This is a genomic window from Xenorhabdus bovienii (assembly GCF_024721015.1).
GTDB classification, from domain to species: Bacteria; Pseudomonadota; Gammaproteobacteria; order Enterobacterales; family Enterobacteriaceae; genus Xenorhabdus; species Xenorhabdus bovienii.
The window spans coordinates 1-57671 of the sequence record NZ_JANAIF010000007.1 but is presented as its reverse complement, the minus strand read 5'-3'; the positions used below and the strand labels follow the sequence as shown (position 1 = coordinate 57671).

Annotated in this window: 45 protein-coding genes and 3 tRNA genes (1 of these 48 running past the window's edge); 14 read left to right on the top strand and 34 right to left on the bottom strand. The window is 45.8% G+C overall.

Features of this window, described 5'->3' with window-relative positions:
- Together tamB and tamA are read right to left on the bottom strand one after the other, a co-directional pair.
- A protein-coding gene (gene tamB / locus NXS07_RS03700; protein ID WP_258086190.1) for an autotransporter assembly complex protein TamB crosses the window boundary here: on the bottom strand, positions 1 to 930 show its beginning. Its footprint begins 2850 nt before the window's first position; the window shows 930 of its 3780 coding nt (coding positions 1–930); it begins with the start codon at positions 928 to 930; its stop codon lies off the left edge, out of view.
- Positions 927 to 2669 (bottom strand): autotransporter assembly complex protein TamA, encoded by a 1743-nt coding sequence (gene tamA, locus NXS07_RS03695; protein WP_258086189.1) that lies wholly within the window; start codon positions 2667 to 2669, stop codon positions 927 to 929. The genes tamB and tamA overlap by 4 nt, the downstream gene beginning before the upstream one ends.
- Positions 2670 to 2805: 136 nt before the next feature.
- On the opposite strand from tamA, the gene msrA reads away from it, so the two are divergent.
- A complete protein-coding gene (gene msrA, locus NXS07_RS03690; protein ID WP_038191634.1) occupies positions 2806 to 3453 on the top strand; it encodes a peptide-methionine (S)-S-oxide reductase MsrA in 648 nt (215 codons plus the stop codon).
- A 155-nt stretch (positions 3454 to 3608) separates the two neighbouring features.
- Positions 3609 to 4940 (top strand): polyamine export protein PaeA, encoded by a 1332-nt coding sequence (paeA, locus tag NXS07_RS03685; RefSeq protein WP_038191633.1) that lies wholly within the window; start codon positions 3609 to 3611, stop codon positions 4938 to 4940.
- Between the two features lie 106 nt (positions 4941 to 5046).
- Here the strand turns inward: paeA and NXS07_RS03680 are convergent, their stop codons facing one another.
- Positions 5047 to 5253: a DUF1107 domain-containing protein gene (locus NXS07_RS03680; protein ID WP_038191631.1), complete on the bottom strand. Its 207-nt coding sequence runs from the start codon at positions 5251 to 5253 to the stop codon at positions 5047 to 5049.
- A 326-nt stretch (positions 5254 to 5579) separates the two neighbouring features.
- Between NXS07_RS03680 and NXS07_RS03675 the strand changes: the two genes are divergently transcribed.
- Positions 5580 to 6137: a YtfJ family protein gene (locus tag NXS07_RS03675; protein ID WP_038191629.1), complete on the top strand. Its 558-nt coding sequence runs from the start codon at positions 5580 to 5582 to the stop codon at positions 6135 to 6137.
- Positions 6138 to 6231: 94 nt separating this feature from the next.
- Here the strand turns inward: NXS07_RS03675 and cysQ are convergent, their stop codons facing one another.
- The 12 genes from cysQ to hflK all read right to left on the bottom strand — a co-directional run bounded on the left by cysQ (position 6232) and on the right by hflK (position 17309).
- Entirely contained in the window at positions 6232 to 6972 is a 741-nt protein-coding gene (cysQ, locus tag NXS07_RS03670) for a 3'(2'),5'-bisphosphate nucleotidase CysQ (RefSeq protein ID WP_038218754.1), read from the bottom strand.
- Between the two features lie 143 nt (positions 6973 to 7115).
- Entirely contained in the window at positions 7116 to 7736 is a 621-nt protein-coding gene (gene bamJ, locus NXS07_RS03665; RefSeq protein WP_038218755.1) for a BamJ family beta-barrel-assembly machinery protein, read from the bottom strand.
- 165 nt (positions 7737 to 7901) lie between these two features.
- Positions 7902 to 8354, bottom strand: coding sequence for a 50S ribosomal protein L9 (gene rplI, locus NXS07_RS03660; protein ID WP_012986942.1), 453 nt, complete (start codon positions 8352 to 8354; stop codon positions 7902 to 7904).
- 38 nt (positions 8355 to 8392) lie between these two features.
- Positions 8393 to 8620, bottom strand: a complete 228-nt coding sequence (gene rpsR / locus NXS07_RS03655; RefSeq protein WP_038191624.1) for a 30S ribosomal protein S18 — start codon at positions 8618 to 8620, stop codon at positions 8393 to 8395.
- 4 nt (positions 8621 to 8624) lie between these two features.
- Positions 8625 to 8942, bottom strand: a complete 318-nt coding sequence (gene priB / locus NXS07_RS03650) for a primosomal replication protein N (protein ID WP_065814060.1) — start codon at positions 8940 to 8942, stop codon at positions 8625 to 8627.
- Positions 8943 to 8947: 5 nt separating this feature from the next.
- Entirely contained in the window at positions 8948 to 9346 is a 399-nt protein-coding gene (gene rpsF / locus NXS07_RS03645) for a 30S ribosomal protein S6 (protein ID WP_012986939.1), read from the bottom strand.
- 205 nt (positions 9347 to 9551) lie between these two features.
- Entirely contained in the window at positions 9552 to 10289 is a 738-nt protein-coding gene (rlmB, locus tag NXS07_RS03640; protein WP_038223061.1) for a 23S rRNA (guanosine(2251)-2'-O)-methyltransferase RlmB, read from the bottom strand.
- An 86-nt stretch (positions 10290 to 10375) separates the two neighbouring features.
- Entirely contained in the window at positions 10376 to 12814 is a 2439-nt protein-coding gene (gene rnr / locus NXS07_RS03635) for a ribonuclease R (protein WP_258086188.1), read from the bottom strand.
- 55 nt (positions 12815 to 12869) lie between these two features.
- A complete protein-coding gene (gene nsrR, locus NXS07_RS03630) occupies positions 12870 to 13289 on the bottom strand; it encodes a nitric oxide-sensing transcriptional repressor NsrR (RefSeq protein WP_038223065.1) in 420 nt (139 codons plus the stop codon).
- 219 nt (positions 13290 to 13508) lie between these two features.
- The gene (locus NXS07_RS03625; RefSeq protein WP_038205930.1) at positions 13509 to 14807 is read right to left on the bottom strand and encodes an adenylosuccinate synthase; all 1299 of its coding nucleotides are present in this window, start codon (positions 14805 to 14807) and stop codon (positions 13509 to 13511) included.
- A gap of 244 nt (positions 14808 to 15051) precedes the next feature.
- Positions 15052 to 16062: a protease modulator HflC gene (gene hflC / locus NXS07_RS03620; protein ID WP_038205927.1), complete on the bottom strand. Its 1011-nt coding sequence runs from the start codon at positions 16060 to 16062 to the stop codon at positions 15052 to 15054.
- Between the two features lie 2 nt (positions 16063 to 16064).
- Entirely contained in the window at positions 16065 to 17309 is a 1245-nt protein-coding gene (hflK, locus tag NXS07_RS03615) for an FtsH protease activity modulator HflK (protein WP_071826220.1), read from the bottom strand.
- Between the two features lie 184 nt (positions 17310 to 17493).
- On the opposite strand from hflK, the gene NXS07_RS03610 reads away from it, so the two are divergent.
- Positions 17494 to 17622 (top strand): hypothetical protein, encoded by a 129-nt coding sequence (locus NXS07_RS03610; RefSeq protein WP_256548259.1) that lies wholly within the window; start codon positions 17494 to 17496, stop codon positions 17620 to 17622.
- A 9-nt stretch (positions 17623 to 17631) separates the two neighbouring features.
- Here the strand turns inward: NXS07_RS03610 and hflX are convergent, their stop codons facing one another.
- The 6 genes from hflX to tsaE form a co-directional block, all read right to left on the bottom strand.
- Entirely contained in the window at positions 17632 to 18912 is a 1281-nt protein-coding gene (hflX, locus tag NXS07_RS03605) for a ribosome rescue GTPase HflX (protein WP_038191615.1), read from the bottom strand.
- Positions 18913 to 19009: 97 nt separating this feature from the next.
- Positions 19010 to 19312 carry an RNA chaperone Hfq gene (hfq, locus tag NXS07_RS03600; protein ID WP_038191613.1) on the bottom strand — a complete coding sequence of 101 codons (303 nt, stop codon included), beginning with the start codon at positions 19310 to 19312 and terminating at the stop codon, positions 19010 to 19012.
- Between the two features lie 108 nt (positions 19313 to 19420).
- Positions 19421 to 20362, bottom strand: coding sequence for a tRNA (adenosine(37)-N6)-dimethylallyltransferase MiaA (gene miaA, locus NXS07_RS03595; RefSeq protein ID WP_038205924.1), 942 nt, complete (start codon positions 20360 to 20362; stop codon positions 19421 to 19423).
- Positions 20355 to 22298 (bottom strand): DNA mismatch repair endonuclease MutL, encoded by a 1944-nt coding sequence (mutL, locus tag NXS07_RS03590; RefSeq protein WP_238125965.1) that lies wholly within the window; start codon positions 22296 to 22298, stop codon positions 20355 to 20357. The genes miaA and mutL overlap by 8 nt, the downstream gene beginning before the upstream one ends.
- Positions 22299 to 22323: 25 nt before the next feature.
- Positions 22324 to 23667, bottom strand: coding sequence for an N-acetylmuramoyl-L-alanine amidase AmiB (gene amiB / locus NXS07_RS03585; RefSeq protein WP_230579675.1), 1344 nt, complete (start codon positions 23665 to 23667; stop codon positions 22324 to 22326).
- A complete protein-coding gene (tsaE, locus tag NXS07_RS03580; protein ID WP_038191607.1) occupies positions 23664 to 24128 on the bottom strand; it encodes a tRNA (adenosine(37)-N6)-threonylcarbamoyltransferase complex ATPase subunit type 1 TsaE in 465 nt (154 codons plus the stop codon). The genes amiB and tsaE overlap by 4 nt, the downstream gene beginning before the upstream one ends.
- A 205-nt stretch (positions 24129 to 24333) precedes the next feature.
- Between tsaE and queG the strand changes: the two genes are divergently transcribed.
- On the top strand, positions 24334 to 25491 hold the full coding sequence (gene queG / locus NXS07_RS03575) for a tRNA epoxyqueuosine(34) reductase QueG (RefSeq protein ID WP_038205915.1): 1158 nt from the start codon (positions 24334 to 24336) through the stop codon (positions 25489 to 25491).
- 578 nt (positions 25492 to 26069) lie between these two features.
- Here the strand turns inward: queG and NXS07_RS03570 are convergent.
- The 5 genes from NXS07_RS03570 to NXS07_RS03550 all read right to left on the bottom strand — a co-directional run bounded on the left by NXS07_RS03570 (position 26070) and on the right by NXS07_RS03550 (position 31520).
- On the bottom strand, positions 26070 to 27503 hold the full coding sequence (locus NXS07_RS03570) for a 4-hydroxyphenylacetate 3-hydroxylase family protein (RefSeq protein ID WP_046337682.1): 1434 nt from the start codon (positions 27501 to 27503) through the stop codon (positions 26070 to 26072).
- A gap of 460 nt (positions 27504 to 27963) precedes the next feature.
- Positions 27964 to 28194 (bottom strand): hypothetical protein, encoded by a 231-nt coding sequence (locus NXS07_RS03565; protein WP_038205910.1) that lies wholly within the window; start codon positions 28192 to 28194, stop codon positions 27964 to 27966.
- A gap of 167 nt (positions 28195 to 28361) precedes the next feature.
- Positions 28362 to 29783 carry an amidase family protein gene (locus NXS07_RS03560; RefSeq protein WP_051862970.1) on the bottom strand — a complete coding sequence of 474 codons (1422 nt, stop codon included), beginning with the start codon at positions 29781 to 29783 and terminating at the stop codon, positions 28362 to 28364.
- A gap of 62 nt (positions 29784 to 29845) precedes the next feature.
- Positions 29846 to 30124, bottom strand: coding sequence for a hypothetical protein (locus tag NXS07_RS03555; protein ID WP_438818364.1), 279 nt, complete (start codon positions 30122 to 30124; stop codon positions 29846 to 29848).
- 202 nt (positions 30125 to 30326) lie between these two features.
- Positions 30327 to 31520, bottom strand: coding sequence for an MFS transporter (locus NXS07_RS03550; protein ID WP_258086187.1), 1194 nt, complete (start codon positions 31518 to 31520; stop codon positions 30327 to 30329).
- Between the two features lie 174 nt (positions 31521 to 31694).
- Between NXS07_RS03550 and NXS07_RS03545 the strand changes: the two genes are divergently transcribed.
- A complete protein-coding gene (locus NXS07_RS03545) occupies positions 31695 to 32606 on the top strand; it encodes a LysR family transcriptional regulator (RefSeq protein ID WP_258086193.1) in 912 nt (303 codons plus the stop codon).
- A 201-nt stretch (positions 32607 to 32807) separates the two neighbouring features.
- Here NXS07_RS03545 and NXS07_RS03540 read toward each other — a convergent pair.
- Positions 32808 to 32883: transfer RNA gene (locus tag NXS07_RS03540), tRNA-Gly, on the bottom strand.
- A gap of 335 nt (positions 32884 to 33218) precedes the next feature.
- Between NXS07_RS03540 and NXS07_RS03535 the strand changes: the two genes are divergently transcribed.
- Positions 33219 to 36587, top strand: coding sequence for an indolepyruvate ferredoxin oxidoreductase family protein (locus NXS07_RS03535; protein ID WP_258086186.1), 3369 nt, complete (start codon positions 33219 to 33221; stop codon positions 36585 to 36587).
- 214 nt (positions 36588 to 36801) lie between these two features.
- On the opposite strand, the gene NXS07_RS03530 is transcribed toward NXS07_RS03535, so the two are convergent.
- Together NXS07_RS03530 and NXS07_RS03525 are read right to left on the bottom strand one after the other, a co-directional pair.
- Positions 36802 to 37977 (bottom strand): FAD-dependent monooxygenase, encoded by a 1176-nt coding sequence (locus NXS07_RS03530; protein WP_038218764.1) that lies wholly within the window; start codon positions 37975 to 37977, stop codon positions 36802 to 36804.
- Positions 37970 to 45112: a non-ribosomal peptide synthetase gene (locus NXS07_RS03525; RefSeq protein ID WP_258086185.1), complete on the bottom strand. Its 7143-nt coding sequence runs from the start codon at positions 45110 to 45112 to the stop codon at positions 37970 to 37972. Before NXS07_RS03525 ends, NXS07_RS03530 begins: the two co-directional genes overlap by 8 nt.
- Before the next feature lie 309 nt (positions 45113 to 45421).
- On the opposite strand from NXS07_RS03525, the gene NXS07_RS03520 reads away from it, so the two are divergent.
- Positions 45422 to 46066 carry a TetR family transcriptional regulator gene (locus tag NXS07_RS03520; RefSeq protein ID WP_258086184.1) on the top strand — a complete coding sequence of 215 codons (645 nt, stop codon included), beginning with the start codon at positions 45422 to 45424 and terminating at the stop codon, positions 46064 to 46066.
- Positions 46067 to 46245: 179 nt separating this feature from the next.
- Here the strand turns inward: NXS07_RS03520 and NXS07_RS03515 are convergent.
- Positions 46246 to 46321, bottom strand: a tRNA-Gly gene (locus NXS07_RS03515).
- Between the two features lie 351 nt (positions 46322 to 46672).
- Between NXS07_RS03515 and NXS07_RS03510 the strand changes: the two genes are divergently transcribed.
- Positions 46673 to 46849, top strand: coding sequence for a hypothetical protein (locus NXS07_RS03510; protein WP_258086183.1), 177 nt, complete (start codon positions 46673 to 46675; stop codon positions 46847 to 46849).
- An 80-nt stretch (positions 46850 to 46929) separates the two neighbouring features.
- On the opposite strand, the gene NXS07_RS03505 is transcribed toward NXS07_RS03510, so the two are convergent.
- Positions 46930 to 47005, bottom strand: a tRNA-Gly gene (locus NXS07_RS03505).
- 230 nt (positions 47006 to 47235) lie between these two features.
- Complete coding sequence (gene orn / locus NXS07_RS03500) at positions 47236 to 47781, bottom strand: oligoribonuclease (protein ID WP_038197016.1); 546 nt, start codon at positions 47779 to 47781, stop codon at positions 47236 to 47238.
- Positions 47782 to 47891: 110 nt separating this feature from the next.
- Between orn and rsgA the strand changes: the two genes are divergently transcribed.
- The 5 genes from rsgA to pdxR all read left to right on the top strand — a co-directional run bounded on the left by rsgA (position 47892) and on the right by pdxR (position 56025).
- A complete protein-coding gene (gene rsgA, locus NXS07_RS03495) occupies positions 47892 to 48959 on the top strand; it encodes a small ribosomal subunit biogenesis GTPase RsgA (RefSeq protein ID WP_038218768.1) in 1068 nt (355 codons plus the stop codon).
- A gap of 102 nt (positions 48960 to 49061) precedes the next feature.
- A complete protein-coding gene (gene asd / locus NXS07_RS03490) occupies positions 49062 to 49985 on the top strand; it encodes an archaetidylserine decarboxylase (protein WP_046338127.1) in 924 nt (307 codons plus the stop codon).
- Between the two features lie 26 nt (positions 49986 to 50011).
- Positions 50012 to 53356, top strand: coding sequence for a miniconductance mechanosensitive channel MscM (gene mscM, locus NXS07_RS03485; RefSeq protein WP_258086182.1), 3345 nt, complete (start codon positions 50012 to 50014; stop codon positions 53354 to 53356).
- 12 nt (positions 53357 to 53368) lie between these two features.
- Positions 53369 to 54574, top strand: a complete 1206-nt coding sequence (locus tag NXS07_RS03480) for an MFS transporter (RefSeq protein ID WP_038205889.1) — start codon at positions 53369 to 53371, stop codon at positions 54572 to 54574.
- The gene (gene pdxR, locus NXS07_RS03475) at positions 54571 to 56025 is read left to right on the top strand and encodes a MocR-like pyridoxine biosynthesis transcription factor PdxR (RefSeq protein WP_258086181.1); all 1455 of its coding nucleotides are present in this window, start codon (positions 54571 to 54573) and stop codon (positions 56023 to 56025) included. Before NXS07_RS03480 ends, pdxR begins: the two co-directional genes overlap by 4 nt.
- 4 nt (positions 56026 to 56029) lie before the next feature.
- On the opposite strand, the gene NXS07_RS03470 is transcribed toward pdxR, so the two are convergent.
- Both NXS07_RS03470 and NXS07_RS03465 read right to left on the bottom strand, forming a co-directional pair.
- Entirely contained in the window at positions 56030 to 56461 is a 432-nt protein-coding gene (locus NXS07_RS03470; RefSeq protein ID WP_038197021.1) for a carboxymuconolactone decarboxylase family protein, read from the bottom strand.
- Between the two features lie 276 nt (positions 56462 to 56737).
- The gene (locus tag NXS07_RS03465; protein WP_071824483.1) at positions 56738 to 57091 is read right to left on the bottom strand and encodes a DUF805 domain-containing protein; all 354 of its coding nucleotides are present in this window, start codon (positions 57089 to 57091) and stop codon (positions 56738 to 56740) included.
- Between the last annotated feature and the right edge of the window lie 580 nt (positions 57092 to 57671).

The following is a 57671-nucleotide window of genomic DNA, read 5'->3' as shown; positions in this document are numbered from 1 at the left end:
CCCTTTTAGTTCATTCAGATTTGTATTGCCCTTAATCGCCAGTTTGACTGGCCACTGTCCAAATAGCCCCACCGTCCCCTGTAGCGAAAGTGAGCCTTCCGGTGCACTTACACTGAAGGTTTTCATATCAACCTGCTGCCCCTGATTACTGGCTTGCAGCCGTAGATCATTAATCGTGATACCTGTATCACCTGTCAGGCGAAGCTGACTGCCATGAATGTTTTCTGCCGTAATATCGAGAGGAATAGGAACATTGGGCAATTCAGCTAAGAAAGGTTTGGCAAATAGCGCCTTCAAGGTTTCACCCAATGATTTTTCAGGTTCAGGCTTTTGTTTACCCTTTTGCGCTGTATTTTCCACTGTACCGCTTTGTTCAGGCGGCGTTTTAGGCAAAGCAACCAACAGATTGCTGATTTCCGTTGGTTTCAATGTCAGCTGTTTTTCCCTCCACTGCGCTCCTGTTTTAAATTCATCCAACGCAATCACTATATCGTCAACCTTGACGTGGATATTCTTCAAAGAAAGCAAATCCAGTGAAATAGGATACGGTGTTTTCAATTCAGTCAATGGTTCTGATGCAGGTGACTCTTCTGATGGAGGAAGCTCAGCCGTATTCACCGAAACTACCACACCTTCTGTGGTCAACGCATTGACACACAAATGACTGTGTTTCAGGCAGGATAAGCGTAACGAAAGGTGTAAATTGTCAGCACTGACATTTATTCCCAGCATCTGATATTTAACACCTTTTAAGGTTAAATCGCGCCAGCCCCCGCTGACATTGGCGATATCCAGTCCGGGAACCCAACGTGCGGCGCTGTTAATCATAAAATGCAGGCCGGTTTGTGTACCAACCAATCCCATAACGGTTATCAACACCAGGCCAACAAGCAGCAGAAAAGCCATACTGAGCCTTTTGACCCACCTCATAATTCAGCCCCTAAACCGATGTAAAACTCAATACCATGATTGTTTGCGTCTCCTACTGGCATCGCAAGATCAAACTTAATTGGTCCGACGGGTGAAGCCCAACGCACACCAACCCCTGCGCCGGTTTTAAAATCACTTTTTTTAATATCATCCACCGCTTCACCCGCATCTACAAACAACGCACTCCACCAATTCCCATAGATATTATATTGATATTCCAGTGAGCCAACGGCTAGTTTCGATGCCCCAGTCAGTTTCCCCTCACTATTTTTCGGCGAAATTTTTTGGTACTTATAACCACGGATGCTGCGATCCCCCCCTGCGAAGAAACGTAAATCTGGGGGAACTTTATTGAATTCATTGGTTTCAATCCAGCCTAGATCCCCCCGTAACACAAAGCGGTGCTTCTCCTTATAAGTCCTGATCCAGACGTGATGTGCCTGCAACACCAAGAAATCCACATTCGAATCCCAGGTTTTGTCGGAAAAATCTATCGAATAACGCTGACTATCTCCCCAATAAGGCATGGTGCCACCACGCTGGCGAATTCGGCTGACATTCGCTCCCGGATAGAGCAGCATCGTCGTATTTGTCACATTGGCCTGCGTAAAGTGACTAAGACTCCAGCGTAAATTGATACCATATTGCCATCCGGTGGAGAGATCCCAATTGCGGGAAAGGTTCAATGTTGCCGTATCAGAAATGGTATCGTTAATATCTTTACGTTTATAACCTGTCTGCAACTCATAATATTGTTCAAGCGGATTAGATTTGAGTGGCATTTTGTAGGATGCATCAATAACTTGTTCAGGTGCCGACAGGTTAATATTGGTACTCAGGCTATGCCCACGAGAGTTAAGCCATGGCTTTTTCCATTTTGCTTTAACCCGGGGGCCGACATCCGTTGCATAACCCCCCCCTAGTTCAACATAATTGGCAGAACTGGGAACCAAGGAAGCATCCAGTGGCAATAACTTATCCTGGCTCGTGTGGCCTACCTTGAAATCAGGCACGACAACCACAGAATTGAACCATCCCGTATTCGCCAGACGACTGCTGAACTCCGCAAGTTGATCCGAGGTGTAATACTCACCTTGTTTAAAGGGCAAAAGATTGTTCAGGTAATTCTCACGAATTTGCGAGCCGTGGTATCTCACGGGGCCAAAACGGTAACGATCTCCGCTGTCGAAATCGAAGTTCCAATAGGATTCATGCTGCTCCCGTGATACTTCTAATTCACTTTTTTTCATCACGGCATCAAAGTAACCCTTTCTAACTGCCAGACTATTCAATGCGCCCTTGAAATGTTCGTATTCACCATGATTAAGGATCGCCCCTTCCTTTGGCATATTTTTTTTGATGAGTGCCGCATAATCTTTATCGGTTTTTGCGCTACCTTCCAAATCAACATTGACTTCGACTACCCGTACCGGTTCACCCGGTGTCACGTTCGCTGTCAAAATAGGACGGGAAGGTGGTGTTTTCTCCTGATAAGTGAATTCAACAGTGGGATCGTAGTATCCCAATGGCCTTAACCCTTGCTGTATGGCTTTCTCGACACGGGCCTGGAAGCGCCCATCGGGAGCGACTTCATCGGTACTTATGTTTGAGAGCTGTACTCTGGCATTTTTTTCCAGTTCGCCAGAAAGTCCTTCCACTTTCAATCGTAAATTTGCACTATAGGCCGATGGAGTTGCGACAGACACGCAAAGCACAAATATGAAGGGGTATCGTGACACGCAAACTCCTAATATTTATCTATCTGGGGATAAAATCCAACGATATAAAAATGCTGCAATAAATTAATTCTGGTAAAGTTTGAAAGATATACAAGCAACTAATAACCATAAAATTTATGAATAACGGGAGAGAATCTTGCCAAATTCAGCCAACGAAAGCCAACATGTTTCCACACAGGATGCATTACTGGGTAGGGCAATCCCATTAACTGTATCACCCTACCACGTCGTCACACAGCATTCGATAAACGACATTCCTGAAAACATGGAGATAGCTTATATAGGAATGGGGTGTTTCTGGGGAGTTGAACGCCTGTTCTGGCAACAGGAAGGTATTTACACGACCTCTGTGGGTTACAGTGGCGGTACTACGCCAAATCCAACTTATGAAGAAGTCTGCACAGGGTTAACCGGACATGCCGAAGTGATCAGGATCGTATTTGATCCAACCAAAATCACTTATGGGCAGTTATTGACGCTTTTCTGGGAAAATCACGATCCCGCCCAAGGTATGCGTCAGCATGGTGATGTCGGTACACAATATCGCTCTGCCATTTACACTATTTCATCTCAGCAGTACGAGCAGGCACTCGCTACCCGCGAACAATTCCAGCAAGCGATGGATGAAAATGGCGACCAGCGCACAATCACCACGGAGATCCGCGCAGCGGAGCCATTCTATTTTGCGGAAGATTATCACCAGCAGTATCTCTTCAAAAATCCTGAAGGGTATTGTGGACTCGGTGGTATTGGGGTATGCCTCCTTCCTACGCACAAAAACTAGCCGATTTAGTTAGCTCAGTGTTATAATCATTGGGCTAAATTTATATATCTTACGGTAAAATGCCGTAAGATTTTATTTGTATAATTTTTCATCTCCCCTCCGGTGTTATTCAAATAAAACCTACCCTACCGCTGGAGATAAAACACGGGTACCTTATGTTAAATAGTTTATTAATAATACTTTTGCTATGTGCAATCAGCGCATTTTTTTCGCTATCTGAAATTTCTCTGGCCGCCTCAAGAAGGATCAAATTAAAACTCATGGCCGATGAAGGGAACCTCAATGCTGCCCATGTGCTTAAGTTACAAGAAACGCCAGGCATGTTCTTTACTATTGTTCAAATTGGTTTGAATGCAGTAGCGATCCTCGCGGGCGTCGTGGGAGAATCCGCATTTTCACCCGCCCTGAAAACACTATTCTCAAACTTTATGCGTCAGGAATGGGCCGATCAACTTGGCTTTATCTGTTCTTTCATTATCGTCACCAGCCTCTTTATTCTGCTTGCTGATTTGATCCCTAAACGCATTGGCATGATTAAGCCCGAAGCCGTTGCAGTGAGAATTGTCAATCCAATGCGTTTCTGTCTGGCAACTTTTCGCCCGTTGGTATGGCTGTTCAATGGCCTTGCTGACTGTTTCTTAAAAATCTTTAAAATCCCTATGGCACGTAATGAAGACATCACTTCCGATGATATTTATGCCGTTGTTGCAGCCGGAGCGTTAGCGGGTGTATTACGTAAACAGGAGCATGAGCTGATTGAAAATGTTTTCGAACTGGAATCCCGTACCGTGCCTTCTGCCATGACTTCCCGTGAAAGCGTCATTTATTTTGACAAGAATGAAGACGAAAACAGTATCAAGGAAAAGATCTCCACCCATCCGCATTCAAAATTTCTCGTTTGTGATGGCGGTATTGACCATGTTACTGGCTATGTGGATTCCAAAGACTTACTCAACCGTGTTCTGAACGGGCAAAGCCTCAGCTTGAAAGATGGCGTTCAAACCCGCAATGCCCTGATGATCCCTGATACGCTCTCACTCTCTGATACGCTGGAAAGTTTCAAAGCGGCTGGTGAAGATTTTGCGATCATCCTCAACGAGTACGCATTGGTGATGGGAGTCATTACCTTGAATGACGTAATGACCACCTTAATGGGCGATTTAGTTGATCAGGGGCAGGAAGAGCAGATTGTTGTCCGTGATGAAAATTCATGGCTTGTTGAAGGTGGCACACCGATCGAAGATGTGTTGCGAGTACTGGATATCGATGATTTCCCTGACTCCAGCAATTATGAAACCATCGCAGGATTTATGATGTTTCGCCTGCGGAAAATTCCAAAGCGTACAGATTTTGTGAAATTCAGCGGCTACAAGTTTGAAGTGGTGGATATCGATAATTACAAAATCGACCAATTGCTGGTGACGAAAATTGTGGACACACCAACCCAATCCAACCCATCTCCCAGCGGTCAAGCACAAACCCAGTAAAAAATCCGATCAAAAACGGCCGCAAGGCCGTTAATTATACTCATCATACGCTATGTGCTATCAACTCTGACACATACCGTTCGGTGAGTCAGTCGTTACAGAAAAACTACCCTATTTCAGCCTGTAGGCGCAACACTTGCTGATTAATTTCGCTCATTACATGCAAGTGACGTTTATCTTTTATCTTGGGTGGTAAGATCTTCCCGTAGTTAAATTCAAAAGCGCCCATGTCCTTAATATACAAACGCCCACGAAATAGAGTTTTTACGTAAAGAGCAACTTTCAGTGGGTTATAATGGTGAAAGATTTTCATTTATTTTTTTCTCCTCCCATTCTGCTTACGGTACTATTTCTACTGCATTACACCATCAGTGAATCAAAAGACACATCACTGCTGTGTAAGATGTATAGACTATGCATATAGAAATTTGTTCCCTGATTTTAGAGATTCAATCACTAATTTTACGTAACATAATGAAACTATAGAGTATTATGTTGCTTTAACATGGGATTACCTTATATTTTGTTTCAAATGTTATCAATTTGTTTATTTTTATGAGGACAGACCAGTTAACAAGCGCTATGCTGAATGTGACGTTCCCTGATAACATGCTTCACCATGCTAACTAAGGAATAAATATGATAAAAAACATTGTGTTATCTGCAATGCTGAGTTTAACTTCAGTATTCGCATTCGCCCATAACATCACAGTAGGACAGCCAGTCCCTGCGGTCAGCGTGACAGATAAAGGTGAGTTACTGCTCAACAATGACAAGTTCAGCTACCAAAATTGGAACAGTACAGAACTTCCTGGAAAAGTAAGAACCATCCAGCATATTGCTGGCCGCAGTTCTGCAAAAGAGATGAATGATCCTCTGATTCAAGCGTTGAAACAAGCCGACCTTCCAAAGGCAAAATATCAAACAACCAGCATCGTGAATACTGATGATGCTATTTTTGGTACCAGCGTCTTCGTTCGTAATAGCCTCGAAGACAGTAAAAAAGAGTTTCCGTGGTCACAGTTTATTGTCGATAGCGAAGGTTTAGCCAAGAAAGCCTGGGGTCTGGAACCCAAAAGTTCGGCAATCATCGTGTTGGATAAAAACGGTAACGTGAAATTTGTTAAAGATGGTAAATTGAGCAACGAAGATATCACCCATGTTCTCAATCTAATCAAAGAAGAATTGAACAACTAACCTGTAGTTTCATTAACACTTCAGTAATCATAAGTTAGTCATAATGGTTCCAAAACAGGAACCATTATCACCTTAATAATTAAGAAACTAATAACTAAAAAATAGTGACTCTGAATCCCGGATTCAGAAAAGATTCACGCGGCGCGTAATTTAACTTCTTACCTTCCCAATCCGTGACATGTGCACCTGCGGCAATCGCAACAGCGTGGCCTGCGGCGGTATCCCAAATATTAGTTGGCCCAAAACGCGGGTAAAGTTGAGCTTTTCCTTCTGCAACCATACAAAATTTAAGTGAAGATCCGACCGAAAGTGTCTGATGAGTTCCTAATTGAGTAAGATAATCCTTCAATTCCTCGTCCATGTGAGAACGGCTGATCACCACAGTCGGCAGCATTGCAGCAGCAACCTTAATAGGAATTGTCTGCCCATTGGTTTCCTTCCAAGCCTGATGTCCCTGCCCTGCGTACAAAACATTCAGCACAGGAACATAAACGACGCCCATCACCGGGACACCATCCTCAATCAGTGCAATATTGACGGTAAATTCGCCGTTTCTCTGGATAAACTCTTTCGTACCATCCAACGGATCAACCAACCAATAACGCTGCCAGTTTTTGCGCTCCTCCCATACAGGAGGATCTTCTTCTGACAGCAACGGGATATCCGGTGCAATACGCATCAATCCCGCTTTAATAATCTTGTGGGCGGCAATATCCGCAGCAGTAACAGGTGAGTCATCCATTTTATGCTCTACTTTCAACGGCTGCTCATCCTGATAAACCGCCATGATTGCAGCTCCAGCTTCCCGCGCCAATTGGCAGATCTGTTGTAGCATCATACACCTCTGCATTAATTGTTCAGCTATAACTTTAGATTACATTTTTAGCGTATTTTGTACTGGAATAGCGAATACTTTATCTCAAAAAACGCGCAAAAAAATAGCCGGATAACCGGCTATTTCATTGATGAAAGATAAAATCACAGGATTTCCAGTAATTCTACTTCAAAGATCAGTGTGCTGTAAGGAGGAATTGACGCGCCTGCGCCACGCTCACCATAAGCCAAATTATGAGGGATATAGAGTTCCCACTTGGAACCAACAGGCATCAGGGTCAGCGCTTCAATCCAACCAGGGATAACGCCACTCACTGGGAATTCTGCTGGTGTACCACGCTGCACGGAGCTATCAAACACAGAGCCATCAATCAGGCGACCAGTATAATGCACACGAACACGGTCACTACGAGCAGGGATCGCACCATCACCTTGTGTCAGAACGGAGAACTGTAAGCCAGACTCTGTGCTGCTGACGCCTTCACGTTCTGCATTTTCTGCCAGAAACTTTTTGCCTTCTTCTGCCATCGTCTGCTGATGTTCATGACGAACACTATCAGCACGTTCATGAATTTCGCGCAACGCACGATGCAGTTCTTCTACAGGAATAGCCGGAGAACGATTTTCCAGAGCATCACACAGACCTGCCAGTAATGCTTCTGGTTCCAATCCCTGTAAACCAGATTCCTGCAATTGTTGCCCAACCTGTAAACCAATGCCGTAACTCGCCCGCGCTTCAATAGACTCAAAAGAAGGTGTTGTCATGAAAATACCTGTTATTAAATGAATGAAGACTCAAGCATAACAGCCCTGCCAGGATGGGTAAACGCGCGAAGAGTTTTAATCGAGATGGGTAATGAAAAAATACAAACAAAAAACGCTGGCAATGCCAGCGTTTTTTGTCACATGTTCGCTTTAGCTAATCAGAGATCAAGCTTCAGGAACGATGTTAACGTTCAACTGTGCGAATACATCGCTGTGTACCTGGAAGTGAACTTCGTGCTCACCAGTGGTACGCAGAACGCCGTTAGACAGGCGAACTTCGCTCTTAGATACCGCAACGCCAGCAGCAGAAACTGCGTCAGCGATGTCACGAGTACCAATAGAACCGAACAGTTTACCTTCGTCACCCGCTTTAGAAGCGATGGTGACAGAGCCCAGTGCGTTAATTTGTGCTGCACGAGCTTCTGCTGCTGTCAGAACGTCAGCCAATTTGGCTTCCAGTTCAACACGGCGAGCTTCGAAGAATTCGATGTTTTTCTTAGTCGCAGGAACGGCTTTGCCCTGTGGAACTAAGAAGTTACGGGCATAACCCGCTTTAACGTTAACTTGGTCACCCAGGCTACCCAGGTTCGCTACTTTATCAAGCAGAATAACTTGCATTACCTTATCCTCTCAAAGTCGTTAATGGACTGAGCCTATTACTGATGACGATCAGTGTAAGGCAACAAAGACAGGTAGCGCGCACGCTTGATAGCACGAGCGAGCTGACGCTGGTATTTTGCACGAGTGCCGGTAATGCGGCTTGGTACAATTTTACCGCTTTCGGTAACATAGTTTTTCAGCGTAACGATGTCTTTATAATCAATCTCTTGAACGCCTTCCGCTGTAAAACGGCAGAATTTGCGACGACGGAAATAACGTGCCATTTGGCTAGTCTCCAGAATCTATCAATTCAATCTGCTCGGCATGAAGAACCAGTTTACTAAGACCATTGCGCCCTTGATGGCTATTAATGAATCCTGAAACGGTTATTCGGCTACCGACCGTTATACTGTGAGTGAACTCTTGTAATAACTGTCCGCTGGCAATAACGGGCATTTTGCACCATGATTGCCTGCTACATCCGGCTTCCTGCTGTTGTGAACGATGTTCGAGCACAAACTGGCAATGAGGAATACCGGATGGGCTAACTTTTCGTATCGGCACTCTGCAAACTGTGCCAGAAAGCACCAAACGATTAGCTGCCACAGTAATTACTCTTCAGAGTCCCCAGCTTCATCAGCATCATCAGCCATGTCTTCTTCTAAGACCAGGTCACGGCTACGACGTTCGTCTTTAGCTTTAACCATTGGTGATGGTTCAGTTACTGCGTGCTTAACGCGCATAACCATGCTGCGGATAACGGCATCGTTGAAGCGGAAGTTAGTTTCCAGCTCATCAATCGCTTCCTGTGGCGCTTCAACGTTCAGCAGAACGTAGTGAGCCTTGTGCAGTTTGTTGATTGGGTAAGCCAGTTGACGGCGGCCCCAGTCTTCCAGACGGTGAATCTGACCTTGCGCGTTAGTGATAGTCGCACTGTAACGCTCGATCATGCCCGGAACCTGTTCGCTTTGGTCAGGATGGACCATAAAAACGATTTCGTAATGACGCATTAGCATTGCTCCTTACGGATTATTAGCCTCCTGTCAGGGTCAACCGTGGCCCATGGAGGCAAGGAACGTATTGAATACGGCTGAAAAATCGACGCGTAACTATACCTGCACAATAAAAAAAACTCAAGGTACGGGTAAAAGAAAAAACGCGTTTATTCTTATTTCCAATGATGTCCCAATGAAACGCATCATGCAGGACAAAAAATTACTGGGCGCTTCTCTGACGCATAATTTCAAACAAGCAAACCCCAGTCGCAACCGACACGTTCAGAGAAGAAACAGAACCCGCCATTGGGATACTGATCAATTCATCACAATGTTCGCGTGTCAGGCGGCGCATTCCTTCCCCTTCTGCACCCATCACCAAAGCCATCGGGCCAGTAAGCTTGCTCTGATACAGCGAATGGGTAGCTTCACCCGCAGTTCCCACAATCCAGATATTGCTTTCTTGCAGCAAACGCAAGGTACGGGCAAGATTGGTCACCCGAATGAGCGGTACGTTTTCTGCTGCACCACAAGCGACTTTTTTGGCGGTTGCATTCAGTTGTGCGGAGCGGTCACGAGGAATAATGACTACATCAACGCCAGCAGCATCCGCAGTACGCAGACAAGCCCCAAGATTATGGGGATCAGTAACGCCATCCAGTACCAGCAAAAAAGGACGATCCAACTGCGATAGAAAATCCGGTAAATCGCTTTCCTGATACTGGCGCCCAGGTTTAACTTTGGCAATGATCCCTTGGTGTACCGCGCTTTCTGTCTGAGTATCCAGCCATTGACGATTAGCCAGTTGAACTGCAATACCAATATCTTCCAATTCCCGTAACAATGGGGTTAAGCGACGATCTTCACGTCCCTTCAATACATAAACTTCCATGAATCGCTGAGGATCGCGATCCAGCAAGGCTTTAACGGCATGAATACCGTAGATAATTTCACTCATGACTGGTTGATACCTAACTCACTGATATCTTAAATGATACCTGAAAAATGGAGGGCAGCAGAAGCCGCCCTGATTCTCTGTATTTGTCAGCTATTTTCCTGCGTTTTTTTCACGCGTTTCGCTTTCAATTTTGCAGTAATCTTTTTGGTTTTGTCTGACGTTTTCTTCTTGCTTGCTTTAGGCTTTTCCGCTTTTTTCTTTTTACGGGAGGCGTTGTCTGGCTCAAAATTGGCTGATTTTTTATGATCACGCCCTTTTTTGCTACTGTTACGCTCTGGTGTACCTCTTTTCGACTTATCTCGCGCGGTCTTACCTTGATTACGCGCCTTTCGGGTCGAAGAAAGCAAGGCGAAATCAATATTGCGTTCATCCATGTGAACCGCTTCGACACGGATCTCTACTTCATCACCAAGCCGATAAGTCTGGCCAGAAGATTCACCAATCAGACGCTGGCCGACATTATCATATCTGTAGTAATCATTATCCAGTGTTGAAACATGTACCAAGCCGTCAATAAACAGCTCATTCAACCTGACAAAGAAACCGAAACCCGTCACGCTAGTAATCAAGCCAGTGAAAACATTGCCCACTTGATCCTGCATAAAATCGCATTTCAGCCAGTCTGCCACGTCTCTTGTTGCTTCATCCGCACGGCGCTCAGTCATGGAGCAATGGTTGCCCAATTGCAGCATGTGATCCATATCGTTATGCCAGCCGCCGGTTGGTGTCCAGTGCTGTTCAACGGCACCATTCTCTTGCTCTTGCGCCAATAAATATTTGATCGCTCGGTGCAATGCCAAGTCAGGATAACGGCGGATTGGCGACGTAAAGTGCGCGTAAGAACGCAGAGCCAGGCCAAAGTGGCCACGGTTTTCCGGATCATAAATCGCCTGTTTCATGGAGCGCAGCAACATGGTTTGCAGTAATTCATGATCCGGCCGTTCAGCCACATCTTTCATCAATTGAGCGTAGTCTTTCGGTTCAGGTTTCATTCCACCCAATAAGCTCAAACCCAGTTCGTTGAAGACTGAGCGCAGATTTAAAATACTTTCTTCTCTGGGCCGATCATGGACTCGGTATAACGCTGGCTCATTATTTTTCTCAACAAAGCGTGCCGCCGCAATATTGGCCAGAATCATGCACTCTTCGATCAGTTTATGGGCATCGCTGCGCGTAACGGGTTCAATACGCTCAATGCGGCGTTCTGCGTTAAAGATAAATTTCGCTTCTTCAGACTCAAACGAAATGGCTCCACGCTGTTCCCGCGCCTGCTCCAGTGCCTGATAAAGCTCATGCAGATACTCGATATGCGTCACCAGCGGCTGGTAATGTTCACGCAGCTCTTGATCGCCCTGCAATATTTTCCATACCTTGGTGTAAGTCAAACGGGCATGAGAGTTCATCACAGCTTCATAGAACTTATAGGAAGACAGCTTGCCTTGGGCAGAAATGGTCATTTCACACACCATGCACAAGCGATCGACTTCTGGGTTCAGAGAACACAGCCCATTCGACAGAATTTCCGGCAACATCGGTACGACTTGAGATGGGAAATAGACTGAGTTACCACGGCTACGCGCTTCTGTATCCAGAGGTGTTTGCGGACGAACATAATAGCTGACATCCGCAATCGCTACCCATAAACGCCAGCCGCCGCCACGTTTTCTTTCACAATAAACCGCATCATCAAAGTCACGGGCATCTTCACCATCAATCGTGACCAGTGGCAGTTCACGCAGGTCAACACGGCCTTTTTTCGCCGATTCCGGTACATTTTCATCGAGATCGACCACCTGTTTTTCTACCATTGGTGGCCAGCTATGTGGAATTTCATGGGTACGAAGCGCAATTTCAACCGCCATGTTCGTACCCATCGTTTCACCGAGCACTTCAACGATCTTGCCGATAGCTTTAGTTCGGCGGGTCGGACGACTCGTCAATTCAACGACGACGACATTGCCCATTCTTGCACCGCAAATTTCTTCTTTTGGGATCAAGATATCGAAACTTAGCCGACTGTCATCAGGGACAACAAATCCCATACCCGCATCGACAAAATATCGCCCGACAATCTGACTGTTCTTTGGCTCCAGTACTCGAACGATACGCACTTCAACGCGACCTTTACGGTCTGGTTGCAAAGGCTGTGCCAATATGACATCGCCATGAATTGCCATTTTCATTTGTTCTGCTGGCAGATAAAAATCTTCTTTGTGGCCTTCCGCACGCAGGAAACCGTAACCATCACGATGTCCAATCACCGTACCTTTCAACAAATCCAGTCTTTCCGGCAACGCATAACATTGACGACGAGTGAAAATCAACTGTCCATCACGCTCCATTGCCCGCAGGCGACGTCGAAACGCTTCCTGTGCATCTGCACTGGTTAACTGAAGTTCTTTTGCTAATTCCTGACGACTTACCGGAGTGGTGTGTTTAGAAAGGATATCCAAGATGTATTCACGGCTTGGGATAGGAGATTCGTATTTTTCAGCTTCTCGTTCCTGAAAAGGATCTTTTGACATCGTAATTCCTCTGTTGTCATCAGCAAGCTGTTGCTCCCCGTGCTTCACTCTCGCTTCACTTAGCCAGAAGCAACTGATAAAGGGGACGATTGTCTTTGACCATATCGGCCAAAGTATGTTTATCCAACTCTTGCAAAAAATTTTCTACCGCTTGATTCAACACTAATTTTAAGCGACATGCAGGCGTGATATAGCAAGCACTACAGTTAACCAATGGAAGCGGTTCCAGTGAACGGACTACATCGCCAATTTTGATCTCGCTGGCAGGCTTACCCAGACTAATGCCGCCATTTTTTCCCCTGACAGCATTAACTAGACCTAAATTACTGAGCTGGTTAATTATCTTCACCATATGATTACGTGAAACACCATAAATTTCAGTTACTTCGGTAATGCTAGTCATCTGACCTTCAGGCAGAGAAGCCATATAAATCAGGGCGCGCAAGCCATAATCGGTAAAACTGGTTAACTGCACACTCACCTCTGGGCGACTGGATATAACAGCGGTTATTTAGAACCAAGAAATAAAATATATGTTTATTGGTTTATCATTATCTGTTCACATTATGTGGGCATTTTAAAAATTAAGCAAAACGAGCTGCGTTTTATAACCTCTCGCCCAAAAGCCTATCCCCAAAAAGTAAAAACCGGGCATAAGGCCCGGTTATACATACTTAAAAGATTAAACTATCAATCAAGCATCAAATGGATCACGCAGGATCATGGTTTCAGCACGATCTGGGCCAGTAGAAATAATATCAACAGGAACGCCAGTCAGTTCTTCAACACGCTTGATGTAGCTCAGTGCTGCTTCTGGCAGCAGGCTGTGATCTTTCACGCCGAAAGTGCTTTCATCCCAACCAGGCAGAGTTTCATACACTGCTTCAAGACCTTCCCAGTTTTCTGCTGCCAATGGCGTAGTGTCAATCAAGCTACCATCAGGCATACGATAACCAATACAGATTTTCACTTCTTTCAGACCATCAAGCACATCCAGTTTGGTCATGCAAAAACCAGACAGGGAGTTGATTTGGATCGCACGACGAATGGCAACGATATCCAGCCAGCCGGTACGACGGCTACGGCCAGTTGTCGCACCAAATTCCTGCCCTTTCTGACGCAGGTACTCGCCGGTTTCATCAAACAGTTCAGTTGGGAATGGACCTGCACCAACACGGGTAGAGTAGGCTTTGATAATACCCAGAACATAGTCAACGTAGCGTGGACCCAGACCAGAACCTGTTGCAACGCCACCTGCTGTGGTATTAGAAGAAGTCACATAAGGATAGGTACCGTGGTCGATATCCAACAGCGTACCCTGTGCACCTTCGAACATCACCAGTTCACCTTTCTGAGTTGCTTTATAGAGCAGGTCAGAAACGTCAACTACCATGTTTGTCAGGATATCCGCAACAGCCAGAATATCATCCAGTGTTTTCTGATAATCAACAGCAGGCTCGTTGTAGTAGTTAACCAGTTGGAAGTTGTGATACTCGATGATTTCTTTCAGTTTGACCGCGAAAGTTTCTTTATCAAACAAATCGCCTACACGCAGGCCACGGCGTGCTACTTTATCTTCGTATGCAGGCCCGATACCACGGCCAGTTGTACCAATCGCCTTGGCACCACGCGCTTTCTCGCGGGCATTGTCCAGTGCAACATGATAAGGCAGGATCAACGGGCAGGCTTCAGAAATAAGCAGGCGTTCACGTACAGGAACCCCACGTGATTCAAGCGCATTCATTTCTTTCATCAAAGCATCTGGTGCTAAAACGACCCCATTTGCGATAATGCTAATGACATTTTCACGCAAGATCCCGGATGGGATTAAGTGGAGAACGGTTTTTTCACCGTTGATGACTAGTGTATGGCCCGCGTTGTGGCCCCCCTGATAACGAACCACGTACTTAGCTCGTTCAGTCAGCAAGTCGACGATTTTACCCTTGCCCTCGTCACCCCATTGGGTGCCCAATACGACAACGTTCTTACCCATTTCAAAAGTTCACTCGGTTGCTTAAAAATGGATTCTACCATCTCATTTAGCACCTTTCAGTATTTTTTCTCACTTCTGTTATTTCGTTTCGTCATATTAACGGGCTGTTAAGTAAGCATTCGTAATGATGCTAGTAACAAAAAAGCCACTGCAAGTTTTCTTACAGTGGCTTAGGCAGCGGTCATTCATTCCGCCGCGTTAGATTTCTTTTTGTTCATTAAGGCAATTCGCCTATCTGAGCGGCTCAGTCATTGGTATTACTGTGCTGCTTAACTGGCGCTTTCATATAACGGAAGAAATCGCTATCTGGGCTGAGTACCATGATGTTATTGCCATCATTCTTGAAGCTCTTCTCATAAGCACGCAGGCTACGGATGAACGCATAGAATTCAGGATCTTTGTTGAACGCATCAGCAAACAGCTTGGCCGCTTCCGCATCACCTTCTCCACGCAGGATAAGTGCCTCGCTATTCGACTTAGCTTTAATTTCAGTTGCTGTTTTATCTGCTACTGCACGGATCTTTTCAGCTTCTTCCAGACCTTGTGAGCGCAGGAGACGTGCTTCAGCTTCACGATCTGCACGCATACGCTGATAAATTGCTTCTGAAATTTCCTGTGGCAAGTTGATCTGTTTGATACGCACATCCACAACCTCAATGCCCAGCTCGGCCATACTGTTCTGGTTCAGAACGGGCTGTTTGCCTTTCGTTTCCTGCCCTACACTAGCCGCAGCCGAAGCAACCGGATTGTCCGCTGTTTCTGCCGTATCACCATCACTTGTCCCTAAGTTCAAAGAATTACGCACATCGGTAGTTAAACGACCACGGGAATCCGTCACAATACCACGCACATCCAAACGACCGATTTCAGAACGCAGACGGTCACTGAATTTACGCTTTAGCAGCAGTTCAGCCTGAGCAATTTCTCCATTACCTGTCGCCAGATAATAGCGGCTGAAATCTTTAATGCGCCATTTCAGGTAAGAATCAACAATCAGGTCTTTATTTTCACGCGTCAGGAAACGGTCAGCTTTGATATCCATAGTCTGGATACGGGCATCAAGTGTTTTGACTGTCTCAATAAATGGAATTTTAAAATGCAGACCAGGCTGATAAACCAGTGGTTTATTTTCCGCATCACGCGCAACCTTACCAAAACGCAGTACAATACCGCGCTGACCTTCGTACACGATGAATATCGACGTATACAGCACAACCAATATAACGGCAATAGCAAAGACGAATGACTTACGCATGATTATGGTCTCCCTTGTCTTAGCGTCTCACCACGCAGGCTACTGGGATTGCCATAGCTAGAATGATTATTACTGGAGTTGTTATAACCTGTTTGTCCTTGTTCAGGTGCAAAATGTGTAGAGCCGCTCTTCTCTGGCGCTACTTTGGCATCTGATGACTGCGTTTTCGGTACTTCAGCTTGTTTACGAAAAACCTGATCCAATGGCAGTACCAGCATGTTATTGCTCTTTTCGTTTGCAATGACCTTACGGGTATTACTCAGAACATACTCCATCGTTTCAATGTAAAGACGCTCACGGGTAATTTCCGGTGCAGCTTTATACTCCGGCAGAATTTTGGCAAAACTTGCCACTTCACCCTGAGCATTCAATACCACACTGACTTTATAGGCTCTGGCATCTTCAATCATGCGTTGAGCATCACCCTTAGCCATAGGCAAAACAGCATTTTTGTAGGATTCAGCTTCACGAATGGTTTTTTGCTCTTCCTCACGCGCTGCGATAACATCATCAAATGCCACTTGCACCTCTTCTGGTGGACGGGCAGTCTGGAAGTTAACATCAAGCAGCGTGATCCCCATGTTGTATGGACGAATGGTTTCTTCCAGTACTTTCTGGGTATCGTTACGCACGATGGTACGATCTGCCGTCAGGATTTTTTCCATGGTGTATTTGCCTACAACACCACGCACTGCGCTGTCAGTCGCTTGGCTCAGGCTGTTGTCCGGGCTGGTGACATTAAAAAGATAAGCCGCAGGGTCGGTCACACGATACTGTACGTTCATTTCAGCACGCACTACGTTTTCATCCGATGTCAGCATGACACCCGATGTCGCCAGTTCGCGAACAGATTCGACGTTAACGGCTCGGACTCGATCGATAAACGTCATTTTCCAGTTCAAGCCAGGCTGCACAATATGGCTGAATTTACCCAATCGGATAACAACGCCACGTTCTGTTTCTTTGATAGTATAAAACCCACTTACAACCCAGATAGCAACGGCAGCAGCAACGGCAAGACCAATAATACGGCCACCAAATTTAGGGCCCTGCTCAGAACCATTTCCACCTTTTTTTCCACCGAAACCACCGAGTTTTTCACTCAGCTTACGGAATAGATCGTCGAGATCAGTTGCCCCACGGTTTCGACCACCTTTATTGTTGCCGCCGGAGTTGCCGCCATTATTATTGCTGCTTCCCCACGGGTCGCGGTCCTGTCCGTTATTACCGGGCTGATTCCACGCCATGTTTTAGCTCCACTTTTTAGTTTTTCACTGGTTTTTCAGAGGTGACTGCTCTCCACCCTAACGGATGAGGCTTCCCACTTCACAGGCCATTGCCTGTCCCTGACAGGTCTGACAGCGGCCTCTGTGGTCAGAAACGACAAATTTCGTCGTTTTAGTAAGCAACCAATATTTTTGGGTGATGTTTTTGACAGTACTGATTCTGTCACTGCAATTCTGGCACAGTCATTCCATCACCGCCATCCCATTACAGCTACTACATGACTATAAGCGCCTTGAAATGGCTGACAAAATGATACCTTGTTTGTCTTCCTGAGCCAATCAATCAGACAACATAGTCAAGTAAATTCAATTCTTGTTTACATAGTCGGCGCCAATCAACCATCGGCATCCTGACTTCAATACCAATTTGGCCACTGTCTTCTATCCATTCACGCTCAATGGCCTGAAGCTGGTAAAAACGACTGCGCAAACGCCCCGCATCAGGCGGCAAATGCAATTCATAGTGTGCAATTTCACCTGAAAGATATTCGGTCAACACCTGAAATAACAGCGGGATACCTTCTCCAGTCTGTGCGGATAACCAGATCCTTATCGGGCGGTTTTCCTCATCGCGATCAATACGTGGAACAAAATCTTCCAACATGTCGATTTTATTCATCACCAACAAGGAAGGGATCTCATTGGCTTCAATTTCTTCCAGGACACTGTTTACTGCAACAATGTTTTCGTCCAGACGGCTGTCTGCCGCATCCACAACATGCAGCAGCAATCTTGCCTGCCGGGTTTCCTGCAAAGTAGCTTTAAACGCCGCAACCAAATCATGGGGTAAGTGGCGAATAAAACCCACGGTATCCGCCAAAACAACTGTACCGACATCATTCACGTCTATCCGACGCAAAGTGGGATCGAGGGTAGCAAAAAGTTGATCGGCAGTATACACCTCAGCCGAAGTTATCCGGTTGAATAAACTTGATTTTCCCGCATTGGTATAACCAACAAGAGAAACAGTGGGAATATCAGCTTTATTACGTGCCTGACGCCCCTGCTCGCGCTGTTTTTCAACTTTGCCGAGACGCCCCAAAATCTGCTTGATTTTGTCACGCAGCAGGCGGCGGTCAGTTTCTAGCTGAGTTTCCCCTGGGCCACGCAAACCGATCCCCCCTTTCTGACGTTCAAGGTGAGTCCAGCCTCGAACCAGACGGGTAGATAAATGACGTAATTGTGCCAACTCGACTTGCAACTTACCTTCGTGCGTTCTTGCCCGTTGGGCAAAAATATCCAAGATCACACCCGTGCGATCAACGACACGACATTGGCAAAGACGTTCAAGATTACGTTCCTGAGCAGGGCTTAGTGTATGGTTGAACAAGACCACATCTGCACCGCTGTTCTTGACAGCCTCAGCAATTTCCTCTGCTTTACCTTCTCCGACAAAATATTTCGGATTCGGTGCCTTTCTGCTTCCCGTCACAATCTGCACAGGAGAAACACCTGCGGAAGTCACCAATGATTCAAATTCACTGAGATTTTCCGTATCTTTTTCCTGTGAGAAAAAAACATGCACCAGAACGGCTAATTCTCCGCCTTCATAACGATCAAACAACGGTGCAACCCCTCAGGCTAAGTAGAAATCCATAGGAAAAAACATAGGTAAAGTCTCCCTACCTATGTTTTTATTTACGTCAGGCACGGACACTGATTTATTCAGCGCCATCACTTTCCGGTTGTGCTGCTGGGTTAGCGCCAGCATGATAATTTCCAACGCCAGTCGTCACGTTCGGATTATTGCCGTGGTGAGACACAGGACGGGAAGGCACAACAGTTGAAATAGCATGTTTATAAACCATCTGACTGACCGTGTTTTTCAGTAAAATAACAAATTGGTCAAAAGATTCAATCTGACCCTGTAACTTGATGCCGTTGACCAAATAAATAGAAACCGGGACCCTTTCACGCCGTAACGCGTTCAGGAATGGATCTTGCAAAGATTGCCCCTTAGCCATTCTATATTTTCCTTATTTTGTTGTTCTTAACTAAGAACCTGTTGGTTCGAAAAAGTAACTACTCAAAAATAACGCTTTGTACTGATCAATTGTACACAATCAATGAATTTATGTACTAATAACCTGCATCACTGTATTCAGTGCCTGTTCAGGTTGGTCACTGTCCAACCAAGTCACATTGTCCCAACTTCTGAGCCACGTGATCTGGCGCTTCGCTAGCTGGCGTGTCGCACAGATGCCACGATAAACCATCTCATCATGAGAGATTTCGCCTGAAAGGTAAGACCACATTTGACGATAACCAACACAACGAATGGAAGGTAAATCTGTATGCAAATCACTACGAGCATAAAGCGCTTTTACTTCATCTTCAAACCCTGATTTGATCATTTGTTCAAAACGGGCGGCGATGCGCTGATGCAAAATTTCACGGCTTGCAGGTGCGATCGCAAATTGATGAACACGATAAGGCAATATTTCTCCAGACGTTTCAGTCAATGCAGTTAGAGTTTTACCCGAAATTCGAAAAACTTCCAGTGCACGAGTGAGACGTTGTGGATCATTTGGGTGAATTCTTGCTGCTGCAACGGGGTCAATTTCCTGCAATTGCCGATGCAAGGCTTCCCACCCATGTTCGGCCGCCTGTTGCTCGATCTGCGCCCGGATATCAGGATTAGAAGAGGGTAAGGGCGATAATCCTTCCAGCAATGCTTTGAAATATAGCATGGTTCCGCCAGCTAGGAGGGGAATTCTCCCGGCAGCCGTGATATCAGCCATTTCTTTCAGAGCATCACGGCGAAAATCAGCAGCGGAATAAATTTCAGCAGGATCGAGAATGTCAACCAGACGATGAGGTGCCTGTGCCTGCTCTGCTGCGGTAGGTTTCGCAGTGCCAATATTCATTTCACGATAAATCAACGCAGAATCAACGCTGATTAATTCAACAGGAAGATGCTGACGCAAGGCGATCGATAACGCCGTTTTTCCTGAAGCTGTCGGCCCCATGATGAAAATGGCTGTCGGCAGATGTTGAGTTTTTAAATCACTCATGATTGAGAAGTGCCACCACTGCTTGTAAATCAATTAACTGTAATAAGCCCCCAGGCGGGGATTCCACCAATTGAGGGCAAAGACGCTCGACATCAGCTAAAAGCTGGACAGCTTGCGCAACGTTCCACGTTTCATGTTCGCTCCCAACGTGACGGGAGAGCCAAATCGCTACCTGTTCAGCACAGACCGAGGGTTGTTCCACTAGATAGTTCAACAGCTCCGGCAGGAGTTTCGGCAGGTTCTGTTGACGCAGTGGCAACGATACCGCATGAATAGTTACTTTTCCATGTGCGACTGTAGATTCAATACCGAAAGTCTTCAATAGCTCACTATTCTGCTTTAAAGCGTCGATTTCTGCCTGACTGAGAGAAAGTTTCAGCGGTATCAGTAGCGGCTGCGATTTAAGCCCTAGCTCCCCTGGCGTCAACTGCACCTGTTTCAGCCAGCGCTCAGCAACTGGCAAAGACAGTAGCCCAATCCCCAACGGGGACTCAATCAAGGCATAACTGGCAGCATGGATGCTCAATACTTTGCCAAAACTGTAACTATTGTTTTTTCCCTGCAAAAGTGCTGCATAAACAGGAACTGGAGCGGCTTTTTCCCTCACGGAGACAGCCTTTTCAGGAAACAGCAGCCGTTTCTCCTCTGGTGCAAATTGCATCATTTTTTGGTACAACTCGCCCTGTTTCTTCTGGTAATTTTCCCCATGATGAAGTTGCCGCGTGTCATTGCCAGAATGCGGGCGATCAAGCTGAGGCTGTTCTTTATCATGCCCCCCAGACGAAACCAAGGGAGAAGTCGCGGCACGAGAAGGCGGTGACGCCTTCGGTGATGTCGTATTTTGCTGGAGAAAATGGTTCTCTCCCGCAGAAGGACGGTTTTCCGGCACCCAACTGGCAGCCGGCTCCTCACAGCCAAGCGCTAGTTCAGCTCCCTTCTCCCGCTGTTTCAATACCGCTGCCACACCCTGATAAATAAAATCATGCACCAGACGTGCCTGATGGAAGCGTACCTCATGCTTCGCTGGATGCACATTGACATCAACCTGATGCGGATCGATCTCCAGATACAATACATAAGCAGGCTGCTTCTCTCCCTGAAGCAAATCTTGATAAGCTTGGCGGATAGCATGATTAATCAGCCGATCCCGCATCATACGTCCATTGACATAACAATACTGAATATCGCTCCCGGCAGTATCATTCATGGGATCAGCAACCCATCCTTTAATGGACAAGGAGTCATGCTGCCATGACAACGCAAGAGCCTGTTGCACAAACGCCATTCCACAAATGGCCGCCAAACGCCGCTCATGCTGAGATTCTTCTTTCGCTGGACGATACTGACGAACCAATTTGCCGTTGTGATGCAGGTTGATCGCCACATCCAACCGTGCCAGAGCTATCCTGCGCACCACTTCATCAAGATGCCCGAACTCGGTTTTTTCTGTTCTCAGGAATTTGCGACGTGCTGGCGTGTTATAAAACAGGTCCAATACTTCAACCGTCGTACCGACGGGATGAGCTGCGGGTTTTACGGTGACTTCCATATCACGGCCTTCGGCGTAAGCCTGCCACGCTTCTGTTTGGCTTTCAGTACGGGAAGTCAGAGTCAATCGTGAAACCGAGCTGATACTGGCCAGTGCTTCCCCACGGAATCCCATACTGACAATCGCCTCCAAATCATCAAGCGAAGCGATTTTACTGGTGGCATGACGTGCCAGTGCCAATGTCAGATCTTGCTGGTCGATCCCACAGCCGTTATCACGAATGCGGATTAATTTTGCACCACCGCGCTCAATCTCAATATCAATGCGGGTAGCGCCGGCATCAAGGCTGTTTTCCACCAATTCTTTCACCACCGATGCAGGGCGCTCAACCACTTCACCAGCAGCAATCTGATTTGCTAATTGTGGGGGTAAAATCCTGATAGCCATATTCAACCTTCTTTACGGTTTAGTATTACATTGGAGAAGTCTGCAACGGGTTAGCCTGAAAATAGTGGCGCAGCCCAAAGTGAATAGCTTGTGCCAATCTCGCCTGATAATCATTAGACCCCAGAAGCTTCTCTTCGGATAAATGACTGATAAAACCCGTTTCCACTAAGATGGAAGGAATATCAGGTGAACGTAACACACCAAGGCTTGCATGTTCTGGCGTGCGCTTATGCAAAGATCCAATGCTAGTTAACTGACTCAATACTTGAACAGCAACGTCATAGCCCACTCTCTGGGAATGACCAAACTGCAAATCTAACACAGCCTGACTCAATAGAGGATTAACACCATTGGATAGAACATCTCCCGCACCGCCCAACAATTCCGATTGTTTCTCGTGCTGCTCCAGCCAATTCCCCAATTCACTGTTTGCGCGACGGTTGGATAGTACCCAAACAGAAGCCCCTCTGGCGCTGCGATTAGGTGCTGCATCCGCATGAATAGACACCAGCATATTGGCTTTGTGCTTACGGGCGACCTCAGAACGTCCAGCAACTGAGATAAAATAATCGCCATCCCTCGTCAAAACAGGCTTGAACATGGGATCATTGCGTAAAAGAACTTCCAGCTTGCGTGCAACGCTGATGGTCACGTTTTTTTCCTTCAAGCCCCCTTGCCCGATGGCGCCTGGGTCTGTCCCACCATGCCCTGCGTCAATGGCAATCACAATCGGGTATTTTCCCTGTGCTGCCTTAGCTGCCTGCTTTTTCACTCCCTGCCCATGATGAGCCGGAGTAGGCTTTGTTTCCTGCTTCGGTGACTGAACATTATTAGCTAGTAATTGCTTACTTTCATGTAATGAAGTATTTCCCTTAAGCATCGAGGTGCTATTCGCTGTACTCTTAGCCGCTGCACTATTAGCTTGCAACGTAAAAACCACCTGATATTCACTGGCGGATCCTTTCACTGAAGAAGTCGCGGTAGCCTGATGTGCCAATTCCAATACAAACCGCTTATGCTGTGCATCAGGGGACTGACTGGTTCGAATCACTTTCACCAGATCCTGGCCTGATAAACGCATTGGCAGTCCTATGACATGACCAGACTGACGAATATCCACCACCAACCGCTCAGGAGCATGCAGGGGGAAAAACCGATAATCAGGATGCCCGCCTGTGAATCCCAACGTTACGGTAGCTTCAGATGGGCTATTATTCACATGAATATTCGACAACGTAGCCGCTGTCGCCGTCATCATGATCAGTTGACTCAACATGACAAACAATGCACAGGACATCACCCAATGGGCTTGCCATTTTTTTATCACTTTCACAAAGAAAGCATTCATCATGGTCGGGTATTCCTTCATAAGGACTTCAGATTATCCAGCAGATTTTCACCATATTCAGATAACGCCACAAAACGCGCGTGCCGCCCTTCACTGTCATAGCTCAAATGCAGCTCAATATCGGCATCAGGTAAAAACCCTGCGCCCTGTTGAGGCCATTCCACCAGACAAATAGCATCCTGATGGAAATAATCACGAATGCCCATAAATTCCAATTCTTCAGGATCAGCCAGACGGTAAAGATCAAAGTGATAGACAGGCCGCGGTTGCAAAGCATAAGGTTCAACCAGTGTATAAGTCGGACTCTTCACATGTCCCTGATGGCCGAGCGCCTGTAGGAAGCCACGACTGAATGTCGTTTTTCCGGCACCCAGATCGCCATATAAATAAATAACATAGCCTCGATCGCCGGCTGCCGCCACTGCATTGCCCAATGCAACCGTGGTATTTTCATTTGGAAGTAATAAAACGAGTTCTTTCATCGAAAAGTATCTATTTTATTTATTGAATTAAAGCCTAATGAGATTTAGGTTTATCAGTTAAATAGTTTAACCAATAACCATAACATAACTCAGCCATTATCATTTAACATCTTCTGCTCCGCCGTACTGCCACGTACCGCACTTTTTGTATTCAATCCGCTGTGTGCTAAACTACGTCCCCTTTGCAGCAGTAATTTGATATTCAATGGCAACCCCTCTCGATCTGAATCTTCTGGCAGCAAACATCAAACAATGGGGCCTTTCCCTTGGCTTTCAACAAGTCGGTATTTGTGACACCGATTTATCCACAGAAGAACCCAAACTACAGGAATGGCTTGATAAGCAATACCACGGCGAAATGGATTGGATGGCTCGTCACGGTATGATGCGCGCCCGCCCCCATGAACTACTGCCTGACACCTTGCGGGTCATCAGCGTGCGCATGAATTACCTGCCAACCAAAGCCGCTTTTGCCAGTACACTGAATAATCCTGAATTGGGTTATGTCAGCCGCTATTCGTTAGGCAGAGACTACCACAAGCTATTGCGTCAACGACTCAAAAAACTCGGTGGGCAGATTCAAGACTATTGTAGTGCTCATGAATATCAGGGAACTCTGAATTTTCGGCCTTTTGTCGATTCTGCCCCGATCATGGAGCGCCCCTTGGCAGCCAAGGCTGGTCTCGGCTGGGTTGGTAAACACTCACTTATATTGAATCGGGAATCGGGTTCGTGGTTTTTCCTCGGCGAATTGTTGATTAACCTTCCCCTTCCCATAGATGCCCCACAAGAGGAGCAATGCGGGCGTTGCGTTGCCTGTATGACGACCTGCCCAACAGGCGCCATTGTTGAACCTTATACCATTGATGCACGGCGCTGTATTTCTTATCTGACCATTGAATTGGATGGCGTTATCCCTGAAGAGTTGCGCCCGTTAATGGGCAACCGGATTTATGGTTGTGACGATTGTCAGCTTATTTGCCCATGGAATCGTTTTTCACAATTAACGGATGAAGTAGATTTCAGCCCTCGTGCAGCCCTGCACACACCAAAATTACTTGATTTATTCAGTTGGAGCGAAGAAAAGTTTCTACGCATTACAGAAGGATCGGCAATCCGCCGTATTGGTTATTTACGCTGGCTGCGCAATATTTCCGTTGCTTTGGGTAATGCCCTTTATCAGGATGATATCGTGCTGGCACTGGAAAAAAGAATCGGTTTAAGTGAGGTACTGGATGAACATATCCACTGGGCCATCGATCAGCAAATAACTCGCCGCAATGCCAATACGATTGAAGTTCAAACATCACAGCAGAAGCGATTAATTCGGGCAATCACCAAAGGTCTACCCAGAGATGCTTAATAATCAACCAGCCGAATTTACTGTCAAAAAACCCGTCTATTTCCTTGTGAATAAAATAAAAATGCCTTGTTGATCAACAGACAAAAAGAGTTTAAATATTAATCAATATCTTTTTAAATGGAGCTAATTACGTTAACTTATCAATAAGTTAAATATGATTTATTATTTTAAATGATGGGTCAAAAAACACAGATACGGAAATACCGACTGTGGATAACTCTGTGTAGCAAATAGAGCGTCATCAGACAAGTCAATATGGTAGTAAGGTTAAATACTGTGGATAAAAAACAGTAATTGTATTTCAGTGGAAAATCTCAGAAATAAGCAGTAAAACCAGAATCCACTCTCACATTCTAGACGCTGGTGGAGAAATTTTCCTCTGCCTATTCAAAAATGAGGCGGCATTATGGACTTGTTAAATCTGGATAGCAAGTGCTTTATCGACAATTTATTTATGGTGATAGATAGTACGGAGCGGGCAGTTAAGGGCAAATAACGCTAACATCCAGCAAAAAGTGCCAACATCTCCCCGCTGGCACTCTCCCCTTACCTACTGCGACAATAGGATAAAAATCAGACTAGAGCGCTTTTATCTTTTCAACCAATTCCTTCGATGATTTCCAATCATATTTTGTATAAAGACGCTCTAGCGCAAAGTAAGAAGCACCGGTATAAAACATCTCATATTGCAAATGCCTTGAAGCAAATTCTGACCCCACTGCATCCCATACCAGTTTCATCAGCCTGACTCTTTCAATAGGGGAAGCAACAGATGAATATTGTGTTTTCTCAATAATGCGTAAAATTTCATCATTCTCCAAATCAGCTTCACTTGATGGCAGCATCAAAACACCTCCACCCGCGAGTTTCCTTATCGTCTCCAATACTTTTGGATATATTTCCTGTGCAATAACCTGACACGCATAAAGCTGTGTTCGATCAGGAATATAAAACCCGTTATCGACTCTGGGGTTATGGATCAAACTATTAAACAACCCTTCAATATTCATCGCATAACACGCAAGTTTAGCAAGAGACTCTCTTACCGTGGGATATTCGCAAACACCGTTTGTTTCTGCCATTGTCTGAGCTAGCCCCGCCAGAAAATGCAATTTCACCGCATAACGAGCCTGACTTTGAGTATCCATCAGCACTTCCGCAGCAGTTTCCTTAAATTGCCGACGGCACATCTCTATATCCTCAAAAATAAATACCCGTTCCCAAGGCACTAAGACATCATCAAAATAGATAATTGAGTCATTTTCATCGAACCGATACGACAGCGGATAATCTTTGGGATTTACGCCTAATTCATAAGAACGCCTTGAAATAATCTTGATACCTTTCGCATTAAGTGGCATGGCAAAAGAAACCGCATACCGTTCATCAATCCCAGGTTTAAGTGGATTATGCACACCAATCAGAATTTCATCAGCCAGTGGTGCTCCCGTAGCGAGCATTTTTGCACCTCTGACAATAATTCCCTTGGCATTCTTTTCCACCACACCCAGAGTGTGATAAATATTCTTGGTATGTTCTCCTGGAGCCTTTGAGCGATCTCCCTGAGGGTTAACCAGTGCGTAAGTTAAATAGAGGTTTTTCTCACTCACATAGGTAAAATAATTCCGTAGAGCATCAGCCCGCTCTTGCGAATAATCTTCAAATACCTCGATATGAGTCATCATCCCAGTAAGCACCGACGACACGTTATCGGGGCTTCTTCCGAGCCAGCCAACACTCTGTGTAGCCAGTTCATATTCAGCCCGACCACGTGCAATCAATTTTTCAGGTGTAGAAGGCAATTGCCAGTATAGACTAATTCGATTACCCGCTTCTGTCATAAACATCATTCTGTCGGCATGTTCGATCTGATAATCATACAGATTCGCAACCGACCTGATCGTATTTCTGAATGCAGGATGATCCACATGATTTGTGACTACCTCTCCATTAATAAAAATAGCTCGCCCATCACGTAAATCATCAATATATCTTTCTCCGGTTCTTATCATCTTTTTTACTCTCCTATCACTGATCACGACTTTTAAAAGTCAAGAAAAGAAATCTTTCTATTCAGTACAGAGCGCTTAATATACAAAGATAATTATTCCTCCATTATCAGGAAGTGAATCACCGATCTTAATATGTGAGAGAAACCTCTTTCATTAACATTGCCCGATTTTCGTATTTCCGACACCATTCTATGTACCGAAAAATACCGAGATATGTTCCTGTGGATTAACTATAAAAGCGACATAAAATTCCAGCATTATCATATTAACCAATAATAGTCAGATTAATTTAATCAACAAAAGTTAGAATTTCGCATAGGGCTTATTAAATATAATGAATTAAAAATATAAATCTTTATTTATTTCTAATACTTTCTTTTTTATCTTGATTTATATATCCCAGAATATTTATTTCATTAATATAAAATTCTGATAACTTCCCCTGAAAAATATTTAACCGTCACTTTGACACACCAGAATTAAAAGCTATTTGGACTTTTCTCAAAGTCATAAAACAAACCATAACAGCCAATAACGTTATTCCCATCAAGGTGTATGTCAAGACACTGAAAGCACCGCTATAAACAGCCAGCAACTGATGATCAGATAAGTTGGCAAACAGCCCTCTGGCATTTTCAAAGTTGCCTGTCGCCAGCCCAATGGCGGCACACAGCAGGCCAGGCCAAGACAAGAAAGATCGACATCTCTGAATGCGAACGCCATGAGGCCTCGTGTAAAGCCGATGATCGTTTCTTTTATCGGTCTATAAGCCTTTCCCATATGCCTTACACGGGCCGCATTGATCCAGAAATATCCTACATCCAGCAACATAGGGCTAAGATAGCACCGCTATAACGCTCACGGAGTGACAACTTCGACAGGTTCTCCCCTTTTTTCAATATCCTCTGCTGCTTTCAGGCATAGATCTTCTCGAAAGCGTGCACTCACTATCTGAATACCCACTGGTATCGTTTCCCCGGAAGGAGTGGAAATCAAATTTGTCCGGAGATTGACACAAGGGAGCCCTGTAACAGGGAGCGTAAGCATTGGCATTTGACTATTCCAGACCCGCATAAATGAAGTTTCACATTCAAGATCCAGATTGTTAGAGAATGGCAATTCTGCTGAAGTCGGTAAAAGGATCACCGCAAACTTTTCAGAGAGAAACTGTTGCCATTCACACGCAATCGTATGAAGTCGACTCAATGCCGAAGAGTAATTGACCAGAGACACGGAATGCGCAAATTCACGGTACATGTTCAAGAAGTTCAGCGCACCGGGATCTCCGTCTTCCTGTACCGCTAAGAGTTGACCCTCATAATCTTCACCCAACCATAGGGTCAGTTGAATATCCGAAGCTGAACGGAGAGAGGGAATATCCTCCAACTCGACGACTGTCCAGCCTGCATCACGCAGTTTTCCTGCTGCATCATAAAGCGCGTCCGCGACGTCTGGCTGGGTATCCAATCCATTTGGCCGCACGCAGAACGCTGCACATTTCGGGGCATCGTAACCCACCATGGGCGCTGGTACCCACCAAGGATCGCGGATATCCTCTCTAGCAATGACATCCATCGCTAGACGCAAGTCATTGACAGTTCTGGCAACAGGCCCAGTGACAGCCATTAACTGCACCCCTATCGGCACTTTTTCAGGATCAGTCGGATTGAATCTCGCCACTCGCCCGAAAGAAGGACGCAAACCGTGAACCCCGCAGGCATACGCTGGATACCGGATAGAACCTGCCAAGTCGGTCCCTATCGCAATTGCACCAAGACCTGCAGCAACTGCTGCTGCGGCACCACCAGAGGATCCCCCAGGTGTTAAAGAAGGATTATGCGGATTTCTCGTTGATCCATATAGCCGATTTTCGGTGAACCAGCGATAGCTAAAAGCAGCTGTATTCGTACGCCCTATAAGTAATGCCCCAGATTTCAGCAAGTGATCGACAACCGCACTGTTGGAGGGAGGGAACTCATGTTCTCTGGCCCGGACTCCGTCTGTCGTTGCAAACCCGATTTGATCTATGCTCGCTTTTATGGTTACAGGGACACCTGCGAGAGTTCCCACACTCTCACCTTTTGCAAGTGCAATATCGAGCTCTTCAGCACGTCTTATAATCTCTTCCGGCCGATATTCAACAACCGCATTAATATGAGGGTTGACACCGTCAAGTCTTGCAATCACCGCAGTAGCAACTTCTCTGACAGAAACATCCTTTTGATGCACAAGCTTGGAAATTTCAGTCGCTGATAGAATGGAAAGATCTTCTCTAGACATCACCATACCCTATATTGATATTGGAGATAAGCCCGTATCCTTGTAGAACGAGGTTACATGTTTCACGGCAACGTATAGGCGATGACATAATCACCCCGATCCTTGTCTGAACGCTGCGCGCCACCTGCGGTCACAACAACGAACTGTTTTCTCGTTTTTTTCCCAATGTATGTGATTGGAGCTGCTTGACTCCCGACTGGCAATCGGCTGCGCCAAAGTTCGCTACCGCTACGACTGTCGATAGCTCGAAGATAATAGTCCATCGAACCTGAGAAAAACGTAACCCCTCTCTTAGTCACAAGAGGCCTTCCCATGGTTGGTAATCCAATCGGTAAATGCAACCTATTGTGGCCAGTCCTCAGTGGGCGCGGAACTATCCGCGATCAAAGCAATAGGTCAAGATACTATATGACAAGAATGGAGCCACGGCTGGGATTCCATTGTGATTGTACAATTTCGGCGCTGATTAACGGTAACCATTGACTCAGTTCAAAAGTTTTTATGATTACGTCAACAGTTGGTATTTCAGCGTATTAACAGTCGTTAATGCGCAGGATCAGCTTTTATATTTGAAAATATGAGCACAGCTAGCGCCAGAATGGCAACCACTCCAGCAAGTGTTGTATTAGTCAGAAGTCCGTATTTATCGACAACTTGGCTTCCAAGGAACGATCCTGACGCAATGCCAATATTAAATATCGCGATGTAAAGAGAGGTCGCAACTTCAATTGACTTTGATGCAGCAATCATCATCCATGTCATCAACGAAACCGAAACTCCGCCATACGCAACGCCCCACAAGAGAGTAATGAGGCTACCACCTGTGATAGATCCTCCCAAAGGAGAAAAAAGGAGAACGGCAGCAGTTATGCCAATTGCGATAAACACGAGAGTCCAGCGAAGTTGCTTCGTAGCGATGCTGCCAGCAAGAAAATTCCCCGCTATTCCAGCAAGGCCGTAGGCAAACAAAAGTGGACTAATCCAGCTATTATCAAACTTGGAGACGGTCTGGAGCAGTGGTCGTACATATGTGTACGCCATAAAATGACCAGCGACCAGAAAAAACGTGACCAAAAGGCCGACTAAAACTTTTCGGTTCGCAAGCACCTCAGCAAACTGTCCTATTGTTACAGAGTTATTCACCGGAAGTGATGGTAATGATTTTATGAGGAGGATTAGCACCAGCATCGCTAAAATAGCCATTGCTAGAAATGCTGCACGCCACCCAAAAGCGTCACCAATAAATGCCCCTAGTGGTACTCCGAACACAGACGCCGCAGCAACTCCCCCAAAAATAATCGATGTCGCCAGACCAACAGAACCTGGTGACACCAAGCGCCCCGCCAGACCACCAGCGATAGCCCAAATCCCCCCCATGCAGAATCCGACAATGACGCGTGCCGCCAACAACCAGTTCATGCTGGTTGCGGTTGCCGATGCAATGTTTGCCATAATAAGGAGGATAATAAGGAAACAGAGGATCGTTCTGCGGTTTATGCCCCCAGAGGCGAGAACAGCGAGCGGAGCAAATAACGCAGCGAGCAGCGCCGGCAACGAAATCATCAATCCAGCAGTGCCGACAGTTGAGTTAAGCGTATCCGCAATTGGATTCAAGAGACCGACAGGTAACATCTCGGTTGTAACGACGGAAAACGTTGACAAACCTATTGCAGTCACAGCTAACCACGGTCTCATAACATTTCCTGTTTGCTCCTCTACCGGATGGGATCTGTTCATTGAATTTCCTCAGTTGAAGACTCTTTTTTGAATAGACTGTTGCGGATGATCAGGAAACAGACCGATCGAGGGCAACAACGCCACTGAACTGCAACATTGTAACTGTATCCAATCAGATGATAAACTACACTATAAGAGCAACATTGGGGACAATTCGTGGCTAATATAATACAAATGCCTTTCGATCATTTATCCGACATTTTAGTGTTTGTAAGAGTCGCTGATGCCCACAGTTTCACAATGGCTGCCGAGAAACTCGGGATATCGCGGTCGGCTGCTGGGAAGTGCATTACCCGGCTGGAAAAATGCCTGACTACCAGGCTTATTCACCGAACCACAAGAAGCGTTAGCCTTACCGAGGAAGGGCAGGTGTTTTATGAGCATGCTATACGCATCTTGGCCGAAGTCGACGAAGCGGGAAACGTGATAAACAAGCGGAACCAAACACCAAAAGGACACCTTCGTATCGATCTTCCTGTGGCATTCGGTCGCTTACATGTTTTGCCAATTCTCCGCAATTTCCTAGAGAGGTGGCCTGAAGTTGATGCGGAAGTCACGTTTTCGGACGAGTACAGTGACCTTGTTCGTGATGGGATCGATTTGACCATTCGCATTGGCGGTAACGATGATAGCCGGCTCGTTCGCAAGGTTCTCGCTCCTCACCGACTCATTACATGTGCATCCCCCCACTATTTAGAAACTCACGGTATTCCTGAAGTGCCAGATGACCTGTTGCACCATGACACGTTAGTGTTCTCACATCGAGGTATGCCAGTTCCGTGGCACTACGAAGTGAATAGCCAACACCGCGATTACCCTGCCAAAGGAAGGATGCGTTTCAACAATACAGAAGCGTTGCGAGATGCAGCCTTAGAAGGGTGCGGCTTATGTCAAGTTGGTGCCTTCCTGGTCGGCGAACAAGTAGCAGCCGGCACCCTTGTCCCCGTATTAGATCGATTTTGCCGAACTGAGCCGCCAATATGTGCCGTTTACCCCACAAAACGGCACCTGTCTCCAAAGGTGAAAGGGTTTATTGCCGCAATTGAAGATTGTTGGCACGGGCAAGCTGTATGGGAACCCACTTGACAAATTTTTGTCGACCATTTCAGTTTTGAAAAACTTAATTCTTAAGAACCCGTCTATGAACATCGCATAGCTGCTAATCTTAAAAGGGTCAATCGCTATTAGATTTCAATGAAATTTGTTAAGACGGAAAATATGGGCTAGACCATTTTTTTCAGAGAGGTGTAAATATCAGTAGAAGTTTAAAGTTTATAGATAAGATATTGGAGCGGGAAACGAGACTCGAACTCGCGACCCCAACCTTGGCAAGGTTGTGCTCTACCAACTGAGCTATTCCCGCGTCGCTGATGGCTGTTATTTAGCCTGAAGTGCCTGAATGCTTATGATTAATAATACTATTTTTTAATCTGCATGTCAGGAATAGGCGCTATTATGGACTTGCTCAGAGAAGATGACAAGTCCTTTGCATGCACTCTTATGCCAAACGTTCAAAAAACATTCGCCAATGAGAGTATACATCCATTTTAGAAACATTTGTGATTCTAAAAATTAACACTAAATATACAACTAACCTCTAATAAGATTTGTGCTTGTCGGAATAATTCTAGGGCAATAGATTAGAGATAGTTTTGGTCGTATCTTAGACAATAATGCTCCTCAAAAAGGGCCAAGTGTATGACTCGACATTATCCATCTAAATTTGTCACAGGTACTGATGCCCTTGCTGAGCTTTTACTCGCTCAGGCTGAACTGGATAAAAGCCATAATCTCAACACTGCGGGGTTTGTTTCTGGATATCGCGGCTCTCCCTTAGCTCGTTTAGATCAGGCATTATGGCAGCATGGTAAAGAACTTGCTCAAGCCAATATTCGCTTTCAACCTGCCATCAACGAAGATCTAGCCGCCACTGCACTTATCGGTACTCAAAAAATCGAATCCGACCCTGATCGGAATGTTATCGGCGTCTTTGGCATGTGGTACGGCAAAGGGCCTGGAGTGGATCGCTCTGGCGATGCGCTCAGGCATGGCAACGCCTATGGCTCCTCACCACACGGCGGGGTACTTGTACTCCTCGGTGATGACCACGGTTGTGTCTCCTCCTCCATGTCCCATCAATCTGATCTCGCTTTAATGGCTTGGAGCATGCCGATTTTGCATCCAGCATCTGTTTCTGACTATCACGATGTAGGATTATGGGGCTGGGCGGCATCACGCGCGAGTGGGGCTTGGGTCGGGTTTAAAGCAATCAGTGAAGTTGTGGAAAGTAGTGCTATCAGAGAAAGCAAACCCTTTCCTGAGTATGAAACACCTGAAATCGATTCTGGGCCAGATGGGCTGCATTGGCGCTGGCCTGATCTTCCCGGCCCACAGATTGAGAAACGCTTGGCCTATAAACTTAAAGCCGTTGAAGCCTTCGCCAGAGCTAATCCGATCGATCAACTCCTTGCCCCGTGCGCCCATCCGCGTGCCCTGCTGGTCACCGTTGGCAAAGCTCACCGAGATGTGCTGGAAGCCTTACGTGCCGGAGGCTTAACGCCTTCCCAACTCGCCAAACAAGGGGTGGCTTTTGTCCATGTCCGCTTAGTCTATCCTCTGTCGCCGCTTCTCAGCGATCTTGCTTCACAGGTCACTGATATTTTTGTTATTGAGGAGAAGAGCGCTGTTGTCGAGATACTGCTGGCACGCCATCTGGTTAATTCACAGAAAAATATTAAGCTGATAGGCAAACACAACCATCTTGGCCAGCAACTTTTACCCGCAGACATTGAGTTACGCCCTTCATTGATTACTCCCCTGCTTTCTGGATGGCTACACAAACTCGATTTGTTTCTCTCAGTTCCTCTGGAATGGGCAACCAAAACAACACCACACGATCTCACGCTTCCCAAACGCACGCCTTATTTCTGCGCAGGGTGTCCCCATAGCACTTCAACCCGTTTACCTGACGGCAGCCAAGCCCATATTGGTATTGGGTGTCATGTCATGGCGGCTTGGATGGATCGCAATACGGGATTTGGTTTTGTCCAAATGGGAGGGGAAGGTGCCGACTGGGTCGGACACTCACCTTTTATCAACCGTCCCCATGTCTTTCAGAATTTAGGCGATGGGACCTATTTCCATTCCGGCCATTTATCCATTCGCCAATCAGTAGCCGCAGGCAATCGAATTACTTATAAATTGCTATTTAATCAGGCTGTGGCAATGACTGGAGGACAGCCACTAGATGGCAATCTTACCATATCGCAGATTGCGGCCTTAATGCTGGCTGAAGGGGTCAAAGAAGTCGCTATCGTTACAGATAATATTGATAAATATCAGGATAAAAACCTGCTACCCGCTAAGGTGACGCTCTATCAACGTGATTACCTCGAAGAGGTGCAGAAACGCTTTCGAGAAATCGCGGGGGTAACCGTAATTATCTACGATCAGGCCTGTGCCACAGAACTGCGCCGCAAGAGAAAGCGAGGTCTGGAGCCGAAAGCGACACGACGCGCCGTGATTAACGAGTTGGTCTGTGAGGGATGTGGTGACTGTCAGGTACAATCAAATTGCCTCGCAGTGATCCCGGTCAAAACCCCTTTGGGGACTAAACGCAAGATCGATCAGCACGTCTGCAACTCCGATCTATCCTGTCTGAAAGGGTTTTGCCCCAGCTTTGTCACCGTCGAAAATGCCAATCCACGCCATGATCTCAGTAAAATAATCCCGCAAGGCGATCTAGACAAATTACTCCGTGAATTACCCCAGCCAACACCGATCATTAGCGATAACCCTTATGAAATCCTGCTCGTCGGCGTAGGTGGTACAGGTATCGTCACAGCAGGGAATTTACTGGCGATTGCGGCCGAAGCGGATAATTATTCCGTCAGTCTGCTCAATTTTACGGGCTTTGCACAAAAAGGCGGTGAAGCAATCACCCATGTCCGATTATGCCATGATATGAATAAGCTACATCAAGTCAGAATTGACCGTGGGCGCGCTAATCTCGTTATCGCGGCTGATTTAGTGGCCACAATGGGACAAAATTCACTGACAGTGATGTCAAAAAATGCAACGAAATGCGTCCTCAATACCCATGAAACGCAAATCGGCACTATGCTTCGGGCTCCCACCCTGAATCTGGATCATCCCAAGATGATGACGACTCTTCACCAACACTGCCAAACATTAAATTCCATTGATGCCGAAATAATGGCGGCTGATCTGGTCGGTGACAGAAACCAAACAAATATCGTATTAATCGGTTATGCATGGCAGCTCGGCAAGATTCCAATCACGCTTTCTGCTATCGACCATACCATTCAGGCACTGGGCAATGCCACAGACAGTGCACGACGCGCTTTCCATATCGGCCGCATTGCTGCTGTACAGCCAGATATCCTGAATGAGCGCCTGCACATCAAGCCGCAAAAAAGCATTAAGACGCTGGATGATCTCATTATGCATCGATATCAATTTTTGGTTGATTACCAGAATGAAAGATATGCACAGCGTTATCTCAGTCGCGTTGCTCAGATTCAACTGGTCACGCAACAAATTGATGCAGAAGAAATTGCCAAATCGGTCGCTGAAAACTTATTTAAACTAATGGCTTATAAGGATGAATATGAAGTCGCGCGACTCTACGCCAAAAGCGACTTTTTCGAGAATCTCCGCTCACAGTTTGATAATACGGATAACATTCGCTTTCACCTCAGCCTGCCCCTTTTCAATCGCAAAGACCCACGTACAGGCGAGAGAGGAAAAAAAGAATATGGCACATGGATCATCCCTATCCTCCGCGTTCTTGCCGCATGTAAGCCACTTCGTGGAACCATGTTCGATATTTTCGGCTATCAGGAAGAACGCAAACAGGAAAGAAATTTACTGCTCGAATATGAGCGATTACTTGATTTTCTGATAGAAAAACTGAACCGCGATAATTTAGCGATCTGTCAGCAACTCGCGGAGCTGCCCGATCAAGTCCGTGGCTTCGGTCATGTTAAGCAAAAAGCGATAAAAAACATGATGGAGCGTAAGGAGGCATTACTGGAAGAGCTATAAAAAACAGAGTGATAGCACAGATAAAAAATATTTCGGGTACGGTGAGGTTAAGCGGTTCCCATATTATTAATGAATGAACGGCTGCGAAAACATAAAAGCCACTGTTAGCAAGTTTTCATGCAGCCGTTTAGCTTAATCCAGATGATGCGTCATTATCAGTATGCTTTTTTTGACATGACATCACCCTGTTAATTGAAGGATATTTCTACCACATTCATTGCGCTTGAATAGCGAGATCGTCAAATAGCAGCGAATCCTGAAGCCGTTTACGCATGGACTTTTTGGATGTAAGCAACATGCCAACGTCTCGCTCCAAACAAGGGAAAAAGCGGTCATGCTGTTCAATATCACTTAAAGATCGCGAGGTGTTGACGATTGCGCGAGCACGAGGTTGCCGAATAGCTTCATATCGGCGTAGCGCAGCACTATAGTCCTCAGTATTTTTAAGCACATACCCCAGCACCGCAGCATCTTCTATAGATATTCCAGCACCTTGACCGAGACTGGTTAGCATCGGATGAGCTGCATCACCGAGAAGAGTCACTCGTCCCTTTGTCCAATTTTCAGGGAAGGTTCTATCTTTGGCGTCAACAGTGATTATGGATTCACTGTCAGTTGAGTTAATGATGTCTTGAACAAGATCCGGCCAACCCGCATAAAACTTAGCTACATCCCTATTCGTACCTTTCCATTTTTTGGCGTCATCATTCGACATATTCGCGGTTCCCCACCAATACACCCAGCCATCACCGATATCTACAATCCCCATACGCTTCCCTCTCCCCCAATAATGGGCAACGTAGCCGGGTGTAATTTTGGGATGGGAGTATTTAACTAAGGCGAGCCAGCAAATATAACTGGCTTCCTGGATAATAGATTCTGTTCCGATCGCGTCACGAATTGCAGAATAAAACCCATCAGCCCCGACAATAATGTCTCCCGATGAAACGGTGCCATCCTCAAAATTGATATGGACGGCATCATGAGTTTCGTTATAGCCAGTTACGCGCTTACCAAAACTAATATCAGCATCGCCAAGCTGATCCAACAACGCCCTCTGGAGGTTTTCCCTTGATATGCAAATACTCGGTGCGCCTTGCTCATCAGAGATTTTTTGAACAGGGAGACGCTTCAAGAGCAATCCTGAGCTATGCCGAATCTCAAAGTCTCGAACTTCAGCACCATAATTCTTCAACCCGAGGTCGATATCAAGCAGCTTCTTCATCGCCGAACTGGCGTTTGACATTACCGACAGACCCGATCCGGTCGCTCGTAAACTGTCCGTCTTCTCAAAGAGACGCACAGACCAACCAATTTTTTTCAATGCGATCGCGCATGACAACCCACCGATACCAGTACCGACGATGAGCGCAGAAGGTTTTCTAGACATTAGCATCCACCCCTTTCACTTTATTAATCTCAGTAATAATTGCCGACACCATTGGCCCAACGAAAGGCTCTTCCATGATAGTCAGATGATCACCATCCACTTCAATCAAGTTAACTCGACCAGACGTCTTGCCACCCCAGCCATTCAGAGGATCATGATATTCACTACGTATGGTATTGTGCATCTCTTGCAATATCTGAGGAAGAGGCTGCCTTGCGCGAATAAGCGTCACATCGAGATTCGGGCATTGTGCGTTGTATTCAGCCGCAGCTTGCCAATTAGCATTATATACCTCGAAGAGGCGCTGCATGACTGCTTTTGTGCTGCCTTCCGGGATCGCTCCTATCTGGGTTGCATGATCAGTTATATATTCGAATTTCTCTTGCAAACTTTCGATATAGGAAGGAACAACCTGAACAGGTAACGAAGAGCCCTTCGATGTCCACAGCAATTCCCAGAAGAACCAACTGAGCAAAGCATCATCGCTCGCCTGACCTTTTGCCTGTGAGCTCAGAGCCATCGTATCAAGAATCAGAACATTAGAGACCGTTTCTCCTGATCGGATTAACTGATTCGCCATTTCGAAGGCGATAAATCCACCATAGGACCAGCCACCAATCACATAAGGACCCGTCGGCTGGATTCTCTTGATCGCATCGATGTAAAAAGCAGCCTGCTCTTCAATAGTCGTTATTGGTGACGAACCCGCATCAACACCCGATGCTTGAAGAGCATAAAGTGGCTGATCAGATGGCAGGTGTGGAAGCATTCGCAGATATGACAGGATATTTCCTCCCATAGGATGTACGAGGAAGAGTGGCCTGCGGTTACCTGCTTCGCGCAGTGGGACAAGTGGATCAAACTTGAACTGACCACCACCATCTTGAATAAGCATGGCAAGCTTCGCAATGGTTGGCGCGCTGACAAATGCCGAAAGCGGTACGTTAATGCCATACAGTTTTTCGACAAGAACCACTATGCGCATTGCAGTCAAAGAAGTCGCACCGCAATCAAAAATACTCTGCTCAGGGGCTATTTCGGGGATCTTCAGTAGCTCTGCGGTCAGCTCGCAAAGCCGGCTTTCATACTCGCCTTCTGGGCCACGATAATTTTTTTCTGATACAAGCTGTATATCCAGTTTCCGGAGCATCGCATCATCACGCTTGCCACTCGGTGTCTTGGGAAGCTCATTTATCCATGTGATGTGTGTCGGCACCATATATGCGGGTAATTCAGCTCCGATAAACTGCCGAAGTTCCTCCAACGCAATACGATCTTCCTTACCCACCAGGTAGGCGATCAAGTATGAATCCAGATCGTCACGAGGCCGAGCGACAACCGCTACTTCAACATTTTCTCGGCGGTTTTCAAAGAATTCGAGGATTTTTAACTCGATTTCAGAGAGTTCTACTCTATAGCCACGAACTTTGACCAGTGTATCCTTGCGACCAAGGCTGATAATCTCGCCGCATGCTGAACGGATGCCAATATCCCCCGTCCGGTAAAACATCCCACCTGGCACGTCGGCGTGTGCAATAAACTTTTTCTTGGTTTCCTCTGGCGAACGGTAATATCCCGATGCCAAAGCTTCTCCGAACACACAGATTTCGCCAGGAACCCCATCGGGAACGACATTTGAACTCTCGTCAAGGATCACAATGCCGACACCCGTGATCGGGATACCAATCGGCGGAAGTGCTGGAAACTGGCTGGGATCACTGCTCATAGTGTAACTTGTCACCACATGAGTCTCGGTTGGACCATACTGGTTTTCCAATATGCCGCCAGGTAGATTATCGACAAGCGTCCGTATCTCTTTGGTGACACGCAACTGCTCTCCAGACGAGACAATCACCCGCAGTTTCTTCGGAAAGAATCCCAGCATAACTGCCGTCTCAGCGAGTTGCTGCAAAGCGATGTACGGAAGGAATATCCGCTCAACGCCTTTATGATCGAGATGCCTGACCAAAGCTACCGGATCTCGACGTTCCATCTCGCTAATCAGATGCAATGTGGCACCTGATGAGAGGCTGGAGAGTATTTCCTGGAAAGAAACATCGAAACTCAAAGGCGAAAACTGGAGTGTAGAGGTAACCTTGGCGCCACTACTTATTTTATTTTGCCAGCCAACAAGATTGGTCAATCCCCTATGCAGCATAGTCACGCCTTTAGGCGTACCCGTTGAGCCGGAAGTAAATAGAATGTAGGCCGCATCAGTCGAATCTATCGCAGCATCGTCTCTTTCAGCGACCGCCTCAATTGAGTCATACTCAAGGAAAAGTACTCGCTCACTTGAGGGTAACTCTGTAACAGAACGATCGGTTACAACCACTGCCGGATTCGCTATTTTCAATATCAGCTCAATTCGGCTGGCCGGGTATGATAAGTCGATCGGAAGACAAATAGCACCCATCCTCAGAATAGCCACGACAGTTGCAATTTGTTCAAACGACCGTGGTAGTGCAATTCCAACCACATCCTGCTTATTGACACCACGTTCACTCAGCAAAAAGGCAATCCTTGTCGCCGCATCCCATAACTGCTGATAGCTCCACTCGCTGTCACCATACGTGATGGCAACTGCATCCGGATCACGTTGAACGCTATTTCGGATCGTGGCTGGAAGTGAAATAAATGCCTTATCCGAAATTCTTTCCACAAGGCACCCAACTTCAGTAATCGGGCGACTGAGGGATACGGGCATTTCTGGTTGATAGGCTATTCGCTCTAACGCACGATTAAAGAGCCTGGAAAAAACTGCCCCTTGTTCTCTGGCATAAACGCTTCCATTGATATCCATGCGAACACTCGTACGTTTGCCATCAACATCGCGCATTACGTTTACCAGAATATCGAAATTTGTTTCCTCCTTCGTATCAAAGGCTACGATTTCAATATCTGTCTTCTCAGAAATATCCTGCAATATATGAAAGTGTACATAGTTAAATGCGGTCTGGAGAGAAAACGATTCATTGTCAGCTTGGATTTTGCTTAAAGGAAAGAGCCGATGTTTATGACTTCTTTTTTCATTTCGGTACAACCCTTCGACAACCTGAAGCCAATTCAAACTCTTTATATCAACCCTTAAAGGAAGTGTGTTCAAAAATAGCCCCAGGATACGCTCCGAGTGCTTAATTTCCGGCCGTGTATGTGTCACTACACCCGTGACGATGTCCTCTTTACCACTCATTAACGCAATGGCGGTGCAATGAGCGGCAAGATAAAGATGCTTTATAGGGACTCGAATAGTTCTTGCCAGCTGATTAAGTGCGGCATCAAGTACAGGATCTATTAGGAAACGATAAGAAAAAATACGCTTCACTGGAGCAGTTGAATATCCAGCCAAGCCTATTGGCAATGTATTCGTCGCGCCAGAGAGGTATTCTTTCCAGTAACTCCTGGGCTCACTCGCTTCAAGGACTTCTATTTCGTTTTGGACAAAAATTGATGGATTTGGGAGTTCGTCTTCAGGGTAACCGAGATTGGCACCATCATTCCCCTGAGAATAGGACAAAAGAAGCTCACGTATCAGGTTTGCAACGCTTCCTCCGTCAAGAATCGCATGGTGGAAGCTGAAAACTAAGTCGATGTAGTTTGATTCACTATTAGCAAATATCGCTACGTGGAAAAGGGGTCCCGATGCGAACGAATAATTATACCGTGACCACTTATCCATATGAGCAAGAACTGTATGCTCATACTCAACCACATCAGGCGTTTCAATTGATAAAACATCATCAATTAGAATCTCCGGTCTGATTAGCTGAAGGGGTAGATGATAGTCACTAAGGTTAAAAACTGTGCGTAATGCGGGGTGCCTACGAGCCAATCCTTGCAAAGCAGACCTGAACGCGACTTCATTCCACGCCAACTTCAGGGTATATCGGAATACATCTTTGTAAGTTCTCGCGCCCTCCATCTCTCGACTATGGAAAAGCAAGCCAAGTTGCAGCTGAGATACGGGATAAGCATCATCGTATGCTGAACTCAGCCTCTTTTGATCGATTTCACTTATGAGAGAAAAAGGAGGAAGTGCTTCTTTCGGGCTACTGAGAACACGTGACACACTTTCGAGGACATTTCCCAAGCTACGCACTGTCGTATACTGCGCCAGATCGGATAAGCCAACGCCATACCCGTGACTTTCCAGTTCTGATCTCACTTTCAACATCAAGATGGAATCGCCACCAAGCGTATAGAAGTCGTCATCTGCACTAATGTTTGACCGACCGAGTACTTTCTCCCATATCTTGGCAACAATCGTTTCGGATTCATCAAGTTTTACTGTCTGCGGAGATGTTTTATTTCCACTGACCTCACTGAGAGCACTGACGCGATCAAATTTTCCATTAGGTGTAAGAGGAATGCACCCCAGTCGGACAAATCTTGCGGGAACCATGAAGGAAGGAAGCTGTTTCCCAAGTTTTGCGCGAATATCACGCTCATTCAAGTCTCGTCGGCCTACATAGACTGCAATCAGGTGTTTTCCCCGAGCATCATCTTCAACGATAACCTCCGCGTTCAGCACCTCTGGCAGGTTAAGCAAGGCGTTCTTGATTTCACCAAGCTCTATGCGATTGCCGCGTATCTTCACTTGGCCATCCATCCTTCCGAGGTAAAGGATGGATCCATCTTCAGCCCAAGCCGCGAGATCACCCGTTCGGTACCAGCGACTGCAACTGTCATTCTGATCGATAATAAAACGTTCTGCCGTCAGCTCGGGACGATTCAAATAACCTCGCGCTAATTGCACACCGCCAATCTGTAGTTCTCCAGATATACCTATAGGCTGCCTGACCCCATGCAATGAGGCTATTCTCACTGAGGTATTGTTGATCGGAAAACCGATTGGTACTGCGTTGATATCCGAATCCTGTTCCAGATTTAATTCATAGTAGGTTACGTCAACCGTTGCCTCCGTCGGGCCATATAAATTAATTAGCCTTGGCGGACAGATATCGTGACTGAAAATCTTCCTGTATTTATTCACGACAGCGGGTGTTAACGCTTCACCACTTGTAAATAGGCATTTCAGACTGCTAACCGATAAAAGAGACTGTCTATCATCATTCAAAGTTTGCACATACGGTTCAAACATTGACGGCACAAAATGCGCTACCGTTACCCCGTGTGTAGAAATTGTCTGGATCAATTCCCTGGGATCCCGTTGTGCGCCTTGTTTTAGGAGTGCGACAGAAGCTCCTGTCATCGCCCACCAAAAAAGCTCCCACACAGAAACGTCAAATGATATCGACGTTTTCTGGAGGATCACATCGTCACTGGTTAACGGATGTATTTCCTGCATCCACTCTAAACGATTAACCACTGAGTGATGCTCGACGATGACCCCTTTGGGACGACCAGTAGAACCTGACGTATAGATCACATACGCGGGTTCATTAGGCTGGGCCTTGCTTTTGTATTTATAATGAGAAGGTAATTCAGTTGGCAAAGCGTCCAGATCAAACCAACGAGGATCATCAGATTTCATAACGTGGGGCAGATTAGAAATGACTAACTTGGCGTTGCTGTCGTTGAGCATATATTGAATACGATCTTCGGGATAGTCGCTATCAATGGGTAAATAGGCTGCCCCAGTTTTGAGGACGCCAAATATTGCGGCCAACATCTCTGGCGATCGCTCGACTGATACCGCCACGATATCCCCCTGACCGATTCCCCGTTCTTCTAACGCAGCGGCAATGGTGGATGACCATGCATTTAATTGAGAATAAGAAAGCGATGTGCCAGTGTGATCTCGAAGAGCGATATTTTCAGGAAATTGTTCGGCTTTAGCCTCAAAGAGCGAAACAACGGTTTCATTCACGCTGTATGGCTTAGTTGGCCCATTTTCATACTGTCGCAGCTGCTCCGTTTGCTTAAATGTCAGCAAGTTTACTTCCGACACACGCTTATCAACATTATTACCAAAATTATCGATAAGATGAATGAATGTATCTAAGAATGCATTCGCTGATTCCTCAGTATCAAATACTGAGCTATTCAAACACACATCTCCCCAAACATCTGCATTATTGCCATAAGTGTACAGATGAATTGCTATCGCATCCTGGGTATGTATGTGCGCGATATTCTGGGTTTTTTCTTCAAATCCAGCAATTGCCCCCCATTCTGGATAACGCAGATAGGACATTGTTACATCAAAAAGTTGACGAGAGGAACTTGCCAGAGCAGAAATAATACCCCCTAACGGAACCGATTCTTTGTCTTTCAGAAAGACGATAAAATCTTTGATCTGCGAGTAAATTGCTCTGAGTGTATTTTGAGGTAATACCTCGACTTTCACGGGAAGAATATTAGCTCGGTGACTGACTGACGTAATTTCTGTATCGGTTCTGTTAAGAAACGGCACTCCAATGAAAAATTTCTCGCTTCCGTATGCATTTGACAGCAGAACTGCCAGAGCCGTTGAAACAGCCAAAAAAGGAGTAAAACCATTTTCAATACCATGAGCGACTTCGTGCGCTGATATCTTGAATGGTCTGATATAGCTGGGGGATGTCGAAAGAGTCGCTCCAGATTTTGGGAATAATACGGGATCGGTATCAGCGATTTTCACGACGACGTCGTCGATTGCCTCATCAAGTTTACTGCCTTCCAGGGTTGGATATTTTGTCGCGTAACGTTTCACCCCTTTGAGCTGTTCATTTAGACCTAAATGATTATCCGCATAAGCACCGAGTATTTTCTTGGACAACAGATTCAGACCCCAACCGTCGGCAACGATGTGGTGGGCACGTATCATCAATATAGTTGCCTGATCTGTTTGGCCTATCGCAATATCGAGCAAGGGTGGAACAGAAAGATCCCAAATCTTACGAGGCCACTCCTTGAAGAATGAGGCAAAGTCGTCTTCATTCTTGAATTCATATAACTCGGCACAAACCACAACGGGAGCTTTCTTCAGAACTAGATGCCCCTCTTGCTCGTGAAAAGACTTGTGGGAAGCTTGCTCCGACTCCAGAACTTGTTCAGCAACCCTCTTGAGATTCACGAGATCGATAGATCTGGGTAACAATTCACTAAGAGCCACTGTGAACTGATGGCAGTGCGGATCATGTAGCTCCTCAACCCATAAATCCCTTTCGTACGAAGTCGGTTCTGCAATACTCATAGCTTGAACTCCATTTAGACTAATGACATTAGCTCTACGAATAACGACACAAACCGAGTATTTCTGGGCTGAAGCTGTCCCCTTGATTCAACCAAGCCAAACCGCTCCATCTCGGCTCTTAATATTCGAAAAAATTATTTCAGATGACATAATATGTTATCGAACGCACAATATGTCACTCGATGACATATTGTGTCAAATGACATTTTGCTAATAGTATCACTAGTCAACTATTACATAAGTGTCCTTTTATGCAATAATGGAGGTTCAAACACAGATCACTTATTCCAGACAGGAGGAAACAGGCGCGTGACAGATAGAGAAAAAGTTGGCCGCCGTGAGCGGAAGAAGCTTATGCTGAAGGATGCCCTAATTAAGACATCTTACGAACTTTTTGCTATTAAGGGATTTGATGAAACTCGAGTAGAAGATATCACTGAAAAAGTTGACGTTTCTACCCGCACCTTTTTTCGATATTTTTCCTCAAAGGAAGATGTTGTCCTTGACTACCAAGAGGCAGAACACAAAGACTTTATTGCCGCACTCATCCGCCGTCCGCCTCATGAACCCGCGTTATCAGCATTACGGCATACAGCTGTCGAAATTATGAAAAGATGCGAAGGAGGTTCTTATGGCTTTAATACGAACTGTTTCATGACCCTTCAAGACTTGATAAGGAACCATCCTTTAATTCGGGCAAAAAATCTTCAGCGCGGAGAGGATCGGAAACCCCCTATCATTTCGTTAATCGCTCAACGTATGGGAACCGACCCTAAAATAGATATTAGACCAGGCGTCTTAGCCGGCGTTTTAGATTATGCACATTGGGCTACATATGACGTTTGGAAGCGGAAAAAACACTCTTCTATGCTTTACTCTGATGTTCTTGATGAAGTATTTCTAATTATCGAGAATGGTCTCAACTTTCCAGCAAACAATCAGCCAGATATCTAGTGACCTTACCCTAGATAACCGAAAAGTTCGGGTAAACGCAGGCAGGGGGTTATTAACGACCGGCTAAAAAGCACTGGATGCGAGTGGATTTTGGTCATTATCACTGGAACGAAAAAAGGACCTTTCGGTCCTTTTTTCTGTGACTTGCAGACTTTCATAAAAATCTACAGTCCTGAATTTGGAGCGGGAAACGAGACTCGAACTCGCGACCCCAACCTTGGCAAGGTTGTGCTCTACCAACTGAGCTATTCCCGCATTGCTGATGACTACTGTCAGCCTTAATTTCTAGATACGAACATCCTATAACCATTTGATTTAAAGGAATTTTTCTATATTTACGTACCAAGATGGGCGCTATTATGGACTTGTTTGGAGAAGATGGCAAGCCCTTTGCACACAACCCAATACCAAACGTTCAAAATACATTCTAACTGACGTGACATGGACATTTTACACCCGTTGTTGCCCTCATTTTTCTGCCGCATAGCAGGGTCAATATGTCACTCTCTGCTAACCATTGACGAAAGATTAAAGTCATAATCACCTATCATTCAATCATTACATTGAATGGCAGCATATCGCTCTATCTTCGGATGGACACCGCTCATGACAGCAACCGCATTCCTGCCGTTTGCAATCGCTCTCATCGCAACAGGACGGATAGCAACGCCTCTAGTGGGCCGTATCGGTGCAGCACGAGTGACAAGTACTGGCCCGATGGTCAATAGCGTCCATGTATCGGTCATCAACAGCGGCCTGGCATTGCCGATGGATTCCCACTAATTTTTTTTCGGATTAACAAACACTGGACGAATTCTTTTCAAAGGAAAGCAGACTTGCGTGGAGGTTTACATAATAAGAATTGGAGCGGGAAACGAGACTCGAACTCGCGACCCCGACCTTGGCAAGGTCGTGCTCTACCAACTGAGCTATTCCCGCTTACATATCGATGCGTGGTACTTTTGGCGTAGTACTTTCGGTATGCCGTACTGTTGAAATTCTTCATCGGTACGGGGAGCGCATTATACGAAAAATCATTGCCCTGACAAGCCCCCCAACACAAAAAATCGCGTTCTTTTCTCTGATTGATGATTAAATCAGCAAACAATCCGTTTCATCATCAATCCAGAGATTAATTATCGTACACCCCTTACACCAAACACACTTTTTTATTTCTGGATAAAGTGCTCGCGGTAGTACACCAACTCAGCAATTGATTCCCGAATATCGTCCAATGCCTGATGAGTATTTTTTTTGCTGAACCCCGACAACATTTCAGGCTTCCAGCGGCGAGCCAATTCTTTAAGCGTACTGACATCCAGATAGCGGTAATGAAAATATTTCTCCAACTCTGGCATATAACGGAACAGAAAACGGCGATCTTGACCCACACTGTTCCCGCAAATAGGAGATTTTCCCGCAGGAACCCACTGCTCCAGAAAAGCAATCGTCGCTTTTTCTGCTTCCACATCACCAAACTGACTTTGTTTCACACGCTCAACCAGCCCACTTGCAGTATGCGTTCGCACGTTCCAGTCATCCATCAATGCCAGTTGTTCATCAGGCTGATACACCGCAATAACTGGCCCTTCCGCAAGGATGTTCAGTTCCGAATCGGTGACAATAGTCGCGATTTCGATTATGCGATCGCGCTCTGGATCCAAACCGGTCATCTCTAAATCTATCCAGATAAGATTGTTCTCATTTTTTGACATGATATATCCTAGTTTCCTTCAAAACAGATAGTCTGTATCAGTGGTGTATCATAACGTTTTTGATCACTCACAGCGATAATCAGCAAAATAGATGAAATAAGTGAGGTTCGGTGGCTAAGAATAAACTCTCCAAAGGGCAGCAACGCCGTGTTCAGGCCAATCACCAGCGCAGGCTGAAGCAGCCGCTCGACAGGGCTGCCAATAAACCAGAAATGGATGACAGCCTGTTTGGTGAGCCACAGGAAGGGCTGGTTATCAGCCGATTCGGGCAGCATGCAGATATTGAAGCCGCAGATGCTTCCATACAGCGCTGCAATATTCGCAGGACAATTCGCTCACTGGTCACGGGTGATCGCGTCGTATGGCGACCCACATTACAGCTCCAAACTGATGTCAAGGTCAATGGGATCGTGGAAGCTGTGCATGAACGCACCTCCGTCCTTACTCGCCCTGATTACTACGATGGCATTAAACCCATTGCAGCCAATATCAACCAAATCATGATTGTTTCCGCTATCTTGCCTGAACTTTCGCTGAATATTATCGATCGTTATCTGGTTGCGTGTGAAACACTTAATATTGAGCCTCTGATCGTGCTCAATAAAATCGATCTGTTGGATGCCGAAAGTCGTGCATGGGTCAACAGTGTCATGGACATTTACCGCCACATTGGCTATCGCGTACTGGAAGTTTCCAGCCATACCGGAGAAGGCGTATCCGAGCTAGTTTCCCAGCTGGTGGATAAAATCAGCATCTTTGCGGGGCAATCTGGGGTTGGAAAATCCAGCTTGCTGAATACCCTGCTGCCAGACGATGAAAAAGATATTCTGGTCAATGAAGTATCGGATAACTCCGGCCTGGGTCAACATACAACCACAACCGCACGCCTGTATCACTTCCCACAGGGAGGCGATGTGATCGACTCCCCTGGCGTCCGTGAATTTGGATTATGGCATTTAACGCCAGAACAGGTAACACAAGGTTTCATTGAATTCCGTGAATACATTGGCGAATGCAAATTCCGTGATTGCAAACATCAGGCTGATCCCGGATGTGCCTTGAATGCAGCACTGGAGCAAGGAGCAATTGCAGAAGAGCGTTTCGAAAATTACCATCGAATTCTAGAAAGCATGGCGCAGGTTAAACCACGAAGAAATTTCACGGATGTCCAAAAATAAGACAATAATTAACGATACGTTACCCTGACATTCAACATAATGGCGGGTACAATAGTAGACTTTTGCCCAATTTGCCTATCAAAAATCCAAGAGGTTGATGTGCTGGATAATATTAAAATTAAATTGCAATATTTACTGCCAAAACAATGTATTACTAATTTGGCAGGCTGGTTCGCCAATAAAAAGGCGGGCTGGTTGACACAGCTTGCAATTCAATCTTTCGCCAAAGTCTATAAGGTAGATATGAATGAAGCCAAAAATTCTTCATTCACAGCTTACTCAACATTCAATGAATTTTTTGTCCGCCCATTAAAAGAAGGCATTCGTCCCATCGTCAATGAAGCTCACCAGTTGGCGCTGCCAGCAGACGGAACCATCAGCCAGCTCGGGATGATCCGTGACGATCAAATTATTCAGGCCAAAGGTCACTACTATACCGTAGAAGCTCTGCTGGCCGGCCAGCATCAACTTGCTGAACAATTCCGCAATGGCCATTTCGTCACAACTTACTTATCACCCAAAGATTATCACCGTGTCCATATGCCGTGTGACGGCGTACTGAAAGAGATGATCTATGTTCCAGGCGAGCTGTTCTCAGTCAATCCATTAACCGCAGCAAATGTCCCTAATCTGTTTGCACGTAATGAGCGGGTCATCTGCCTGTTTGATACAGCTTTCGGTCCAATGGTACAGATTCTGGTTGGTGCAACTATTGTCGGCAGTATCGAAACCGTCTGGAGCGGCTGTGTCACACCACCGCGTGAAGGCATCATCAAGCGTTGGGCTTATCCAGCAGCAGGTCAGGAAGGCGCGATTTCTCTCAAGAAAGGAGAAGAAATGGGGCGTTTCAAACTGGGTTCAACGGTGATTAACCTGTTTGCGCCCAATCAGATTCAATTTGCCAATAATTTATACAGCGGCTCACAAACCCTGATGGGTGACCTGTTGGCGCAGGCTGTCACAGCAAATGAAGAGCAGGCAGCAAATGCAGATGATGAATCTATGAACAAAGATATCATCAGCTAATTTTCACCACCAAGGAGCCCCTTATTGTGCGCCTGATTATCAGTTTACTTTTCAGCCTGTTTCTTGCGAATCCGGCTTTCGCTTCGATAGCACAGTTGGATGAAACCCAACTGAAACAAGAGCTAAAACAGGTTGGAGGCAGTAAAAATCCACAGGATGCTGAAATCGCACAGGCACTTCAAGGGGCAATAAACTGGCTTAACGATGCTAAGTCCACCAATGAACGCAGCCAGACATACCAACAGACTATTGATGATTTTCCCAAGATCATCAAAGAATTGCGTCAAAAAACTCTTACTGAAAGTGATATTGTCCCCTCAATTCCGGCCAATCAGTCTATCGGTGAGTTAGAGCAGCAGACTCTCCAGACCAGTAGCCAGTTGTTGGAGCAAGAGCGCCAACTACAACAGGAACAGGATAAGATCCGGGAAATCAGTGATTCAATGAACCTGCTGCCCCAACAGCAGGTTGAAGCGAGACGACTGCTGGCTGAGGCAACTTCCCGCCTCCAATCCTTGGGTACGCCTCCGACACCCCTGACCGAAGCCCAATTGAAACTTGTTCAGGCCGAAGTCAGTGCCCGCAAAGCGGTCACCAATGAACTGGAGATGTCACAACTTTCTGCTAATAATCGGCAGGAAATCGCCCGCATGCGGGCAGATTTATTTAAAAAACGTTATCAACGTCTGGATCTCAAACTCCAGCAATTACGCAACCAATTAAACATTCAACGCCAGCAGAAAGCAGAATCGGCCCTCGAACATACTGAAATGCTGGCGGAACAGGCGGGTGGAAAACTACCACAGTTTTTGCTGGATGAGCTCCATCAAAACCGCCAGCTGTCACAACTGCTCAGTCAACAAACCCAACGCATGGAGGCCATTGGCTCACAGCAACGCAAAGCTGCTAACGATATTCTACAAGTACGCCGAACACTCAATACCATCCGTGAACAAGCGGAATGGCTGAGTGATTCAACCGCACTCGGTGAAGCATTAAGAACTCAATTAACCCGCATCCCTGATGTGCCGAAATCCCAGCAACTTGACCGAAATATTGTGGAATTGCGGGTCGAAAGACTGAAATATGAGGAAATGCAGGAGCGCTCCCAGCAGGAAAATGATCAAGCATTGCCTTCGCCTCAAAACCTGACATCAGGGCAAAAGCAGGTCTATGAATCTCTTATCCGTACCAGAAAAGAGTTATTGAACTCCCTGCTCTCAGGTTATGACAATGAAATATTGGAACTCACAAAACTCAAAGTCGCAACCAACCAGTTAAATGATGCTTTAAAAGAGATAAAGGATGCTACCCATCGATACCTGTTCTGGGTCACGGATGTCAATCCTATTTCACTAGACTATCCGTTGCTTGTCGTTCAGGATCTGACACGGCTGCTCTCTCTGGATACGTTATCTCAGCTAGGGGTCGCAATTCACGTTATGCTGACCACGAAAGATACCCTGCTCTATTTACTGGGTACGCTATTGCTGGTGATTTTCAGTATCAGCTCACATCGTCAATATCATGCGTTCCTTGAGCGCTCCAGCAACCGCATTGGCAAAGTCACACAAGATCATTTCTCGCTTACCCTGCGTACCGTTTTCTGGTCTATTGTCGCTGCATTGCCCCTGCCGATACTTTGGTCAGCCATTGGTTATGGGCTGCAAAATGCATGGCAGTACCCGATGGCCACCGCGATTGGGCTCGGTGTCAGTGAGACAACGCCAGTCCTGTGGGTTTTCATGCTCAGTGCGTCATTTGCCAATCCGAATGGTCTGTTCATCTCCCACTTCCGCTGGCCTGAAGAACGCATAAAACGGGCAATGCGGTTTTATCGTCTGTCTATTTTCTTGGTTGTGCCTCTCATGATGGCGTTGATCACGTTCAATAATTACAGTGATCGCGAATTTGCCGCGACACTCGGCAGGCTGTGCTTCCTGATGCTGTGCGTTTCCCTGAGCCTGGTGACCAGCAGCTTAAAACGCGCCGGAGTACCACTGTACATGGACAAACACGGTTCAGGCGAAAATATCATCAATTCTGTTCTGTGGTGGATACTGCTCTCTGCCCCGATCTTGGCCGCTCTTGCGTCTATACTCGGCTATCTGCAAACTTCACAGGCGCTGCTGGGACGTTTAGAAACTTCTGTCGCCATCTGGTTCTCCCTGCTGGTTATCTACCATATTATTCGCCGTTGGATGCTGATCCAGCGGCGAAAACTCGCCTTTGAGCGAGCAAAACAACGCCGAGCAGAGATCCTGGCTCAACGCGCTAAAAGCGAAGAAGAGACGGCCAATACTAATAGCAGCGTGGAAGGCTCCATTGAAGTTGAAGAACCGGTGATCGATCTGGATGCAATCAGCGCCCAGTCTTTGGGGCTGGTACGCTCGATCCTGACGATGATTGCGTTGGTTTCACTGATTCTGCTGTGGTCAGAATTACATTCTGCCTTCTCTTTCCTGGAGAATATCCGGTTGTGGGACGTCAGCACGACGGTCAACGGGGTCAATACCATCCAGCCAATTACCATGGGGTCAGTTCTGATTGCGATCTTAGTTATCGTCATCACCACGCAGCTTGTCCGCAACCTACCCGCGCTGCTGGAACTTGCCCTGTTGCAGCATCTGGAACTGACACCGGGCACAGGTTACGCCATCACGACACTAACCAAATATGGCCTTACGTTGATTGGTGGGATTGTGGGTTTCTCGCTGGTTGGCATTGAATGGTCGAAGATTCAATGGCTGATTGCTGCAATGGGTGTGGGTCTGGGTTTTGGGTTACAGGAAATTTTTGCCAATATTATCTCTGGCCTGATTATTTTGTTCGAAAAACCCATCCGGATTGGCGATACCGTCACTATCCGTAATTTGACTGGCAGCATCACGAAGATCAATACGCGGGCAACAACGCTGTCAGACTGGGACAGAAAAGAAATTATTGTTCCCAACAAGGCATTTATTACCGAGCAATTCATCAACTGGTCACTGTCTGACACGATCACCCGTATCGTCTTAACGATCCCGGTGCCGGCTGAAACTGATTCCGCAGAAGCGACTGACATATTAATGACCGCATCCAGACGGTCACCATTAATTATTGATAACCCGATGCCAGAAGTGTATCTAGTTGATTTACAAAACGGTATTCAAATTTACGAACTGCGCGCTTACGCAGCGGAGATGGGGCATCGTATGCCCGCCCGCCATGAAGTGCATCAATATATTTTGCAGGAGTTCCACAAACACGGCATTACCCTACCATTCCCGCCATTTCAGGCACGTGTTGATATCTTCGGACAAGAAATCCGCAGTGCCACAACCAATATTTCGGGCCGCAATCCACCGCGTAAACCGGGAGAACTATAAGCTCAATTCGAGATGATGAGGCGTATACCTTTTCAGATAAGTGGATTACTGGCTTTAAATGGCGTTTCGATCTTGGGAAACGCCATTACAGACATTGCCATTCCGTGGCTGATTCTAGAAATATCAGGCAGTCCACTGCTGGTCGCAGCCGTGATGTCTGCCAAAATAGTGCCGTTGATATTATCCATTTTCTTTAGCGCACAACTGGTAGATAAATACGGAGCCTTCCATATTTCAGTCTTATCTGATTTGGTGAACTTCCTGAGCGTCTTACTGATCCCCGTATTTTATACAATGGATATCATGCACTTTTACCTGTTGGCCACTTTGCTGATATTCTCGACAATTTTGGATTCTCCGGGACGTTTAGCAAAAGACGTAATGCTGGCGAAAGAGATTAAACAGAATAAAAGTGAACATGAGTTGATCAATGGAATCAACAGTACCATTGAAAATATTTGTGACCTTACTGGGCCTGTATTGGGTTCATTGATTATTGCCCTGTTCGGTACAATCAACGCCCTATACTTCGATGCGGTTAGTTTTTTAGTGGTTGCGCTGGGGCTGATTATTCTGAAGAAACATTTTGTCACCAATATCAATGAAGTTACTGAGGTTCCTTCCCTGCCACACCACTATTTCCTTGAAGCACTCAAATACGTTAAGTCAGAAAAGGAACTGTTTTCTATTCTTATCCTGAGTTCGGTGGTCAATTTTGTCATCGCTCCATTCCTGATCGTTTATTTACCTTATGTGAATAAGGTCGAGTTTAATTCCGTCGTCAGCCTTGGTGTTTCCATGACCTGCTTTGGCTTAGGCACAACGCTCTCTTCCTTGTTGTATGGTATTTATGGTAAGCATTTTTCCAGCAACCAAATCATTCTCTCTGGCTATAGCCTGCTGGTATTGTCTCTGGTCTCTCTCAATCTGTTCAATGGGCAATATATTCTTTTTGCCCAGCTATTTGCTATCGGTTGCTGCATTGGTTTTTCTGCTCCAGTTGAAATCACTCTGCTCCAGCGCCAAGTGCCAGAGAATCTGTTTAGCCGGGTAATGACGCTGTTTTCTTCTACGCGCTTTCTTGCCGTGCCTGTTGGGTACGTCTGTTTTGGTACTCTGCTGGGATCCAACCTTGCTAAACAAACACCGCTGCTCATGGCAGCAATGGTATTCGGTGGTTTATGGATTTATCTGGTTATGCGTGGGAGAGCGAAATGAAGACAACTCTTTTTCAAATTGACAAACTATTACAACACCATGTGTCTTTGCCCTTATACCGCCAAATATATCAGCGTTTTATTCAAGCGATTAATCAGGGCATATTGCGACCTGAACAACGTGTTCCGTCTATTCGTGCGTTATCCAGTGAACTGCAAGTTTCACGCAGTACAGTGGAATCTGCCTATGCGCTATTACTGAACGAAGGCTATCTAGAGGCCAGAGGGCAGGCCGGTACTATTGTGTCCCCAAGGCTTGCAGACAGGGTATTACAGCCCCCTGAAACACTTATATCATCGTCTATCGATGTGACTAGTATATCTTTATTCGATTCCGCTTCATCCATTCATCCCTCACCTTATCAACTAGGGCTACCAGCGTTGGATCTCTTTCCCCGCAAATTATGGAACACCCTCACCGTCAAACAACTGCGTTTGCAAAGCCGATATATGTCTTACCCGCAACCTGAGGGCTATTTGCCGTTACGAGAAGCCCTTGCGGCTTATCTTCAATTATCACGTGGGGTGAGCTGCTCCCCACAGCAGATTTTTATCACCGCTGGCTATCGCGGCGCTCTTAACCTAATTGCTCACACCCTGATACAACCACGGGATCAAGTTTGGCTCGAAGATCCCTGCTTTCCTCCCAGTCAACATTTTCTATCTCAAATAGGCGCTGAAATTATTCCTGTGCCAGTCGATCAAGAGGGCATGAATATTTCGGGGGCTCAAGAACTCGCCCCAAATGCACGATTTGCTCTGGTTACACCAGCACATCAAAGCCCATTAGGCGTTACGCTGTCAATGGCACGAAGGCAGATGCTTTTAGCGTGGGCAGAACAGAATAATGCCTTTGTCATCGAAGATGATTATGACAGTGAATATCAATATGATGGACGCCCTCACCCTGCACTGGCCAGTTTGGGATCTAACAATGTTTTGTATATCGGCACATTCAGTAAAGTTCTGACGCCAACACTCCGGCTTGCCTATCTCGTCGTTCCTCCCCATCTGTTAACAAGATTTAATGCTGTATGCCACACTCGGCAAGATGGCTGTCCTTTATTACAGCAGGCCGTCGTCACGGATTTCATGCAGGGAGGTCATTTCGCCCGTCATTTACGTAAAATGCGCACTGCCTATGCACAGCGACGCCAGATAGTCATTGAGAGTTTGAATCAAGTTTTTGATAGCCGCCTGAGGTTCGATATTCCCGCAGGTGGCCTGCATTTGCTGGCAAGACTTGCGCATTATGAAGATGATGTAGCACTGGCTCAACTCGCCAGAGAGCATGGGCTTAGCATTACCGCCTTGTCCGCACGAAGATTGAGCTCAGATTGTGGCAAGGGATTACTGTTTAGTTTTGCCAATGAAACCACCCCCGAAAATGCTTTGAAACATGCTCAATTACTGCAAAAATGCCTGCCTACTACATCAAGAACCAGTAATTAAACGATCACTGACGCATACCGATTGCAAGGCGATTCATTCCATTCATTAATGCAATCGCGAAGGTCAGATCAGTGATTTCTTTATCCGTAAAATGGTCTTTCAGCGGTAAATAGGCATAGTCATCCGCATGTGTTGTAACAACATGAGTAAGGGATTCAGCCCATTCCAGAGCCACCTTTTCACGCAGGGTAAACTGACCGCTGACACGCCACCCTGCCAGTTCAGACAAACGGCGTTCAGTTTCCTGATTTTCCCGCAAGGATTGACTGTGTTTGTTCAAACAGAAAGCACAGCCATTGATTTGGGAAATACGCAAATAGACCAATTCAATCAGTGCTAGACCCAATGGACTTTCTTCCAGCTCTTGCTTTATTGTACGGAAACCCTGTAACAGCTCTGGTGATAAATCATAATAGGCAAGGCGCAAACTACTCATGAATAAAACTCCTTATCTCATATCTTTGTGAATGTGGTAAACGATATAACAATCCATCAATTAGGATAAGGGACAAGATGAGTGTTTTTAGCCATGACAAGTTATTTGGCTTAGAGAAAAAGCAGATAAACAATCACTCATATTCAGAGCAATAATATATCCTATTTGTAGGATAGTGATTATTTATAAAGATAAAAACCGCCGATCATAATTTTTGATCGGCGGTTTTATGAGTATGCAAAACCAACTTCTCAATTAGTGATGCACTTTTAGATATTAAAGCATTCCTTTAGGATCTGCTCCAAAATCGTTATCTCCTTTAGATCCTTCCAAGCAGAAGAATACCAATAACGCGATGCTTAAAATCGGAACAAAAGCCAGTAAAAACCACCAACCGGAGCGATTGGTATCATGGAGACGACGGATCATCACTGCAAGTGAAGGAATAAAAATCACTATTGCATAAATCCCCAATAACCCAACACCTAAAGTTTCACTGATTGCAGACCCTAAAACACAAAGAACTATAATGGCAATGTAGTTAAACAGAGTAAACATCCAATACTCTTTACGACGTGCACGCCCTGAGAAATTAGCGTAATTCTTTAAAACATTAAGATACCAGTTCATAATATCACTTATTTGAATTATATAAAAAAGCAGACAAACTATAAAAGATGACGGATTTTATACCAAATTATATTTTAAAGTCTATAATCTACTAATCAAAATAAGAGTATTTGGTTGTTTATGACAGCATCATAAGGAAATGAATTCAGAAATTCTCCCAAATACCAAACCAGGAACACTATATACATAGATACCTCTGGCACATATCAAAGTTATACATTAACTTATCAGAGGAATACACCAAAATAATTCATTATTAATATACAGTTAGCAATAATTTATTCAGCACACTTATTATTAATTTAGTTATTTTTGTAGAAAAAACCAATATTGAGTTGAAAATATCCTATATGATGGCTCATCAACGGGAAAATCAAAAAATGCGGTGCTCACAGCAGAGATGTTTACATATTTTTAACATCTACCTATTATCCCAGAATGAATACTAGGCTGTGTCCCTTAATGTAAATTGATAGTATTATCATCTAACTTGTTTTCAATACGGGAAAAAGATGATGGCACGCTACGACATTCCTGATGACGCATGGATAGTGATAGAACCTTGTTTACCTCCGGTCCA

What these genes read in the sequence shown, in the direction of transcription:
- paeA (WP_038191633.1), top strand. Translation starts at nt 3,609, where the DNA reads ATGTTAAATAGTTTATTAATAATACTTTTGCTATGTGCAATCAGCGCA.
- NXS07_RS03680 (WP_038191631.1), bottom strand. Translation starts at nt 5,253, where the DNA reads ATGAAAATCTTTCACCATTATAACCCACTGAAAGTTGCTCTTTACGTA.
- NXS07_RS03675 (WP_038191629.1), top strand. Translation starts at nt 5,580, where the DNA reads ATGATAAAAAACATTGTGTTATCTGCAATGCTGAGTTTAACTTCAGTA.
- cysQ (WP_038218754.1), bottom strand. Translation starts at nt 6,972, where the DNA reads ATGCTACAACAGATCTGCCAATTGGCGCGGGAAGCTGGAGCTGCAATC.
- bamJ (WP_038218755.1), bottom strand. Translation starts at nt 7,736, where the DNA reads ATGACAACACCTTCTTTTGAGTCTATTGAAGCGCGGGCGAGTTACGGC.
- rplI (WP_012986942.1), bottom strand. Translation starts at nt 8,354, where the DNA reads ATGCAAGTTATTCTGCTTGATAAAGTAGCGAACCTGGGTAGCCTGGGT.
- rpsR (WP_038191624.1), bottom strand. Translation starts at nt 8,620, where the DNA reads ATGGCACGTTATTTCCGTCGTCGCAAATTCTGCCGTTTTACAGCGGAA.
- rpsF (WP_012986939.1), bottom strand. Translation starts at nt 9,346, where the DNA reads ATGCGTCATTACGAAATCGTTTTTATGGTCCATCCTGACCAAAGCGAA.
- rlmB (WP_038223061.1), bottom strand. Translation starts at nt 10,289, where the DNA reads ATGAGTGAAATTATCTACGGTATTCATGCCGTTAAAGCCTTGCTGGAT.
- rnr (WP_258086188.1), bottom strand. Translation starts at nt 12,814, where the DNA reads ATGTCAAAAGATCCTTTTCAGGAACGAGAAGCTGAAAAATACGAATCT.
- NXS07_RS03625 (WP_038205930.1), bottom strand. Translation starts at nt 14,807, where the DNA reads ATGGGTAAGAACGTTGTCGTATTGGGCACCCAATGGGGTGACGAGGGC.
- hflC (WP_038205927.1), bottom strand. Translation starts at nt 16,062, where the DNA reads ATGCGTAAGTCATTCGTCTTTGCTATTGCCGTTATATTGGTTGTGCTG.
- hflK (WP_071826220.1), bottom strand. Translation starts at nt 17,309, where the DNA reads ATGGCGTGGAATCAGCCCGGTAATAACGGACAGGACCGCGACCCGTGG.
- hfq (WP_038191613.1), bottom strand. Translation starts at nt 19,312, where the DNA reads ATGGCTAAGGGGCAATCTTTGCAAGATCCATTCCTGAACGCGTTACGG.
- miaA (WP_038205924.1), bottom strand. Translation starts at nt 20,362, where the DNA reads ATGAGTGATTTAAAAACTCAACATCTGCCGACAGCCATTTTCATCATG.
- mutL (WP_238125965.1), bottom strand. Translation starts at nt 22,298, where the DNA reads ATGGCTATCAGGATTTTACCCCCACAATTAGCAAATCAGATTGCTGCT.
- amiB (WP_230579675.1), bottom strand. Translation starts at nt 23,667, where the DNA reads ATGAAGGAATACCCGACCATGATGAATGCTTTCTTTGTGAAAGTGATA.
- tsaE (WP_038191607.1), bottom strand. Translation starts at nt 24,128, where the DNA reads ATGAAAGAACTCGTTTTATTACTTCCAAATGAAAATACCACGGTTGCA.
- queG (WP_038205915.1), top strand. Translation starts at nt 24,334, where the DNA reads ATGGCAACCCCTCTCGATCTGAATCTTCTGGCAGCAAACATCAAACAA.
- NXS07_RS03570 (WP_046337682.1), bottom strand. Translation starts at nt 27,503, where the DNA reads ATGATAAGAACCGGAGAAAGATATATTGATGATTTACGTGATGGGCGA.
- NXS07_RS03560 (WP_051862970.1), bottom strand. Translation starts at nt 29,783, where the DNA reads ATGTCTAGAGAAGATCTTTCCATTCTATCAGCGACTGAAATTTCCAAG.
- NXS07_RS03550 (WP_258086187.1), bottom strand. Translation starts at nt 31,520, where the DNA reads ATGAACAGATCCCATCCGGTAGAGGAGCAAACAGGAAATGTTATGAGA.
- NXS07_RS03545 (WP_258086193.1), top strand. Translation starts at nt 31,695, where the DNA reads ATGCCTTTCGATCATTTATCCGACATTTTAGTGTTTGTAAGAGTCGCT.
- NXS07_RS03535 (WP_258086186.1), top strand. Translation starts at nt 33,219, where the DNA reads ATGACTCGACATTATCCATCTAAATTTGTCACAGGTACTGATGCCCTT.
- NXS07_RS03530 (WP_038218764.1), bottom strand. Translation starts at nt 37,977, where the DNA reads ATGTCTAGAAAACCTTCTGCGCTCATCGTCGGTACTGGTATCGGTGGG.
- NXS07_RS03525 (WP_258086185.1), bottom strand. Translation starts at nt 45,112, where the DNA reads ATGAGTATTGCAGAACCGACTTCGTACGAAAGGGATTTATGGGTTGAG.
- NXS07_RS03510 (WP_258086183.1), top strand. Translation starts at nt 46,673, where the DNA reads ATGACAGCAACCGCATTCCTGCCGTTTGCAATCGCTCTCATCGCAACA.
- orn (WP_038197016.1), bottom strand. Translation starts at nt 47,781, where the DNA reads ATGTCAAAAAATGAGAACAATCTTATCTGGATAGATTTAGAGATGACC.
- NXS07_RS03480 (WP_038205889.1), top strand. Translation starts at nt 53,369, where the DNA reads ATGATGAGGCGTATACCTTTTCAGATAAGTGGATTACTGGCTTTAAAT.
- pdxR (WP_258086181.1), top strand. Translation starts at nt 54,571, where the DNA reads ATGAAGACAACTCTTTTTCAAATTGACAAACTATTACAACACCATGTG.
- NXS07_RS03470 (WP_038197021.1), bottom strand. Translation starts at nt 56,461, where the DNA reads ATGAGTAGTTTGCGCCTTGCCTATTATGATTTATCACCAGAGCTGTTA.
- NXS07_RS03465 (WP_071824483.1), bottom strand. Translation starts at nt 57,091, where the DNA reads ATGAACTGGTATCTTAATGTTTTAAAGAATTACGCTAATTTCTCAGGG.